Here is a 56,313-nt window from a genome sequence, read left to right on the forward strand (position 1 = left end):
TACGGCCATCACCGACCTCCCGTGGGTCGGGCACCGCAGCCGGCGCTGGGAACCGGAACCCGCTCGGTGGGTCGGGATCAACGCCGGGCTGCGCCTGGCCCACGCCGCCGACCGCGAGGAGGCGCGCACGGGACGCCCCGCCCGGATCGGGCGGCTCCTCGAGGCCCTCACCGGCCATTGAACCGGCACGCCCCGGCGCCGGCGGCGGGTCGCTGGCAGACTTCGAGGGTGTCCACGCCCCCCGCAGAGCTGTCCGCCGCCGCCCTCGAGTTCGTCACCGTCCGCCACCTGGCGACCCTGACCACGCTGCGCCCCGACGGCAGCCCGCACGTCGTCCCCGTCGGGTTCACCTGGGACCCCGAGGCCCTCGTGGCCCGGGTCATCACCAGCGGGGCGAGCCGCAAGGCGCGCAACGCCGCGGCCGGCAGCCGGGCGGTCCTGTGCCAGGTGGACGGGCGGCACTGGCTGTCCTTCGAGGGACCGGCCCGCGTCCGCACCGACCGCGAGTCCGTGGCGGACGCCGAGCAGCGGTATGCCGCCCGCTACCGCGTGCCCCGCGAGAACCCCGAGCGCGTGGTGATCGAGGTCGCCGTGGACCGGGTCCTCGGCAACGTCTGACTCCTCGCTGTCGACGTCAGGGGCCCTGCTCCGGCTCCTGCGGCGGGAAGGGCTCGTGGGTGAGGCGCAGGTAGTACAGGGGTGAGTCGCCCCACTCGGCGAGCTCGTCCGGCTGGGCACCACGAATCGCTCCCAGCCAGGTGAACGACCGGTTCACGGCGTGGGTGACCATCGCCGGGCCCATCAGCGACTCGAGGGAGTCGCGGTCCAGCACGTCCGCCCACACTCGCGCGTACGCGTCGAGGAGGGCGTCCCACGGGTGGTGCGTGACGCGGGTCGAGTAGCCGTGGGGAACGGCGAGCACCTCGAGCACATGGGCCCACTGGGCGTCGCCGAAGTCGAAGAACCGCAACGCCCCGTCGACGACGAAGACGTTCCGCGGGTGCAGGTCCCCGTGCTCGAGGCTGGACGGCAGGGGGCCTGCGACCAGGGCGGCGACAGCGGCCTCGACGTCACCGATCCGCGAGCGCAGGGAGCCCGCCTCCTCGGCCGTCAGGTGGGAGGGGTGGCCGTCCGGGAGGGCGGCGAGCTCGTCGACCAGCCACAGGTACCGCGCGGGGACCGTGGGCGGGGAACAGTCGGGCAGGCCGGCGCCGACCAGCTCGTCACGGTGGGCTGCCGTCCGGCGCTGCACCGTCGCGGCTGCCGTCAGGAGCCCCTGCCAGTCCTCCAGCGTCGCGTCGCGGCTGTCCCCGAGCGTGGCCCCCCGGTCCGCGGTGATCATCCAGCCGCGGCCGGCGTCCACGGCCAGCGGTGCCTCGACCTCGGTCGGCTCCAGCCGGGCCAGGGCAGCGTGCACGGCGGGTTCGAAGGCGGCGGAGGCACAGTTGGCCTTGAACCACACCCTGCCCCGGTCCGTCGGCACCACGAGCTGGGTCGACCACGGCCGGATCCTCGGCTGCTCGAGCGGGCCCGTGACGCGGCGACCGACGCGCCGCAGCTCCTCCTCGACCCAGCGGGTCGCCTCGCCCCGCCAGGCCTCACCCGCGACGCGCGTCGAGAACAGCTCGCCCATGCCGCGACTCTAGACAGCGACCGGCCGTCTAGAGTCGCAGCATGGTCCGGCGCGAGGTGGAGTCGCTCCCCGCGCTCGAGGCCCTGCTCGCCTCCGGCAAGCCGCTCACCGGGGTCCGGCTGCAGGACCTCGACCTCACGGGCCACGAGGCGCAGCTCCTGGGGCGCACCGACCTCACCGGCCTCGTCGTCCTCGGGGGTCGACTGTCCCCAGAGCTCGACGCGCACCTGCGCGCCCACCGTGCGCTCGTCTTCCCCACCGACCCGCACGCTCCGGTGGACCCCTACCGGGCCACCCTCTACTCACCCGCCGAGCTGTATGCCGGCCTGTCCGAGCACGGCTACGACGCCACCCCGGACTCCCGCGCGTACCGGTGGGCGCGTGACGGCAGCAGGCACCACGACGCCTTCGCCACGCTGCTGCGCGCCATCCACGACGACTCCATCAGCGACGCCCTCGACGAGTTCGTGGACTGTCGCCCGCTCGTGGGGGTGATGGGCGGCCACGCGCTCGACCGCGGCCGCACGGCATACGCCGAGGCAGCGCTGGCCGGCCACCGCCTCGCGCGGCTGGGGGTCATCGTGGCCACCGGCGGAGGACCGGGTGCGATGGAGGCGGCCAACCTCGGTGCGTTCGCCGACGACGAGCAGGCCCTGGAGAGTGCCCTCCGGCGGCTCGCGGCCGTCCCCTCGTTCCGACCCGACATCGGTGCCTGGGCGTCGCTCGCGCTCGAGGTGCGCCAGGAGCTGCGCACGGACGTGCGGGCCGACGACACCGGCGCCCGCAGCCTCGGCATCCCCACGTGGTTCTACGGCCACGAACCACCGAACGTGTTCTGCGACGGCATCGGCAAGTACTTCTCGAACGCCATCCGTGAGGACGGCCTCCTCTCGCGCGCCACCGCCGGGGTGGTGGTGCTCGAGGGCGCGGCAGGGACGGTGCAGGAGGTGTTCCAGGCGCTGACCCCGTCGTACTACGCCGCCGACGACGAGACCCTCGCCCTCCCGCCGGTCGTGCTCGTCGGTCAGGAGTACTGGACGGACACCGTCCCGATCTGGGCAGCCGTGCGTGCCCTCGGGCAGGGGCGGGCCCTCGGCGACGCCCTGCACCTCGTGGACACCGTGGACGAGGCGGTCGCCGTCATCGCCTCCTCACCGGGGCGGGAGGCTGTCCGGTGACCGTGGTCGTCAACCTCGTCGTCACGCTCGGCATGCTCGTGATCGTCCCGTTGGGGCTCCGGCTGCTGCCCGTGGCCGGCACCCTCGCGCTGGCCCGTGCCTACCCCGTCTTCGCCGTGCCCGGCGTCGTCGCCCTCTGGCTCCCCCGCGGCGTCCTCTCCACGACGCTGGCCGGCTGGTACGGCGTCGGCACGTTGCTGCTGGCGTTGCTCGGCGTCCGCCACGGGTGGAACTGCTTGTCCCGCAGGACCCTCCGCGGCGCAGATGCCGCGGCCGTCACGGCACTGGTGTGCCCGGCGATCGCGGCGTTCGCCCTGGTGAGCGAGCGCGCGTCGACCGAGGTGTTCGGGTTCAGCCTGAAGATCCTCGCCCTCACCGTGCCGCACTTCCACTTCGCGGGGTTCGCCGCCGCCCTGGTCGCCCACCTCGTGGCGACCACCCATCCGAGCCCGGTGACGACGGCGGCGGCCTGGTCCGTGCCGTCCGGCACCCTCGTCGTGCTGCTCGGCTACTTCGTCAACGACGAGGTCGAGCTGCTGGGGGCGGTGATCCTCACCGCCGGCATGTGGCTGGTGGGCTGGACCCTGTGGACCCGGGGACGGGCCGGGACCAGGGACTCGCGCACCCGGCTGCTCCTCGGGGTCAGTGCCGTCACCCTCGTCCTGACGATGCTGCTCGCCCTCGACTGGGCCCTGGGCCACGTCGTCGACGCCGTGCCGCACCTGCCCATCGAGTGGATGGCCTGGACCCACGGACTGGCGAACGCCGTCGGCTTCGCCCTGTGTGCCCTCTGCGCCCTCGCGCGCCCGACCCGGATCGAGAGCCGACCATGAAGCTGACCGACCTCGCCCACCTGCCCCTCACCTACGAACCGCGCGGGCTGACCCTCGACGGGCCGATGCCGCAGGGTTTCCACCACCTCGAGGTGGAGCGCCGGCTGGGAGCCGGCGACGCGGCATACGCCCGGGCGGCGGATGCGCTCATGCGGTGGGCGCCGCAGCGCGGGATCGGTCTGCGTCCGGTGGCGACGGCACCCCGCGCTGCCGAGGGCGTCGAGATCCTCAGCCACCTCGTGGTGCTGCCTGTTCCGTGCCGGGTCGTGTGGACCGTGGAAGGACCGGAACGCACGGGGTTCGGGTACGGCACGCTGCGCGGCCACATCGAGAGCGGCGAGGAGGGCTTCCTCGTCGAGCGCCGCGGCGACGAGGTGTATGCCGTGATCCGCGCCTACGCCCGGGCGGCGACGCTCCTGGCCCGGCTGGGTGGACCCGTGAGCTGGCAGCTGCAGAGAGTTGCGGCGCTGGGGTACCTGCGTGCGCTGCAGCGAGCCGCGGACGGCAGGATGGCACCATGAGCCAGCGCCTGAACCTCGTCACCCTGCTCGTCCGCGACTACGACGAGGCCCTCGAGTTCTACTGCGGCGCAGTCGGGTTCGAGCTCGTCGAGGACACCGACCGGGGCGACGGCACGCGCTGGGTCGTCATCCGTCCGGCCGGCTCGGACGGTACCCAGGTCCTGCTCGCTCGCGCCAGCACCCCCGAGCAGGTCGCCCGCGTCGGGGACCCCGGGGGCGGACGGGTCATGCACTTCCTCGGCACCGACGACTTCGCCGCCGACCACGCGCGGATGGTCGCGGCCGGGGTGCGCTTCCTCGAGGAGCCCCGCCACGAGGAGTACGGCGACGTCGCGGTCTTCGAGGACCTCTACGGCAACCGCTGGGACCTCATCCAGCCCCGCTGACGTCCCCACTCTCCACCCGGCCACCCGGCCCGACACCCCGGCCCCCGACACCCCCGCCCCCCGCGCCGCACGCAAAGCGGGTGTCGTTCGGCGACCCGGGACTTATTTGTCGGTGCCTTGCGGAACGACACCCGCTTTGCACGTGTCCCGGTGGGCGTCGAGAGCCCAGCCGCGAGCCGCGGGGCCGACGCGCGGCCGACTGGCTGGCTACCTGGGTCAGTCGAAGACGATGGTGCGGCGGCCGCGCAGGACGACGCGGTGCTCGGCGTGCCAGCGGACGGCTCGCGCCAGGGCCATGGCCTCGAGCTCCTGCCCCACGGAGGCCAGCTGCGCCGGGCTCATCCGGTGGTCGACCCGGCGGAAGTCCTGCTCGATGATCGGCCCCTCGTCGAGGTCGGCCGTCACGTAGTGCGCCGTCGCCCCGATGACCTTGACGCCGCGGTCGTGCGCCTGGGTGTACGGCTTGGCACCCTTGAAGCTGGGCAGCAGCGAGTGGTGGATGTTGATGATCCGCCCCGGCAGGTCGGCGCAGAGGTCGGCGGACAGGATCTGCATGTACCGCGCCAGGACGATGGTGTCGGCCCGGTGCTCGGCGATGAGGTCACGCAGCTGCTGCTCCGCGGCGGGCTTGGTGTCACGGGTCACCGGGACGTGGTGGAACGGCACCCCGTGCCATTCCGCGAGACCCCGGAAGTCCTCGTGGTTGGACACGATGGCCGGGACCTCGACGGGCAGCGACCCGCTCTCGACCCGGAACAACAGGTCGTTGAGGCAGTGTCCCTGCTGGCTGACCATGACGAGGACGCGCCGCCGCTGGGACAGGTCGTGCACGGCATACTCCATCGCGAACTCCGCCGCCACGGGCGCCAGTCCGGCGTCGACCTCGGCCACCGGCAGGGCCGCCCCCTCGCGCACGAGGTGCATGCGCAGGTGGAACTCCCCCGAGGTGGCGTCCGCGAACTGCTGGCTGTCGAGGATGGTCATCGCCAGGTCGAGCATGACCCCCGAGACGGCGTGGACGATGCCACGGCGGTCGGGGCAGGAGACGGTGAGGACGAACTCGCGGCCGCTCTCGGCGGACGCCGGCATGGACTGGTGCACCCGGACAGCCTAGGGGCGGGTCAGCAGCACGATCCCCAGGCACATCTCGTCGGTCGTCCCCTCGCCCCACACGACGTACCGCTCGGGCACGCCGGCGAGCGCGGGCAGCTGGTCGCGCAGGCCCTGGTCGTGCCGGCAGGTGACCGTGAGGGTGTCGCCGGGCTTCACCCTGACCGCGGGCGTCACCGGCTTGCTCCCCTGGTTGTCGAAGTCCCAGATGGGCAGGTCGAGGATGGTGCGCTCACCCTTCTTGCCCTGGTTCACCACGACGGAGATGCTGCGCCCCAGCAGGTGCATGTGCCCCGCGACCGCTCGTATGGTGCCCGGCTGGGTCACCGGGCGGGTGCACGACTGCGTGGGCGTGGCCTTGATCGGCCCGCACAGCAAGTGCAGGAGGTTCGCGGTCGAGCCGGCCGCGGCGCCGAACCGCTGCTGCACGTCGGCCACGGCAGCCTGACGCGCACACAGGGGTCCGGTGTGTCCGGGGCGGCACGGCAGCTCGACCGGGCCCGGGAGCAGGACGGTCTCGAGGGTCTTGCGGGTGCCGTCGTCGGCCGCGACCCGCAGCCGGGCTGCCGAGGTGTCCGGGGAGTCACCCGCGAGCAGGTTGTAGTGGACCTGCATGACGATGCGGGTCCCCGGTGCCAGGGGCATGCCCAGGTCCTTGGCCAGCAGGCTCTCGCCGCCGCCGGGTGCCCACGCCCCCAGCCACGGTGCGTCGTCGAGGGTGCTGCCCTGGCTCTCGACGCCGGTGCCACCGAAGCAGGTCCAGCCCTGCCCGGGCTCCGCCGCGTCCTTCGCCTGGGCCACCGCCACCTTGTCCGGCGGGATCCGGAACAGGATGACGTGGTGGACGACGTCCGGGTTGCCCGGCAGGACGTTGATCCCCGTGACCACGGACTTCGCGGTGAGGTGCGGGTCGAGCAGGAAGCAGCGGTAGTCGTCCGTCCCCGGGGCGGCCGGCGCCTTCGGTGTGTATGCCGCCGGCATCCGCAGCGTGACGAACCGTTCGCCGGTGCGCAGCGGCGCGACCGGCTTGGTCGTGGTCGCGCCGTGGGCCGCGTGCCCCGACGTCGTCGTGGCAGTGGCTGCCGGTGTCGTCGTGGCCGGCGGTGCCGCGGTCGCTGCGGACCCGGCTGTCGTCCCTCGGCTGGCGCAGGCCGTGAGCACGAGGGCTGCGACCGCGGCCATGGCGCACCCGGTGAGGGCGCGACGGGCGGGGTGGCGGTGCATCACCTCATGAGTGTAGGCAGCGCCGGCGTTCCGGGAGGTGGTTCGGCCTCAGGCGGTCGAGGCGGCGAGCTGGCCGCAGGCCCCGTCGATGTCCTGGCCACGGGTGTCGCGGATCGTCGTCGGGATGCCGTGCGCCCGCAGCCGTTCGACGAACTGCTGCTCGACACCGGGGCGGGAGGCCGTCCACTTCGAGCCGGGAGTCGGGTTCAGCGGGATCGGGTTGACGTGCACCCAGCCGCGACCGCGGGCGTTGAGCTTCTTCCCGAGCAGGTCGGCCCGCCAGGCGTGGTCGTTGATGTCCTTGATCAGGGCGTACTCGATGCTGACCCGGCGCCCGGTTGCCTCGTAGTAGCGGTAGGCGGCGTCGAGCGCCTCGTCGACGCTCCAGCGCGTGTTGATCGGCACGAGCTCGTTGCGCAGCTCGTCGTCGGGGGCGTGCAGCGACAGGGCGAGCGTCACCGGGATGCCCTCGGCCGCGAGCTTGTCGATGGCCGGCACGAGACCGACCGTCGACATGGTGATGCCGCGGGCCGACATGCCGAGGCCGTCGGGCGCCGGGTCGGTCATCCGGCGGATGGCGCCGATCGCGGCCTTGTAGTTGGCCAGCGCCTCACCCATGCCCATGAACACGACGTTGGAGATGCGGGTCGGGCCGCTCACCTCCGGGGCGCCGTCCTCGTCGCCGAGCTCGGCGGCGTCGACCGCCCCCTCGGTGGTGACCGACGCGGCGAGCTCCCCGCTGCGCAGCATCCGGGCCGCCTGCACGACCTGCTCGACGATCTCACCGGCCGACATGTTGCGGGTCAGACCCGCCTGTCCGGTGGCGCAGAACGGACAGTTCATGCCGCAGCCGGCCTGGCTGGAGATGCAGATGGTGACGCGCCTGGGGTACCGCATGAGGACGGACTCCACGATGGCCCCGTCGTGCAGCTTCCAGGCCGACTTGATGGTCATGCCGTCGTCGGCGGTGCGCTGGACGTGCGGCGTCAGGAGTGTGGGGAGCAAGTCGGCCACGAGCTGGTCGCGGACCCCCTTGGGCAGGTCGGTCATCTCCTCAGGCGAACCGACGAGGCGCTCGAAGTAGTGCGTCGACAGCTGCTTGGCACGGAATCCCTTGTGCCCCAGCGCCTCCACCGCTTCCTTGCGCTCGGCCGGCGACAGGTCGGCGAGGTGGCGCGGGGGCTTGCCCCGTCGCGGCGCGGTGAACGTCAGGGCTCCGGGGGCGGGGCGCTGCGCGGTGGGCTCGGGGAGGGAGGTCGTCATGGCTCCCCCAGTTTCGCAGCCACCCACCGGAACTGCCCAATCGTCGGGGCACCGGCCTAGGGTGGGGCGCACCGACCAGGGGAGGAACTGCGCCGTGGGGCTGTTCTCACGCAGGAAGGGTTCGCCGGGCCCGGACGAGCCGTCGCGCCCGGGTTCGGGCGGCCACAGCGGCCCACGGCGGGTCGACGACGCCCTGACGATGTTCGAGGAGTCCGATGCCGCCACCTTCCGGTCCACGGTCCGCGAGACGCTCGCGGAGATGGGTTTCGAGGTCACCGTGCTCGCGGACCACGTGACGACCGACGACGGCCGCCAGTGGGGCCTGTGGAACCTCGGTGCCGGGTGCGCCGGCACCCCTCACGACCAGTGGCCGGCCACCGTCCGCGCGCACTTCACCACGGTCATGGCCGGCGCCGACGACGAGCCCCTCACCGCGGCATACCTCGAGGCGCACGTCGTCAGCCGGCTGATGGAGGAGGACGGCCTGCGCCAGACCCCGGACTGGGTCGACCGCGGGCTGGAGTGGGCCCCGGGGGTGCGGGAGGTGGTCGTCGTCGACACCCCGGAGACGGTCCAGGTCCTGCCGCCGGCCGCGTTCGAGGAGTTCAGGCCGCTGGGACCGTGGTTCGACCGCGGGCTGGCCAACCTGCGGGCCCAGCTCGACACCGAGACTTTCCAGCTCGAGGCGGTCACCCATGGCGACTCGACGTTCTGGTGCCTGCTCGGCGACAGCGTCTACACGGCCAGCCTGGCCCTGCTCCTGCCGGACGTGGTGCAGCGGTATGCCGCGCAGCCCTTGTCGGACAAGGGCGTCCTGTTCGCGATCCCGTTCCGTCACCAGCTCGCGTTCCACGTCGTCGACGAGCCGCAGGCCGCCCTGGACGCGCTGATGGTGATGCCGCAGTTCGCCGCCGCGGGGTTCCTGGAGGGCAGCGGCCCGGTGAGCCCGAGCGTCTTCTGGTGGCAGGAGGGCCGGGTGCGTCAGGTCTCCACGATGACCGCGGACCGGCGGCTGTCGGTCACGCCCGGCCCCGAGCTCGAGGTGCTGCTCGGGATGACCCGCGGCGACGAGGCCTGAGCCCACGAGACCCGAGCCGACGAGGCCCGAGCCGACGAGGCCTGGACCGACGAGACGCAGCCTGACCGGGCCTCAGACGGGGACGAGCCAGGCGAGCAGCGCCCACGCGACCGGAGCGACCAGCACGAGCGAGTCGAGGCGGTCCATGATGCCGCCGTGCCCGGGGAGGATGTTGCTCATGTCCTTGACGCCGAGGTCGCGCTTCACGGTCGACTCGGTGAGGTCGCCGACGGTCGCCGCCACGGCCACGCAGGCACCCAGCAGCGCGCCACCCCAGGCAGGGCCGTCGAGGAGCAGGACCACGGTGATCGCCCCGCCGGCGACGCACGTGATGACCGAACCGGCGAAGCCCTCCCACGACTTCTTGGGGCTGACCGACGGAGCCATCGGGTGCTTGCCGAAGATCACGCCGAAGACATAGCCACCCACGTCGCTGAGCACCGTGACGAGGATGAAGGCGACGACCCGGCGCGACCCGTCGTCCGGCCGCAGCATCAGGGCCGCGAACCCGGCGAGGAACGAGGGGTACACCGCGACGAAGAAGCCTCCGGCGAGGTCGCGGACGGCGTCGAGCACCCCGTCGGCGATGCGCCAGAGCAGGATCCCGACGCAGGTGAGGCCGAGGGTGAGGACCAGCGCCTCGCCACCGCCGATGTAGGCGGAAAGGATCATGCTCACGCTGCCGACGACGCTGGGCACCAGTGGGACGGCGATGGAGACCTGCAGCAGGGCGCGGCGCAGCTCCCAGACGCCCACGGCGACCGCCGCGACCACGATGACGAGCATCAGCTCCTTGAGCAGGAGCAACGAGCCGACGATGAGGATGCCGAGCCCGACCCCCACCGCGATGGCCGCGGGGAGGTCGCGGCCCGCGCGCGACGGCTTGGTCACGGGCGCGCCGGAGTCCGCGTCGTCCGGGACGTCACGGCGTTGACGGCGCGCACTGCGGGAGGAGGGAGCGGACATGTCGGACGTGAGCGAACGTCCTCGGGTGGTGGTCGGCGGGCGCCTCACACCTCGAGGAGCTCGGCCTCCTTGCCCTTGAGCAGCTCGTCCACGCTGTCGACGTACTTCTTCGTCGTGGCGTCGAGCTCCTTCTCGCCGCGGGCGCCGTCGTCCTCGCCGATGTCGCCGTCCTTGACGAGCTTGTCGATCTCGTCCTTGGCCTTGCGGCGGATGTTGCGGATCGACACCTTGGCGTCCTCGCCCTTGGTGCGGGCGAGCTTGATGTAGTCCTTGCGGCGCTCCTCGGTGAGCATCGGGAGCACGCAGCGGATGACGTTGCCGTCGTTGCTGGGGTTCACGCCGAGGTCGGAGTCGCGCAGGGTCTTCTCGATCTCGCTCATCGCCGACTTGTCGAACGGGGAGATGAGGATGGTGCGCGCCTCTGGCGTCTGGAAGGAGGCGAGCTGCTGCAGGGGGGTCGGGGCCCCGTAGTAGCTGACCATGAGCTTGTTGAACATGCCCGGGGTCGCGCGGCCGGTGCGGATGCCGGCGAAGTCGTCCTTGGCGACCTCGACGGCCTTGTCCATCTTCTCCTCGGCCTCGAGGAGAGTCTCTTCAATCATGTTCCGGCTCCTTCTCGGGCGGTCCCGGTGGGGGCCGCCGGTGGTGTGTGGTCAGTCGTGGGTCGGGCAGGTCGCGGTGGTGGGCCGACTCACCCAGGGATGACCAGCGTCCCGATCCTCTCACCGCGCAGCGCCTTGACGACGTTGCCCTCGCCCTCCATGCCGAAGACGACCATGGGCAGCTTGTTGTCCATGCAGAGGCTGAACGCTGCCGTGTCCACGACCCGCAGCCCGCGCTGCATGGCCTCGGTGTAGGTGATCTCGTCGTACTTGGTGGCGGAGGAGTTGGTGCGGGGGTCGGAGTCGTAGACCCCGTCGACCCCGTTCTTGCTCATGAGCACGGCGTCGCACTTGATCTCGAGCGCACGCTGGGCCGAGACGGTGTCGGTGGAGAAGAACGGCATGCCGGCGCCGGCGCCGAAGATGACCACGCGGCCCTTCTCGAGGTGCCGGATCGCGCGGCGCGGGATGTACGGCTCCGCGACCTGACCCATCGTGATCGCGGTCTGCACGCGCGTCTCGATGCCCTCCTTCTCGAGGAAGTCCTGCAGCGCGAGGCAGTTCATCACCGTGCCGAGCATGCCCATGTAGTCGGCCCGGGTGCGGTCCATGCCCTGCTGCTGCAGCTCGGCGCCGCGGAAGAAGTTGCCGCCGCCGATGACCACGGCGACCTCGATCCCCCCACGCACGGACTCGGCGATCTGGCGGGCGATCCCACGGACGACATCGGGGGCCAGGCCGACCTTGCCGCCACCGAACACCTCGCCCGAGAGCTTGAGCAGCACTCGGCGGCGCAACCCGGGAGACCCGTCGATGGACGATCCGGTTGGGGTCTGCTCGGGGGCAGAAGTCACGACAGATCCTCCTGAAGCTGTACTGGCGGTCACCGCATACTTCCACACCTCCCGTGATCCTCCGCCTCGGCGGTCGTCCCCGGGTTGGGCTCGTGGACCCCGCGCGTGGCAGGGTTGGCCGAGGTGGGCCCCGAGCGTGGGCACGCCCACCCACGGCACAGCAGGCAGCGAAGGAGACGCACATGAGGTCAGGCATCCTCCCCGGGCACCGCGACGACGCGGTCCGGCCCCAGGACGACCTGTTCGGCTACGCCAACGGCACGTGGGTGCGGGAGACCGAGATCCCCGGCGACCGCGGCCGCTATGGCACCTTCGACATGCTGCGCGAGCAGTCCGACGAGCGGGTCCGCCGCCTGATCGACCGCGCGGCGGCCGACACCAGCGCCGAAGCCGGTTCGCCCACCCGCAAGGTCGGCGACCTCTACCGCTCCTTCATGGACGAGGAGAAGGTCGAGTCGCTGGGGCACACGCCCATCGACGCCGACCTCGCCGACATCGCCACGGTGACCGGCACCGACGAGCTCTTCCGCACGATGGGCCGCCTGCAGCGCCAGGGCGTCCCCGGCGTGCTCGGCTTCTACGTCGCCCCCGACGCCAAGAACCCCGACGAGTACACCCTGTACCTCTCCCAGGGCGGCCTCGGCCTCCCCGACGAGTCCTACTACCGCGAGGAGCGGCACGCAGCCGTCCTCGCGGCATACCTCCCGCACGTCGCCCGCATGCTCGACCTGGTGGGCATCGGCGGGGGCGCCACCGACCCCGACTCACCCGCCGCGCGCGTGGTGGCCCTCGAGACGACCCTCGCCGGCCACCACTGGGACAACGTCGCCACCCGCGACGCGGTGAAGAGCTACAACCCGTACGGCCGCTACGACCTCGAGGACCTCGGGCCCGAGGTGATGTGGTCGGACTACATCCGCGGGCTCGACGCCCAGGGCGCGTTCGAGAACGTCGTGGTGGGCCAGCCCAGCTTCCTCGACGGCCTGTCGGTGGCGCTGGACGAGATCGGGATCGACGACTGGAAGGCGTGGCTGTCCTTCCACCTCGTCAGCTCGGCCGCCCCGCTGCTCAGCCGCGAGTTCGTCGACGCCGAGTTCGACTTCTCCGGACGCGTCATCAGCGGGCTGCCCGAGAACCGCGAGCGCTGGAAGCGTGGCGTCTCCCTCGTCGAGGGAGCCATCGGCGAGGCCGTGGGCCAGCTGTATGCCGCGGAGCACTTCCCGCCGGAGGCCAAGGACCGGATGCTCACCCTCGTCGGCAACCTCGTCGAGGCGTTCCGGCGCTCCTTCGACGGGCTCGACTGGATGGGACCGGAGACGCGGACCCAGGCGCTCGAGAAGCTGGAGTCGTTCACCCCCAAGGTCGGCTACCCCGACGTGTGGCGCGACTACTCGGCCCTCGAGATCGACGACGACCTCGTGGCGAACGTCCGCCGGGCCAACGAGTTCGAGTTCGAGCGGGAGCTGGCCAAGCTGGGCGGCCCGATCGACCGCGACGAGTGGATGATGCTCCCGCAGACGGTCAACGCCTACTACCACCCGATGCTCAACGAGATCGTGTTCCCGGCCGGCATCCTCCAGCCGCCGTTCTTCGACCTGGACGCCGACGACGCCGTCAACTACGGCGGCATCGGTGCGGTCATCGGTCACGAGATCGGCCACGGCTTCGACGACCAGGGCTCGCGGTACGACGCCCGGGGCGCGCTGCGCGACTGGTGGACCGAGGAGGACCGCGCCCGCTTCGACGAGCGGACCCAGGCCCTCATCGCCCAGTTCAGCGAGCTGTCCCCCCTCGCGGCACCGGACGACAAGGTCAACGGCGCACTCACCGTCGGCGAGAACATCGGCGACCTCGGCGGCCTCGCGATCGGCTACTCCGCCTACCGCATCGCCACCGAGGGCGAGCAGGTCGCCGAGCTCGACGGCCTCACCGGGCCGCAGCGGTTCTTCGTCGGCTGGGCGCAGGTGTGGTCGGGCAAGGCGCGGACCGAGGAGGCCAAGCGGCTGCTCGCCATCGACCCGCACTCCCCCATGGAGATCCGGGCCAACGCCGTGCGCAACTACGACGAGTTCCACGAGGCGTTCGACGTCCGCGAGGGCGACGGCATGTGGCTCGCGCCGGACCAGCGCGTCCGCATCTTCTGAGCACCTCGATGCCCGACACCCTCCGCGACGACCCGCCGGTCACCGTCGCCATCACCCGGCGGGTCCGTCCGGAGGACGAGCAGCTCATGCAGGCGTGGGTCGAGGCCGGGACCTCGCTCGCGCAGAACTTCCCGGGATTCCTCGGCACCGGCTGGCTGCGGCCCGGCCCCGGGTCGCGTGAGTGGCACATGCTCTACCGCTTCGACTCCCGCGCGAGCCTGCTGCTCTGGGAGGAGTCACGCGAGCGCACCATGTGGTTGCGCTCGGCCCAGGACCTCGTGCAGCACACCCGCGTGGAGCACCGCACCGGCATCGAGGGCTGGTTCGACGAACCCCAGCACCGCCCCGCGGACGACGCGGGCGACCCCGTGCCCCCTGCACCCCCTCGCTGGAAGCAGGCCGTGACGATCTGGACGGCGTTCTTCCCGACCAACCTGCTGTTCACGTGGCTGCTGGTGCCGTTGACGCACGCGTGGCCGCTGGCGCTGCGGGTCCTGTTCATGACCCTGCTGCTCACCCCGGTCATGACCTACCTCGTGCTGCCGCAGGTCACCCGGCTCCTGCAACCCTGGTTGGTCAGAACCCGGCGTTCCTGAGCATGAACTCGGTCTCGGTGTCGCGCCCGCCCCGCGGGTCCGGACCGGGGTCGACGTCCTGGGTCGTCGTCATCTCCTCCGGCGGGACACGCTCCGGCAAGTGCGTGAAGTCCCGCGGTTCACGGGTGCGTGGCGCCTTCGCGGTGGTCCTGCGTGCTCTCCACATACCTCAGTATGCCGCGGACCCGGGCCGCGCACGCGCCATCCGCCCGGGCACGCGCCCTAGGCCGCCCACGCGCGAGGCCCGCCCCCCGAAGGGGACGGGCCTCGTGAACTGCGGTGGGCCTGAGGGGCCCGGGTGGAGCGGGTGTCAGCTGCCGACGCGGAAGCGGGCGAACGACGTCGCGGTCGCGCCGGCCTCCTCGAGCACCTTGGCGACGGTCTTCTTGGCGTCCTTGGCGAACGGCTGCTCGAGCAGGACGTTCTCCTTGAAGAAGCCGTTGACGCGACCCTCGACGATCTTCGGGAGGGCGGCCTCGGGCTTGCCCTCCTCCTTCGCCGTGGCCTCGGCCACGCGACGCTCGTTCTCGACGGTGGTCGGGTCGACCTCGTCGCGGCTGAGCACCGTGGGGCTGAACGCCGCGACGTGCATCGCGACGTCGCGGACGACCTGCTCGTCGCCACCGTCGGCGCCGACGAGGACACCGATCTGCGCGGGCAGGTCGGGGCTGGTCTTGTGCAGGTACGACACGACGACCGGGGCCTCGACGCGGGCCACGCGCTTGACCTCGATCTTCTCGCCGATGGTCGCGTTCGCGTCGTCGAGCAGCTGCTTGACGGTACGACCGTCCTCGAGGCTGCTCGCGAGCAGAGCGTCCGCGTCGGAGACGCCGGACGCCACGGCCTGCGTGAGGACCTGGTCGGCGAGGGCGATGAACTTCTCACCCTTGGCGACGAAGTCCGTCTCGCAGAGGACCTCCACGAGGGTGCCCGTGCCGGCGCCGGAGCGGGCCGTGACCAGCCCGTTGGACGCGGTGCGCCCCTCGCGCTTGGTGACGCCCTTCTGGCCCTTCACCCGAAGGATCTCGGTGGCCTTGGCACGGTCGCCGTCAGCCTCGTCGAGGGCCTTCTTGACGTCGAGCATGCCGGCGCCGGTGGACTCACGCAGCGCCTTGATGTCAGCGGCGGTGTAGTTCGCCATGTGTGTTTCTCAGCTCTTCTCTGTCAGCAGTGCGGTCGGTGGGACGAGTGCTCAGGCCTTGGCGTCGGCGTCGGCCTCGGCCGGAGCCTCGGCAGCAGCGTCGGTCGCCTCGGCGGCAGGCGCCTCGGTGGCCTCGGCGACGGGCGCCTCGGTCGTCTCGGCAGCTGCAGCCTCGGGAGCGTCCGCGGCAGCGGTCTCGCCGGCCTCGGGGGCCACCGCGTCAGCGGTCTTGGCGGCGTCGCCACCGAGGAGCTCGCGCTCCCACTCGGCCAGCGGCTCGTCGGTCGCGACGACACCCTCGGCCTGCTCGCCGGACTTGCCGGCGGAGCGGGACATGAGGCCGTCGGCCACGGCGTCGGCGATGACGCGGGTCAGCAGCGTGACGGAGCGGATCGCGTCGTCGTTGCCGGGGATCTTGTAGTCGACCTCGTCGGGGTCGCAGTTGGTGTCGAGGATCGCGATGACCGGCAGGCCGAGCTTGCGCGCCTCGTCGACCGCGAGGTGCTCCTTCTTGGTGTCGACGATCCACACGGCCGAGGGGACCTTGGCCATGTTGCGGATGCCGCCCAGGGTCTTCTCGAGCTTGTCGCGCTCGCGCTTGAAGATCAGGAGCTCCTTCTTCGTGAAGCCGGAGGCCGCGACGTTGTCGTAGTCCAGCTCCTCGAGCTCCTTGAGGCGCGTGAGGCGCTTGGAGATCGTGTTGAAGTTGGTGAGCATGCCACCGAGCCAGCGGTGGTTGACGTACGGCATGCCGACGCGGGTCGCCTGCTCGGCGATGGGCTCCTGGGCCTGCTTCTTCGTGCCGACGAAGAGGATGGAGCCGCCGTGGGCGACGGTCTCGCGGACGAACTCGTACGCGTTGTTGATGTACGTCAGCGACTGCTGCAGGTCGATGATGTAGATGCCGTTGCGCTCGGTCATGATGAAGCGCTTCATCTTGGGGTTCCAGCGACGGGTCTGGTGCCCGAAGTGGACGCCGCTCTCGAGGAGCTGGCGCATGGTAACGACGGCCATGCCGTGTCTCCTATGTGTCGTTGTCAGTTTCGTCGGACCCGCCATGGGGGCGTGGTCCTGCCTGGCGTCTGGCCGCACCCCACCGGCACCCTGGCCGGACTGCTGTGGTGCGCCCCGGGTTCGGAGGAAACCTCGTCACCCGGCGAGAAGACGCGCGAATTAGGCCTCCGCGTGCGAGCACACGGTGACCGTCGTCCATCGTACGTGCTGGGCGGGGTGATCGAGAAATCCACCGCCCCGGCCCGGTCCCCGGCCCGGTCCCGGCCCTTTCCTGGCCCGCGTCGCCCGGTGACACGGGGGAAATGGGGGCGACGACGCGCCCCGCCCGGCGTAGGGTGCCCGACTTGTGGCTCCCCTCCTGTCCCGCCTCGGTGAGTGGGTCGCACCTGCGCGGATGGGCGTCCCGTTCCGCTGGAACCTCGCGTCGTCGTGGGTCGGCCAGCTGGGGGACGGCATCGCCCTGGCCGCCGGGCCCCTGCTCGTCGCCTCGCTGACCCGCGACCCCAGCCTCATCGCCGCCGCGGCGATGGTGCAGAACCTCCCGACCCTCCTGCTCGGCCTGTATGCCGGCGCCGTCGCCGACCGCGTCGACCGGCGGCGGCTCGTGCTGGCGGCCAACCTCGTGCGCGTGGTCGTGCTCGCGGTCCTGGCTGCGACGATCGCGACCGGCACGGTGTCGATCACCCTGCTCCTGGTGACGCTGTTCGCCGTGGGCGTGGCCGAGCTGTTCGCCGACACCGGGTGGCGGGCCGTGCTCCCGATGATCGTCCCCAAGGCGGACCTGGGCATCGGGAACGCCCGGCAGATGTCGGGGTTCCTCGTGGCCAACCAGTTCATCGGTCCGGCCGTGGGGGCCAGCCTCTTCGCGCTGGGCTCCGCCGTGCCCTTCGGGGTCCAGGGCTGCGCCCTGCTGTTCTCCGCAGCCCTCTTCACCAAGGTCCGGCTGCCGCGGGAGGACGACACGGTCCGCCCGGAGCAGCACATCGGCCACGACATCCTCGACGGCCTGCGCTGGATCGCGGGGAACGCCCCCATCCGGACCCTGACGCTCATCATCTTCATCTTCAACGTCACCTGGGGCGCTCCGTGGGGCGTCCTCGTCTACTGGGCCCAGGAGCGGCTCGGTGTGGGAGCGGTCGGGTTCGGCCTGCTCACGACGTGCTCGGCGATCGGTGGGGTCACGTCCGTCCTGCTCTACGACCGGCTCGAGGCGAGGGTGCCGCTGGCCCGGCTCATGAAGATCTGCCTCGCCCTCGAGGTGCTCACCCACCTCGCACTGGCCCTGACCACCGTGGCCTGGGTCGCGATGGTGGTCATGGTCGTCTTCGGTGCGTACGCGTTCGTCTGGGGGTCGCTCTCCTCGGCGGTCCGGCAGCGCGCCACCCCCAACGAGCTGCAGGGCCGCGTGGGGAGCGTGTACTGGCTGGGCCTGATCGTGGGGCTGCTCGTCGGGCAGCTGCTCGGTGGCCTCATCGCCCGGCACTTCGGGGCGGCAGCACCGTTCTGGTTCGCGTTCGTGGGCGCCGGGGTCACGCTGCTCGCCGTGTGGCGCCAGCTCGACCACATCGCCCACGTCGACGGCGCACGGTCGGAGCCGGCGTCCGGGCAGGCACCCGTCGAGGCGACCGAGGACTGAACCGGCTCAGGCCGTGGCGTCGACCGCCCGCTGGACCACCGGGGCCAGGTGGCCGGCGTAGCGCCGCTGCACCTGGGGGATGCGCCAGTCGTCGCCGGTGACGAGCTGGCGGCAGCGGTAGGTCTCGCAGTGGCAGCGCACGACCATCTCGGGGTCGGTCGAGCCCGTCGCGTAGTCCAGGGTGAGCTCCTCCCCCGGATCGACGTCGCGGAAGGCCACGACGCGCTCGCCGTCGGCCGCCCACGCCAGCGTCGGGTCGCACGAGTGGTTCAGGGCCGCGACGTCCACCGCGACCGCCTCGCCCCGGGCCAGTCCCCCGGTCGTGAACCACCCGCGCCCGGCGATCGTGGACAGCTGCCGTTCGATGGCCATGGCCGCAGGGTACGCGCGGCGGCCTGCGAACCCGGCGCAGGCGGCATACCGTCGGCGCATGGCTTCTCCCCTCGTCGCCCGCATGCACGGTTTCGGGACCACGATCTTCGCCGAGATGACCGCGCTCGCCACCGAGCACGGCGCGGTGAACCTCGGGCAGGGCTTCCCCGACACCGACGGTCCGCGCGAGATGCTCGACGCCGCCAAGGCCGCCATCGACGGCGGGCGCAACCAGTACCCGCCCGGCCCCGGCGTCCCCGAGCTGCTCGACGCCGTGGCGGCGCACCAGTCCCGGTTCTACGGCCTCGAGGTCGACCCGCGCTCGGAGGTGCTCGTCACCGTCGGTGCGACCGAGGCGATCGCCGCCACCATCCTGGCGCTGTGCGAGGTGGGCGACGAGGTGGTCACCTTCGAGCCCTACTACGACTCGTACGCCGCGTCGATCGCCCTCGCGGGAGCGGTGCGCCGTACCTCCGTGCTCCGGTTCCCGGACTTCGCCGTCGACGAGGCGTCGCTGCGCGCCGCGTTCTCGCCACGGACGCGGCTGGTCCTGCTCAACACCCCGCACAACCCGACCGGCAAGGTCTTCACCCGGGCCGAGCTCGACCTGATCTGTTCCCTGGCAAGGGAGTTCGACGCGTGGGTCGTCACCGACGAGGTCTACGAGCACCTCGTGTTCGGGGACGCGGCGCACGTCCCGGTGGCGACGTTGCCGGGCATGCGCGAGCGCACGCTGACGATCTCCTCGGCGGGCAAGACGTTCTCGGCCACGGGCTGGAAGGTCGGCTGGGTGTCCGGTCCGGCGCAGGCGGTGGCGGCGGTGCGGACGGTCAAGCAGTTCCTCACCTTCGTCGGCTCGGGTCCCTTCCAGCCGGCCGCCGCCGTCGCCCTCGCCCTCGGCGACGAGGTGTATGCCGCGTTGTCCGGCTCGCTGGAGGCCAAGCGCGACCTGCTCGTGGCGGGGTTGCGGGGAGCCGGGCTCGAGGTGTCCGTGCCGGACGGGACGTACTTCGTCGTGGCCGATGCGGCACCGCTGGGGGCCACCGACGCCCTGGCGTTCTGCCGCGAGCTGCCCGCACGGGCCGGGGTCGTGGGTGTCCCGGTCTCGGTGTTCCACGATGACGTGGCGGCCGCCCGGACGTTGGTGCGGTTCGCGTTCTGCAAGCGGGACGAGGTGCTGGCAGAAGCGGTCCGGCGGCTCGCGGCCCTGCGGGACTGAGCGGCCGCCCCCGGCGCTGCGGGACCGAGCAGCCGCTCGCGGTCCTGCGGGAACCGGTCAGCCGCTCGCGGTCCTGCGGGAACCGGGCAGCCGCTCGCGGTCCTGCGGGAACCGGGCAGCCGCTCGCGGCCCTGCGGGAACCGGGCAGCCGTCCACAGGCGGGCCGTGCGTCCGCCCCGCGTCCACAAGCCGGCCGGACGGTGCTGGCCGTCCCCGCCTGCGGCGCGCACGGTCGAGGGCATGAGATCGCTCGCCTCCGTCCTGCTGCTTGCCGCGGCCGCGGCCCTCGCCGTCACGACCGTGTCGACCGTGGTCGCTCCTGCCCGCACGTCCGTGGAGCCACCGCAGGTGGCGACAGGCGGCGCGCCCGCACCACCCGTGCACGACACCCACGCCGCGCTCGCCGCGCCCACCGGCGACGGGCCCGTCCCGCAGGTGGCTCCTCGGGGTCGGTGGATGTGGCCCCTGACGCCCCGCCCGAGCGTCGCACGACCCTTCGTGCGGCCCGCGACGACCTGGGGAGCCGGTCACCGGGGAGTCGACCTGACCAGCTCGCAGGGCAGTGCCGTGCGCGCCGTCGACGCCGGCGTCGTCGCGCACGTGGGGGTGGTCGCGGGACGCGGGACCGTGACGGTGCTGCACCGGTCGGGTCTGCGCTCCACCTACGAACCCGTGGACCCGGGCGTCGCCGTCGGTGACGAGGTCGGCCGGGGCCAGGTGATCGGCACGGTCTCGGCAGGAGGGCACTGCCTTCCCTCCACCTGCCTGCACCTGGGTGCCCTGCGGGGGACCCGCTACCTCGACCCGATGACCTTGCTGGGCGCCGCCCGCGTCAGGCTGCTGCCGCTGAGGTGAGTCGGCCGGGGCGTCGGCGTCAGGCGCCGCTGGGGTACGGCCAGGGTGTGCAGCCCTGCAGGCTCAACGTCTGCTGGACCATGACGGGAGCCCGGTCGCCCTTCGCGGGGCAGCTGCGGTGCTGGTGACCGAGCCCGTGGCCGACCTCGTGGTTGACCTGGTACTCGCGGTACCGGGCGACGTCGGTGCCGTAGCTGTCGTCGCCGAGGACCCAGCGCCGCAAGTTGAGGACGGACCGCTCGCCGTTCCAGCAGGACACCTGCGACAGCGTCTGCATCGGCGCGCAGAGCTTGTCGGTGAGGCCGGGACTGGCCAGCGTCACGCGGATGTCGACATGAGCGCCCTGCTTGGCCTCTGCAGGGGTGACGTTGACGAACCTGATGCCGTCGACCTTCTGCCAACCGCGGCTGTCCAGCAGGACCGACTGGATCGTCGCCGCGACCGTCGTCGGGTCCACGCCGAGGCCACCCTCGATCTCGACGGTGTAGCGCACGGTGCGGCCGGAGGTGGCCGGCTTGACGGCCGGCACGGGGACGACGGTGATGGCGCCGGTGCCGTGCTGCGGGACGGACTTGGCGTCGGGTGCCGTGGTCTCCGTCGACGGGGACCCGTCCTCGGAGCTGGTCGTGGTGGTCGACGGCTTCGCGGTGGCGCGCGTCGTGGACGGAGCGGACGCCGAGGCCTTGACCGCCTGGACGGGAGCGGGGTCGTCCTTGGTCAGCTGACGGTAGGCGATGCTGCCGACCAGGACCAGGGCGATCGTCCCTGCGAGGGTGCGCCGCAGCCGCACCTTCCGGCTGGCGCGCCGACGGTGGCTGCTGGGCCGCTGGGCGGCCGGGCCTGGGGTGCTCACGTGCTCGGTCCGGACCTCTCCTGGGGGATCGGTGGCAGGGGCGCCACCTGGTGGGGTGGCAGGTCACGACGGGACACCATTGTCGCCCCTGCACGCTCCGCGGGGTGGGACGGCACGCCCGAGCGGGCCGAAGGGGTGAACCTCGACTCGGTCGTCCTCATGCGCGCGGATGGGCCTGGCGGTAGGACTGCTTGAGGCGGTCGACCGACACGTGGGTGTAGATCTGCGTCGTGGCCAGGGACGCGTGCCCGAGCAGCTCCTGCACGAGCCGCAGGTCGGCGCCGCCCTCGAGCAGGTGCGTCGCCGCGCTGTGCCGCAGCCCGTGCGGGCCCACGTCGGGCGCATCCGGCACGTGGGCCAACAACGTGTGCACCGCGGAACGGATCTGACGGGGGTCGGCCCGGCGACCTCGGCGGCCGAGCAGCAGGGCGGGGCCGCTGTCCTGCGTCACCACCTGGGGTCGGCCGAGCTCCAGCCAGGCCACCACGGCGTCTCGGGCGGGGGCCCCGAACGGCACGGTGCGTTCCTTGCCGCCCTTGCCCATGACCCGGACGACTCCCCTGTCCAGGTCGACGTCGTCGACGTCGAGGGCAGTGAGCTCACCCACGCGGATCCCGCTGGCGTAGAGCAGCTCGAGGGCGGCGCGGTCGCGCAGGTGCAGCGCGTCCTGGTCGTCACTGGCCACGGCCGCGATGTCGAGCAGCGCGGTGGCATCGGCCTGGCGCAGGACCTCGGGCAGGTGGCCCCCGCGCTTGGGTGCCGCAAGGCGCAACGAGGGGTCGAGCGCGATCCGGCCGGTCCGGGTCGCCCACCCGAGGAAGGTGCGAGCGGCCGCCGACCGGCGCGCGATCGTGGCCCTGGCCGCCCCCGCCTGCGCCTGCGCCGCCAACCACGCCCTCAGGTCCTTCAAGGTGACGTCCGCGGGGCCGTCGATGCCGGCCTCCCCGAGGAAGCGGACGAGGGTGCGGACATCGCCGAGATAGGCCCGCACGGTGTGCTCCGAGCGCCCGCGCTCGCTGCGCAGGTGGCGCTCGAAGGAGGCGACGGCCTCCGCCCAGGCGTCCACGTCGTCCACCCCCTGTGCCTTTTCCACGTCGCCACCGTCGCAAAGGCCCACGCCGTGCACAAGCCGCCACCCCGCCGGACGCTCCACCACTACGCGCGTGCGCGACGAGGCACGCGGCGGTACCCGTCCTCGTCGTGGCTCACGAGCCGGGTGAGCCCGAGCACCCCCAGCGCACCGACGACCTCGCCCTCGCTCATCCCGCAGAGCCTGGCCAGCCTGCTCGGCGTGGTGGAACTACCCACCCGCAGTGCGGCCAGGACCACCCGGTGGGAGGGGTCGAGGTCGTCGCCCGGGTCCTGCCGGCCGCGCTTCACCGGCGCGAGCTCCCCGATCGGACCCACCGCCTCGAGCACCTCGGCCGTGTCGGTGACGAGCAGGGCGCCGTCGCGGATGAGCACGTGGCACCCGGCCGACACCGCTGACGTCACCGGCCCGGGTACCGCACAGACCACGCGCTGGTGCTCCAGGGCGGTCTTCGCCGTGTTGCGCGAACCCGAACGCAGCCCCGCCTCCACCACGACGGTGCCCCGGCTCATCGTCGCGATCACGCGGTTGCGGCTGAGGAACCGCCAGCGGGTCGGAGCCGAACCCGGTGGCACCTCGCTGACGACGGCTCCGGCGTCGGCGACCCGGGCCAGCAGTCCGGCGTGCCCGGCGGGGTACGGCCGGTCCACGCCGCCCGCGACGACCGCGACGGTCACCCCGTCGACGGCCAGGGCCCCCTCGTGGGCCGCGCCGTCGATGCCGTACGCAGCACCCGAGACCACCGTCCAGCCGCGCTCGGCCAGTCCGGCCGAGATCTCCTTGGCCTGGTGCAGGCCGTACCCCGACGCCGCCCTGGCGCCAACCACGGACACGCTGCGCTCGCACACCTCGTCCAGCTGCACCGGACCCCGGACCCACAGGCAGAACGGCGGGTTGGCGAGGAGGTCGAGCCCCGTCGGCCACTCGTCGTCGTCGGGCACGACGATGCGGGCGCCCAGGGCGGCCGCGATCTCGAGGTCGCGCTCGACGTCGAGGTCCGGCACCCGCACCGCCATCTGCTGACCCAGGGTGCTCGAGGGATCCACCCCGTGCAGCGCGGCCTCGGCGCCCACCGCCGAGATCAGCCTCGCGGCAGCCGGGTCGCCCGGCTCGACGAGGCGGGCCCAGGCGAGACGGGCCGCTCGATCCCCGGACGGGATCCCGGCGAGCGCGAGCGGACTCATGCCGCCACCGGTCCCTGGTTGCGCAGCGTGAGGGCCGTGCCGAGGTCGTCGCGGGTCGGGCTCGGTCGACCGGCCAGGTCGGCCACCGTCCAGCCCAGGCGCAGCACGCGGTCGTAGCCGCGGAGGGTGAGGTGGCCGCGGTCGAGGGCTCGGTCGAGGTCGGTGGTGATCGACCGGGGCAGCCGGCGCGGACCTCGGCGCAGGAAGGCTCCCGGCACCTGGCTGTTGAGCCGCCACGACGTGTCGCGCCACCGGTCGGCCTGCACCGCCCGGGCCCGGGCCACCCGCTCGGCGACCACCGCGCTGGACTCCCCCGGCGCGCTGCCGAGCGAGGAGAGGGTGACCGGCGGGACCTGGACCTGCAGGTCGACCCGGTCCAGCAGGGGTCCGGACAGCTTGGCGACGTAGGCGCGCTTGGCCATCGGGGTGCACGTGCACCCGATCCCCTTCCCGAACCCCAGACCGCACGGGCAGGGGTTGGCCGCCATGACGAGCTGGAACCGGGCCGGGAAGCGCACCGCAGTCCGCGCCCGGGACACGACGACCTGCCCCGACTCCAGCGGCTGCCGCAGCGCCTGGAGCGCGCCGGTGCGGAACTCGGGGGCCTCGTCGAGGAAGAGGACGCCGTGGTGGGCCTGGGAGATCGAGCCCGGCCGCACGGCACCGCTGCCGCCGCCGATGATCGCCGCCTGCGTCGCGCTGTGGTGCGGCGCGATGAACGGTGGCACGAACTCGACCCCGACCTCGGCGGCCTCGAGGCCGAGCAGGGACTTCACCGCCAGGACGTCGATCGACTGCTCCCGGGTCAGCCTCGGCAGGATCGAGACCAGCCGCTCGGCCAGCATCGTCTTCCCCGAGCCGGGCGGCCCGAGCAGGAACAGGTGGTGCCCGCCCGCAGCAGCCAGCTCGAGCGCCGTGCGGGCCTCGGGCTGACCGGCGACGTCGGCGAGGTCCGGGCCCGGCGCCTGCGGCGTCGCCGGTCGGGGCGCCGTGTCGGGGACCCCGAGCGCCAGGCGGTCGCCGCCGTCGCCGTAGGCGGTCACCAGGTCGTGCAGGTGGTCGACGGCGTGCACCGCGATCTCGGGGACCAGCCGCGCCTCGGCGGCGTTGGCGACCGGCACGACGACGTCGCGGCAGCCGGCACGGGCGGCCGCGAGCACCGCGGGCAGGACGCCCCGCACCGCCCTGATGGTGCCGTCCAGCCCGAGCTCTCCGAGGTGGACGACCTCGCGGACCCGCGGTGCCGGGACCAGCCCCAGCGCCGCCAGCACCGCGACCGCGATCGGCAGGTCGAACCCGCTGCCGTTCTTGGGGATCGAGGCGGGCGACAGGTTGACGGTGAACCGCTCCTGGGCCAGGGACCGGCCGATGCTCGCCGTCGCTGCCTTGACGCGGTTGGGCGACTGCGCGCACGCGGCGTCCGGGAGCCCACCCAGCATGAACGCCGGCAACCCACCGGACCGGTGCGCCTCGACGTCCACCACCGTGCCGACCAGCCCTTCGAGCGCCACCGACCGGGTGCGCCCGAAGGTCATGACCCGACCCCCACCAGGTGCCGCAGCTGGGCCCGCCCCGCCTGCGGTCGCAGGATCCCGATGACGTCGATCCGCACCCGGCCGGCGCGCTCGTCGTGGCACTGGAGCCAGGCCGCCACCAGCCGTCGCAGCCGGGCGGCCTTGCGGTGGTCCACCGCCTCGATCGCTCCCCCGAAGCGCTCGGTCGTGCGCGTCTTGACCTCGCAGAAGACCAGGCAGTCGCCGTCACGGGCGACGAGGTCGATCTCGCCGTGCGCGCACCGCCAGTTGCGGTCCACCACCCGCCACCCCTGCTCGGTGAGGTACCTCGCAGCGAGCTCCTCGCCATACCTCCCCAGGATCCTGCGTGGATCGTCACCCGGCTGGGCCGTCGTCTCTGGCATGGCCCCAGCAAAGCCGGGGGCGGACCGTGGGACGAGCCGCGGCCACCCGCCCTGTGGACGGGGCGCGCTGGAGCGCGCGGCTGTGGACGGCGAGCCGACGGGGACCTAGAAGCCGGAGTCCTTCGGGAGCTCCAGCTCGCTCTTGGCGAGCTCCTCGACGTTGACGTCCTTGAACGTCACCACGCGCACCTGCTTGGCGAACCGGGCAGGACGGTAGATGTCCCAGACCCAGGCGTCCTGCATCGTCACGTCGAAGTAGACCTCGCCGCCGTCGCTGCGGACCTTCACGTCGACGGAGTTGCACAGGTAGAAGCGTCGCTCGGTCTCCACGACGTGCGAGAACAGGCCGACGACGTCGCGGTACTCGCGGTAGAGCGCGAGCTCCATCTCGCTCTCGTACTTCTCGAGGTCCTCAGAACTCATCGCCTGCTCATCTCCGGTTCGTGCGCGGTCGCGGTCGTGCTGTCCTCGCCATCATGGTCGGTGACCGGCTCCGGGTCACGCTCGACCCCGGGAAGTCGCTCGGGAAGTCGCTCGGGAAGTCGCTCGGGAAGTCGGCCGGGAAGTCGCCATGAACGACGGTGCAGCACGCTGGCGCCGTGGGTCTCGAGGGCAGCCATGTGCTCCGGCGCGGCATAGCCCTTGTTGACCTCCCAGCCGTAGACGGGGTGGTCGGGGGCGTGCGCGACCATGATGGCGTCGCGCTCGACCTTGGCGAGGACGGAGGCCGCGGCCACCGACGAGCACTTCAGGTCGGCCTTGATCATCGTGGTGACCGGCGGGGTGACGGGGGTGCCGCCGTCCGCGAAGGCGAACAGTCCCACCTCGTCCGGCGAGGTCAGCCAGTCGTGGTTGCCGTCGAGGATGACCAGGTCGGGGCGGACGTCCACCGCGGCGAGCGCACGGCAGCCGGCCAGCCGCAGGGCTGCGATGATCCCGATCTCGTCGATCTCGGCGGGCGAGGCGTGACCGACGGCGTACGCCAGGCACCAGCGCTGGATGCGCGGCACCATGGCGACCCGTGCCGCCGGGGTGAGCAGCTTGGAGTCCTTGACCCCGGTCGGTGCGCTGCGGCTGGTCTCGTCGATGAGGACGACCCCGACCGTCACCGGTCCGGCGAGCGCTCCCCGGCCGACCTCGTCCATCCCGGCGAGGACCCGGTGCCCGTCACGCTGCAGTGCGCGTTCGACCCGCAGGCTGGGCTTGCGGCTCCCGGTCCGCGCAGCGACTCGTCGTGGTGCCGGCACAGCTCAGCCGCCTGCGCCGCCGTCGCCGCCGGTCACCTCGGCGCCACCGGTCTGCGAGCTCGGGTCGCCCTGTGGCCCGCTCGACGGCGAGTTCGAGGGCGTGGAGGTGTCGCCGGCCGTCGGGTTGGGGACCTTGGCGAACGTCGCCGTGGGGTTCGACAACCAGGTCATGTGGTCCAGCGGCCAGACCAGCGCCACGGCCCGTCCGACGATGAGCCGTTCGTCGACCGACCCCTGGCTGCCGTCGTTCTCGGGGGCGTCGTGGGCCCGGGAGTCCGCCGAGTTGGACCGGTGGTCACCCATGACCCAGACGCGGCCCCGGGGCACGGTGATGTCGAACTCCTGGTCGCTCGCGGAGTCGCCGGGCTTGAGGTACGGCTCCTTGATCGCCGTCCCGTTGACCGTGATCCGGCCCCCTTCGTCGCAGCAGACGACGTGGTCGCCGGGCAGGCCGATGACGCGCTTGATGAGGTGGTTCTCGGAGTTGTCGGGCAGCAGGCCGACGAAGGTCATCGTCTCGCGCAGGGCACTGACGACCTTGCCGTGCGGGACGGTCGGGGTGGCCTCGAGCCACTCGCCCGGGTCGGCGAACACGATGATGTCGCCGCGCTTGAGGTCGATCGGTCCCGGGGTCAGCTTGCTGACGATGACGCGGTCGTTGAGGACCAGGGTGTCCTCCATCGACCCCGAGGGGATGTAGAACGCCTGGAGCAGCCAGGTCTTGACGATGAACGACAGCACGAGGGCCATGCCCACGACGATCGCGAACTCCTTGATGGCGGCGCCCGCCACCGCGGCCAGCCCGGCCTCCTCCTCGACGTCGGTGCCCTCGTCGCGGGGGCCGGTGGCCTCGTCGCGCGGGCCGGTGGCCTCGACCTCGGCGGCGTGGACCTCGGACGCCTCCGCGTCGGACCCGGACCCCCTGGGGGGCTCCTCGCCGTGGGGTTCGCCGCCGGCAGGCACGGGCTCGGGTGCCGTGCCGCCGGCCGGGTCGCTGTGCTGCACGGTGGGGGGCTCCTCGGCGAGGGTCGGGGGGACGCCGGTGTCGTGGTCGGCATCGGGTCGGTCGGCGGGCACGGCGAGCTCGGGGTCGAGCCAGGCAGGGTCGCGGCCAGTGGCGGGGTCCGGGTCGGTGGCGGCCTCGTGCCGCAGCCAGGGACTGGGCGCGGCCTCGGTCTCGGCGCCGGGGCGAGCGGTCTCGGCGCCGGTGCGAGCGGTCTCATCGGCGGTGCGGTCGTACCCGAGCCAGCCGCGGTCCGGGGTGCCGGACGGCGGCGTCACCGGGTGCCTGCCGCAGGGATGGTCGCGAGCGAGCTCGGGCGGTCGAAGCCCCCGATGCGGTTCAGCGGCCAGAAGGTGGCGCTCGCGCGGCCCACGACGTCGCGGGTGCGGACCGTGCCTCCGCCGGGGTCACCGAGGTGGGCGCGGGAGTCGGCGCTGTCACTGCGGTGGTCACCCATGACCCACAACCGGCCTGCGGGGACGGTGATGTCGAACGTCAGGTCGCTCGGCACGTCACCGGGGTAGAGGTAGTCCTCCGTCACCGGGACGCCGTTGACCGTGAGCTTGCCCTGGGCGTCGCAGCACACGACGTGGTCACCGGGCAGGCCGATGACGCGCTTGATGAAGTCCTGCTCGCCGAGGTCGACCCCGACGAGCGAGGCGGCCCCGGCCAGGGCGCGGCCCACCAGGCCGTCGTCCTGGTGCGGGCTGCGGTCGGCGGCAGCGAAGGTCGTGGTGCCGTCGAAGACGACCACGTCGCCGCGCTGCACGTCGTCGCCGGACACGAGCTTGTTGACCAGGACGCGGTCGCCCGGCTCGATCGTCGGCTCCATCGACCCCGACGGCACGAAGAACGACTGCACGAGGAAACCCCGGACCACGAGCATGACCAGCAGGGCGGCGCCGACCAGCACGAGCCACGAGGGGCCACGTCGCCGGGGGTGACCGGACTGCGCCGCGCCACGCCCGCTGGCGTGGTCGTCGGCAGTCGCGGAAACGGCCACCGCGTCAGCGTGCGCTGACGCGGTGGCCGGATCCTGCTGGGGTGCTTCGGGTCCGGGGTTCATCGCTTCCGGAGCCTAACCCTCGAGGCTGGGTCGGAGCGTGCCGGGACACCCGAGGGTCGAGATGAGATCGCCCTACTTGGCGGGGATCGTCTCGCGCTTCTCCTTGATCTTGGCGGCCTTGCCGCGCAGGTCACGCAGGTAGTACAGCTTCGCGCGACGGACGTCACCGCGGGTGACGACCTCGATCTTGTCGATGATCGGGGTGTGCAGCGGGAAGGTGCGCTCCACGCCGACGCCGAAGGAGACCTTGCGGACGGTGAAGGTCTCGCCGATGCCCCCACCGTGGCGACGGATGACGACGCCCTTGAAGACCTGGATGCGGGAGCGGGTGCCCTCGACGACCTTGACGTGCACGTTGACGGTGTCACCGGCGCGGAAGGCGGGGACGTCGTCGCGCAGGGAGGCCTTGTCGATCTCGTCGAAACGCTGCATGGCAGATTCGCTTTCTTCTCGGCGCCACAGGTCGCCCAGGCTTGTCGGTCGTGCGTGATGTGTATGGCGCGTGCTGCGCGGGCCGCGTACGTGGCGGTCAGGCCGTGGGCACCGGAACCGGTGCCGCCGTACTCCCCCTGTGGCAGGGGCGCTGGTCGTGCAGACGCAAGGAGTCATTCTGCCACGAGGAGACCCCACCCCTGAAATCGTGACCCACGCCCCGGACTACCGTGTGCGCGTGAGCATCGACCCCGGCTGGCCCGTCGCCCTCGCGCTCGTGGTCCTGCTCGGCATCGCCGTCGGCGCCCACCGGCTCAACGGCTACGGCCTCGAGAAGCCGGCGCTGGTCGCTGCCGCCCGCTCGATCGCCCAGCTCGGCGTCGCCGCCCTGCTCATCACCTCGGTGGTCGAGCACCTGTGGCTTTCGGTGCTGCTCGTCGTGGTCATGTTCGCCCTGGGGGTGCTGACCACCTCGCGCCGGGTCGACGCACCCGGGTCCTGGCCCGCCGCCGCGACCGCCATGGCCGCGGGCGTGGTCCCTGTCCTCGTGGTGGTGCTGGCGACGGGCACCATCCCGCTCGAGGGCATCGCGATCATCCCGATAGCGGGCATCATCGTCGGCAACACCATGACGGCCCACACCCTGGTGGGGCGTCGGGCCTTCTCCGCCCTGCGCGACGAGCACCCGCAGTACGAGGCGGCTCTCTCCCTCGGCCTCCTGCCCGCGCAGGCGATCCGCGAGATCGTCCACCGTCGCGCACCGGAGGCCCTGCTCCCCGGGCTCGACCAGGTCAAGACCACCGGTGTCGTGACGCTGCCGGGCGCCTTCATCGGGGTGATGCTCGGCGGCGGTTCACCGGTCCAGGCCGCGACCGCGCAGGTCCTCGTGCTCTTCGGGATCATGGCCGCCCAGACCATCACCGTGGGCGTGGCCGAACGGCTGGTGGCCGCCCGTCGGCTGGTGTCGCCGGACCTGCGGTCAGCCCTCGTCGACTGAGCCGCGCCGCGCCTTGGTCAGGTCCACGGTCCCGGGGTACGAACCCTCGCCGGGGACCGCGCGGTACCCGGCCTTGCGGTAGGTACGCAGGTTGCGCTCGCTGCCCTGACCCGTGTTGACCCAGTAGGTGACGACGTCCGCCGGTGCCGCGGCCTCCGCGTGGGCGAGCAGGGCCCGGCCCAGCCCCCGGCCCTGCAGGTCGGGGGCGACCATGAGGCGCCCCACCTGCCAGGTGGCGGGGTCCTCGGGGTCGCGGCGACCACGCACCGAACCCACCAGCCGCCCCTCGGAGCGGACCATCCACGTGAGCCACTGCGTGAGCCCGTAGACGACCTCCTCCAGCGTCTCGACGAGCGGCGGGATCTCGAACGAGTCGTTGGCCCGGCCCTCGGTGACCCAGCAGGCCCGGCTCAGCGTGAGCAGCTCGGGGGCGTCGGCCGGCGTCGCCAGGGCGACGTCGAAGCCGTCGAGCGCGTTCGTCGCCGGGCCACCGGGCGCGGCCGGCGCGGCCTGCGAGGCGTGCAGCAGGTCGGGACGCCGGGCGGCGGTGCGTTCGAGCCGCTGCTGGTGCCGCCAGGCGGCGATCCGACCGTGGTCCCCGGACAACAGCACCGCGGGGACGTCGCGACGGACGCCGGGGGCCGACTCCCAGGACGAGGGCTTGGTGTAGACGGGGTACTCGAGCAGACCGTCCTCGTGCGACTCCTCGACGAGGGACTCGGCGTTGCCGATCACGCCGGGCAGCAGGCGGGCGACGGCCTCGACGATGGCGAGCACCGCCACCTCCCCCCCGTTGAGCACGTAGTCGCCGAGGGACACGACGGTCACCTCGAGGCCGAGGTCCTGCGCGGCGTGCTCGTGGACCCGCTCGTCGATGCCTTCGTAGCGACCGCAGGCGAAGGCGAGCCACGGCTCGTCCGCGAGCTCGCGCGCCAGGGCCTGGGTGAACGGCACGCCACCGGGTCCGGGGACGATGAGCCGCGGTCGTGCAGCGGTCGGCACGGACGCCGGAGCCGAGCCGGCGACGTGCGCCAGCGCCTCGGCCCACGGCTCGGGTTTCATCACCATGCCGGCGCCACCGCCGTAGGGCGTGTCGTCGACCGTCCGGTGGCGGTCGTGGGCGAACTCGCGCAGGTCGTGCACCTGCAGGTGGAGCAGGCCGTCGCGCCGGGCCTTGCCGATGAGCGACAGGTCGAGGGGCGCGAGGTACTCGGGGAAGATCGAGACGACGTCGAGGCGCATGGTCAGGCGGTCACTCGTCGGCGAGCTCGAGCAGGCCGGGCGGCGGGTCGATGACGACGCGGCGTGACTCCATGTCCACCTCGGGCACGATCGCCTCGACGAACGGCACCAGCGCCTGGCGGCCACCGGTGAGGGTCACGACCAGCAGGTCCTGGGCAGCCCCGGTCTCCAGCCCCGCGACCTCCCCGACGGTGGCCCCTGCCGTGTCGACGACCGTGAGCCCGACGAGCTCGTCCTCGTACCAGCCGTCCTCGTCGTCGTCCACGGCGTCGATGACGTCGCCGAGGGCGACGAAGAGCCGGGTGCCGCGCAGGCCCTCGGCGCCGGTGCGGTCGGGGATCTGTTCGAACCCCAGCAGCCAGACCTTCTGGTGCAGGCGTGCGGTCGCGAGGGTCAGCGCGCGCGGGACCCCGGAGCCCTCGGGGGCCTCCGTGGCGAAGACGACGCCGGGGATGAAGCGGCGCTCCGGGTCGTCGGTGTGGGCCTGCACGGTGACCTCACCGCGCAGGCCGTGGGGCTTGCCGATGCGGGCGACGAGCAGCTGGTCGGTGGCGGGCATGGCCACGATCCTCTCAGGGTGGGTGGTGACATGCCGAGGGCCGCCGGGATCGTGATCCCAGCGGCCCTCGGAACGACCGGTTGTCGGTGCGCGGTCAGCGGACCTTGTCGGTGTCGACGATGTCGACCCGGACGGTGTGCCCGCCGGCCAGCGCACCCATGACGGTGCGCAGGGCGCTCGCGGTCCGGCCGGAACGACCGATCACGCGCCCGAGGTCCTCGGGGTGGACCCGGACCTCGAGCACCTCACCGCGGCGGAGCTCCTTGCGTCGAACGGCAACCTCGTCCTTGTGGTCGACGATGCCCTTCACGAGGTGCTCGAGCGCCTCTTCCAGCACGGTCAGGCCTGGTCCGCGGCGTCGGCCTCGGCGGCCGGGGCCTCCGCGGTCGTGGCCTCGTCAGCCTTGGCCTCTTCGACCTTGGGCTCCTCGACCTTGGGCTCCTCGGCGGGGGCCTCGTCAGCCTTCTTGGCGGCCTTCTTCTTCGGGGTGGTCGCCGTGTCGGCGCCTGCGTCGGACTTGCCGGCGGCGGCGATGGCCGCGTCGTAGAGCTCCTTCTTGGACGGCTTCGCAGCCTTGACCTTGAGGGTGCCCTCGGTGCCGGGCTCGCCCTTGTACTTCTGCCAGTCACCCGTGATCTTCAGCAGGGCGGCGACGGCCTCGGTCGGCTGCGCACCCTGGCCGAGCCAGTACTGGGCGCGGTCCGAGTTGATGTCGATGAGCGACGGCTCCTCGGTGGGGTGGTACTTGCCGATCTCCTCGATGGCACGGCCATCGCGCTTGGCGCGCGAGTCCATGACGACGACGCGGTAGAACGGTGCACGGATCTTGCCCATGCGCTTCAGACGGATCTTGACGGCCACGGTGGTGGTGTCTCCTTGTTCGTGTTGTGAGCACGGCGAGACCGCGCACGGTTCGCGCGGGGTGCCGGAACCCGGTGTAGGCGTTCCAGAGCCAGGAGGCCCGGTCCGACGGGCGAAGCGGTGCTCCGCGCCATACGGGGGCCCGTGCCTGGACGGGTACAGCCGCCCATTCTGCCAGATCGCCGGGGGTGCCCCGGACCACGGCGTTCAGGCGTCGGTCACCACGGGCTGGGCCGGTAGTCCTTGACGAAGCAGCCGTACACGTCCTCGCCCGCCTCACCCCGCACGATCGGGTCGTAGACACGGGCCGCGCCGTCGACGAGGTCGAGGGGTGCGTGCCATCCCTCGGCGGCGATCCGCAGCTTCTCGTGGTGGGGGCGCTCGTCGGTGATCCAGCCGGTGTCGACGGCGGTCATGAGGATCCGGTCGGTCTCGAACATCTCCCCCGCGCTGGTGCGGGTCAGCATGTTGAGCGCGGCCTTGGCCATGTTGGTGTGGGGGTGACCCGCGCCCTTGTAGCGGCGCGAGAACTGGCCCTCCATCGCCGAGACGTTGACGACGTAGGCCCGTCGGGCGCCGGCGGCGACCGCCGCCCGCATCGCGGGCCGCAGCCGCGACACGAGGATGAAGGGCGCGGTGGCGTTGCAGAGCTGCACCTCGAGCAGCTCGAGGGGGTCGACCTCCTCGACCTTCTGGGTCCACGAGTTGTTGACCTGGGTGTCGGGCAGCAGCCCCCCGGCGTCGAGCGCGGTCCCGGCGAGGTGGGCGTCGAGGCTGGCGTGACCGGCCGAGAGGGCCATCGCGGTCATCGAGGCTGCCGACCGCGCCGCGAGGACCTCCTCCGCGTGCTCGGGCGACTCTCCCTCGTGATGGGCGACCTGGTGCTCGCGCAGGGTCCCGATGAGGTTGGCCGGGTGGGCCTCGCTGATCCGGTCGAACGTCACGAGCTCCGGCAGGTCGACGCCCTGGGGCAGCGGCGCGTTCTCGCCGTCGACGAGGTGTCCGTACGACCCCGGCGAGCGCCGCACCGTCTGCGCGGCGTTGTTGATGAGGATGTCGAGCGGACCGGCAGCCGCGACCTCGTCGGCGAGCGCGACGACCTGGGTGGGGTCGCGCAGGTCGATGCCGACGACCTTGAGCCGGTGGATCCAGTCGCCCGAGTCCTCCTGGGCCGCGAAGCGCCTCGCCGCGTCGCTAGGGAACCGGGTGGTGATGGTCAGGTGCGCACCGTCGCGCAGGAGGCGCAGCGCGATGTACATGCCGATCTTCGCCCGACCACCGGTGAGCAGCGCGCGACGACCCGTGAGGTCGGTGCGCTGGTCGCGCTTGGTGTGGCTCAGCTCGGCACAGTCCGGGCAGAGCCAGTGGTAGAACGCGTCGACGAGGGTGTACTCCGCCTTGCAGATGTAGCAGCCGCGGGACTTCATCAGCTCACCCGCATGGGCGCCACGGACGCTGGAGACGAGCGGGATGCCCTTGGTCTCGTCGTCGATCCGCATCGGCGATCCGGTGGCCGTCGCCGCGATGATCGCCTCGTCGTGCTCCACCTGCGGCTGCAGGGCCGCGCGGCGGCGCGACTTGCGGACGCGCTTGTACATCCGTCCCGTCGCCCGCTTGATCGTCTCGATGTCGGGGTGGCCCGCGTCCAGCTCGGGCAGCAGCTCGAGGACCTTGAGCGCGGTGGCCAGGTCGGCGGGGTCGATCTGGTCGAGCTCGGTGGGCGACGTGGTCGGGTCCTGCTCGGACACGGGCTCGCGGGTCGGTTCGCTCATCGGGCGCGCCACGCGTCCGGGTCGGCGGCGAGCGCGGAGACGCGCTCGGGCAGCTCGCCGGAGAGGACGTCCGCGAGGCTGGTCTCGTCGAGCACCGAGCGCAGGCTGGCTCGCACGGCGACCCACACCGTGGGCAGGTGCTCGGCCACGCCGTCGTACCGGGTCTCGTGCGGGCGCAGGCCGCGGACCTCGGCGAGGGGTCCGTCGACGGCACGGAACACGTCACCGAGGCTGATGTCGCGCGGCTCGCGGGCCAGGGCGTAGCCGCCGCGGGCGCCTCTGGTGCTCTTGACGAGGCCGGCGGTCCGGAGGTCGGCCGCGATCGCCTCGAGGAACTTGCGCGGGAGCGTCTGCCGGTATGCCAGGGTCTCCACGCTCACCGGGCCCGCTGCGGTGGTCGCCGCCTCGGCGAGGATGAGCATGGCCCGGACGGCGTACTCCGTGCGCGCCGAGATGTCCACGGGCGCATTGTGTCGCACCCGGAGGGTATGCCGTGCAGCGGGCGTCCTGCGCCGGCTCAGATGGCGAGGGCGGGGTCGAGCTCGTAGGCGTCGGGGCCGTGCGTGGCGCGGGCGTAGACCGTCTCCCCCACCTGGAGGCCGAGGACGTCGGCCTGTCCGCGGGTCACCTGCGCCGCGAACCGTTGCCCGGAGTCCGCCCGCAGGTCGATGCGGACCTCGAAACCCAGCCGCACGACCCGCTCGACGACCGACTCGACGACCCCGCCGGCGGTGCCGGTCAGGGCGTCGGCGGCGACGGCCCGGTCACGGTTGCGCTCGAGCGCGATGTCGTGCGGGCGGACCAGCTGGCCGCCGAGGCGGGCGACCGAGCCCAGGAACGACATGACGAAGTCGTTGGCGGGGCGGTCGTAGAGGGAGACCGGGTCCCCGACCTGCTCGATCCGGCCCTTGTTGAGGACGGCGATCCGGTCGGCGACGTCGAGCGCCTCCTCCTGGTCGTGGGTGACCAGCACCGTGGTCACGTGGACCTCGTCGTGCAGGCGCCGCAGCCACTGGCGCAGGTCGGCCCGCACCTTGGCGTCCAGGGCGCCGAACGGCTCGTCGAGCAGCAACACCTCCGGGTCGACGGCGAGCGCGCGCGCGAGGGCCATGCGCTGGCGCTGCCCACCGGAGAGCTGGGCCGGGTAGCGGTGCTGGAAGCCGTCGAGGCCGACGATCTCGAGCAGGTCGTCGACCTTCTTCGCGATCTCCGCCTTGGGGCGCTTGCGGATGCTCAGGCCGAACGCCACGTTGTCGCGCACCGTCATGTGCTTGAACGCGGCGTAGTGCTGGAAGACGAACCCGATCCCCCGCTTCTGCGGCGCCACACCGGTGACGTCGCGGCCGCCGATGACGATCGAGCCCGCGTCGAGGCGCTCGAGACCGGCGATGGAGCGCAGCAGGGTCGACTTGCCCGAGCCGCTCGGCCCCAGCAGCGCGGTCAGCGTGCCCGCGGGGATGTCGAGCGTCACGTCGTCGAGCGCGGCGAAGTCTCCGTAGTTCTTGCGGGCTCCGGTCACGGTGATCATGTCGTGCTCCTCTTGCGGTCGAGCAGGGTCATCAGCAGCAGGGTGAGGACGGCGAGGCCCATGAGCAGAGTGGCGGCGGCGTACGCGCCATACGTGTTGTGGTCGTCGATGTAGCGGGAGTGGACGAGCAGCGTCAGGGTCTGGGACACCCCGGGGAAGCCGGAGCTGACCATGATCACCGCCCCGAACTCGCCGAGGGCACGGGCGATCGTGAGCACGACGCCGTACGTCAGGCCCCACCGGATGGCGGGCAGCGTGATCCGCCAGAACGTCTGGGCCGAGCTCGCCCCCAGGGTCGAGGCGGCCTGCTCCTGCTCCGTGCCGATCTCGTGCAGGACCGGTTCGACCTCGCGGACGACGAACGGCAGCGTCACGAAGATCGTCGCGATGACCATGCCGGGAAGGCCGAAGATGACGCGGACACCGAGGTTGTTCTCGATGCCCCCGAACCAGCCGCTGGAGCCCCACAGCAGGATGAGCGAGACGCCCACGACGATCGGCGACACCGCGAACGGCAGGTCCACGACCGCCTGGATCAGGCCGCGGCCACGGAACCGCCCGCGCACGAGCGCGAGCGCCGTGCCCACGCCGAAGACGACGTTGAGCGGCACGGTGATGGCCACGATGAGCAAGGAGAGGTTGAGCGCCGAGATGGCGGCCGGGGTGCGGATCGACTCGAGGAACGTCCCCACGCCCTCACCGAAGGTGCGCCACAGGATGAGGACGATCGGCACCCCGATGAGCAGGACGAGGTAGCCGAGGGCGACGGTGCGCAGGCTGAGGCGGGCAGCGGTCGAGGTCCTCATGCCGAGTCCTCCTCGCGCCGCTGGCTGCGTCCGGCGAGGACGCGCAGGACGAACAGGGTGACGAACGCGATCGCGAGCAGGGCCACCGAGACCGCGGCGGCGTTGACCGGCCGGTCGATCTCGATCTGCTGCTGGATGTACTGCGAGGCCACCTGCGTCTTCCGGGGAATGTTGCCGCCGATGAGGACGACCGAGCCGTACTCGCCGATGGCACGGGCGAACGCGAGGCCGGTGCCCCCGATGACGGCCGGTGCCAGGGTGGGCAGCACGACCCGGCGGAACGTCGTCCAGTTCGACGCACCCAGCGAGGCCGCGGCCTCCTCCACCTCGCGGTCGGCCTCGATGAGGACCGGTTGCACCGAGCGCACCACGAACGGCAGCGTCACGAACGCCAGGGCGACGAGCAGACCGGGCTGGGTGGCGTTGAGGTGGATGCCGACCGGGCTGTTGGGGCCGTAGAGGGACAGCAGGACGATGCTCGCGACGATGGTCGGCAGGGCGAACGGCAGGTCGATCAGCGCGTTGACGACGCGCTTGCCCCGGAAGTCGTCACGCACCAGCACCCAGGCGATGAGGGTGCCCATGACGGCGTTGACGAGGGCGACGACGGCCGAGACCGCCACCGTGACGCGCAGGGAGGCCAGGGCCACGGGCGCGGTGACCGCGTCCCAGAAGCCCGACCAGCCCTCGCCGAACGAGGTCACCGTCAGCGCCGCGAGCGGCAGCAGCACGATGATGCTGAGCCAGAGCCCGACCAGCCCGACTCCGAGGGGGCGGCCGACGCGGCGGCCGATTCCGCTGCGCGGCGGCGCCCGTACGAGGGGTGAGGGTCGTCGTCATGGGTTACGACGTCGCCTTGTCGTAGATCAGCGCGATGGAGCCGGTCTCCTTCTTGAACAGGGTGCCGTCGACCGTCTTCCACCCACCGAGGTCGTCGATGGTCCACAGCTTCTGCGGCTGCGGGAAGTCGGCCGCGAACTCCTTCGCCACGGTCGGGTCGACCGGGCGGAACCCTGCCTGCGCCCACAGCTTCTGCGCCTCGGGCGTGAACAGGAAGTCGTTGAAGGCCTTGGCCTTCGCGAGGTTCTTGCTCTTGCTGATGACGGCCGTCGGGTTCTCGATCTTGAACGTGGTCGGCGGGGTCACGTGCTCGACCGGGTCACCGCTGCGCTCGGCGAACAGCGCCTCGTTCTCGTAGCTGAGCAGGACGTCGCCGGTGCCCTGGAGGAACGTCTCGGTCGCCTCACGACCCGACTTCGGCTGCACCTTGACGTGGTCGCCGACGAGCTTGGAGATGTAGGCGAGGCCCGCTGCCGGGTTCTTGCCACCGTCGCTCTTGGCGGCATACGGGGCGAGCAGGTTCCACTTGGCGCTGCCGGAGCTGAACGGGTTCGGCGTGACGACCTCGATCCCGGGCTTGAGCAGGTCGTCCCAGTCCTTGATGCCCTTGGGGTTGCCCATGCGGACGACGATCGTGACGACCGAGCCGAACGGGATCCCCTTGTACTGGTTGGCGTTCCAGTCCTTGTCGACCAGGCCGGCGTCCACGAGGCGGGTGATGTCGGGCTCGACCGAGAAGTTGACGAAGTCGGCCGAGGCACCCGCGGCGACCTTGCGCGACTGGTCGCCGGAGGCGCCGTAGGACTGCTGGAACTGCACGCCCTTGCCCGCCGCGGTCGCGTTGAACGCGGGGATGAGCTTGTCGTAGCCCACCTTCGGGACGGCGTACGCGTAGAGGTCGATGGTGCTGGTGGCGGCACCCGCGTCGGCGGCCGACGCACCGACCGTGTCGCTCGCGCCTCCCCCGGCACATGCCGTCATCACCATCGCGCCGACGGTCGCGACGGCGGCCAGGGCGAGGCGGGGGTGACGGTTCATCGTGGGCTCCTTCGGTGCCAGCGGTGCCGGCCGTGGTCACCGGCCGGGCGGCGGGTGATCTCCTATGTGACACCTAGGATTTTGGATAGCGTCGCGTTATCGGTCAAATAACGTGCGCTTATGTCTCGCATCGTGGATGTGGTGATACCGCGCCTTTCGGGACGGGTCACCCACCCCGCAGCGGTGGGCCGCGCGCCATCACCGTCTCGGTGAGCGCAAAGCTGTCGCCATCGCGGACGGATGGCGACAGGTCCTGCTCACCGCGCGCGCCCTGGCGGTGTGCCCGGGGCTGAGTCGGGGGTGTGCCGGGGTCAGACCTCGGTGCCGCGCAGCACGATGTGCTCCGGCGCGGCCAGGGCCCGGATCTCGCGGCGCGGGTCGGTGGCGTAGACGACGAGGTCGGCGTCCGCCCCCTCCTCCAGCCCGGGGCGACCCAGCCAGGCGCGCGCGCCCCACGTGGCGGCATGCAGGGCCTCTGCGTTGCTCAGCCCCGCCTTGGTGAGCTCGTGCGCCTCGTCGGCGACGAGCCCGTGGCGCAGGGAGCCGCCGGCGTCGGTGCCGAGGTAGATCGGGATGCCGGCGTCGCGGGCGGCACCGATGGTGGCGTAGCGGCGACCGTGCAGGGCCAGCATCCGCTGGTGGTAGGCGGGGTACTTCTCCATGGCCGGCTCCGCGATCGCGGGGAAGGTCGCGATGTTGACCAGCGTGGGCACGATGGCGATCTGCTGCTCGGCGAACTGCGCGATGGTCTCGGGCTCGAGCCCGGTGGCGTGCTCGATGCAGTCGGTGCCCGCGGCGGCGAAGTCGTAGAGCGAGGCCTCACCGAAGCAGTGCGCCGTCACCCGCGCCCCCTCCTCGTGGGCGGCCGCGATCGCGTCGCTGAGGACGTCGACCGGCCAGCAGGTCGACAGGTCACCGGTGTCGCGGTCGATCCAGTCGCCGACGAGCTTGACCCACCCGTCGCCCGCCTTCGCCTCGAGCCGGACGCGTTCGACGAGCTGGTCGGGCTCGATCTCGTGGGCGAAGTTGCGGATGTAGCGGCGGGTGCGGGCGATGTGACGGCCGGCGCGGATGACCTTGGGGAGGTCGTCGCGCTGGTCGACCCACCGGGTGTCCGCCGGCGACCCGGCATCACGGATGAGCAGCGTGCCGGCCTCCCGGTCGGCGAGCGCCTGCGCCTCCGCGGTCGCGTCGTCCACCGCCCCGTGGGCGTCGAGGCCGACGTGGCAGTGCGCATCCACGAGCCCCGGCAGCACCCAGCCACGCAGGGTCTGGACGTCGCCACCGGCTCCCGTCGGCCGCTCGAAGGTCAGCCGTCCACCGACCACCCACGCCTCGGGCCGGACGTCCTCCGGGCCGACGAGGATCTCACCCTGCAGGTGCAGCACCGTTGCCATGGAACGACCCTAGCGACGGGCGGCCGCGATCTCGCGGGAGCAGGCCGCGTCCGGGTACAGGAGGTGGACCGACGGTCAGGAGGTCTCGGCGAGCGGACGCACGAACCGGCGCAGCGCCTCCACGACCACCTCGGGGGCGTCCGTGTGCACCCAGTGGGAGGCACCCTTGACCGTCAGCTGTCGCACCTTCGGGAAGAGGGCCTGCATCGCGGGCAGGTCCTCGTCACGGATGTACTCGGACTCGGACCCGGCGATCCAGAGCACCGGGCCGTCGTACGGCGCCAGGTCGGCGGCCGCGTCCGGCCAGCCGGCGATGACCGAACCCGTCCCCTTGGCTGCGTCTGCCGAGAAGAGCCCGAGGTTGGCCTGCCAGTGCCAGGTGTCGCCGTCGCGCCGCAGGTTCTGCATGAGGAACGCCTTGACGCCACGGTTCGGCTCCTCGAACCGCGCCTCGGCGTCACCCCGGCTGGTCAGGTCGTCCAGCGGCAGGCGTTCCATCTCGGCGATGTAGCCGCTGAACCGGTCGAGGCTGCCGTAGGACTTCGGCGCGATGTCGACGACGACGAGGCGCGCGACGAGCTCCGGGTGCCGGAGGGCGAGCAGCATCGCGGTCTTGCCGCCGAGCGAGTGCCCGACGACCATCCAGCGCGCGTCCGCGTCGATGCCGCGCAGGGTCGCCGCCACAGCATCGGCGTAGGCCGTGAACGAGAACTCCTCCGTCCACGGGGAGCGCCCGTGGTCGGGCAGGTCGACCAGCGTCGAACGGGCGCCGTCGCCGCCGGGCCCGGCGAGGGCCTTGGCGATCTGTGACCAGTTGCGGCCCTGGCCGAACAAGCCGTGCAGGAACGCCACCCGCGGCCCGGCGGTGCCGACCGACAGGGTGTGCAGCGACGGCCCGCGCCCAGACGGCTGCGCGCCGTCGCTCACCGGCCGAGGAACTTCTCGAAGCCTGCGGGCAGCTGGCTCGGGTCCATGTCGGCGGGCGCCCCACCGGTCGCACCGGCGCCGAAGGCAGCGCCGCCTCCGGTCCGCGGCGCCGTGGACTTCTCCGCGGCGGCACGCTCCTCGGCGGCCCGCTTGGCCGGGTTGCCGGACTTGGACTTCTTGCGCTGGGGCTGCTGCTTGCCGCGCTTGCCGGCGCCGCCACCCATACCCGGGATGCCCGGCATGCCGGGGATGCCACCGCCGCGGGCGAGCTGCTTCATCATCTTCTGCGCCTCGGTGAAGCGCTCGAGCAGGCCGTTGACCTCGGACACCTCGACCCCCGAGCCCTTGGCGATGCGCAGGCGGCGCGACCCGTTGATCTGCTTGGAGTGGGTGCGCTCGAACGGCGTCATCGATCGGACCATCGCCTCGATGCGGTCGAACTCCCGCGGGTCGAGGTTGTCCAGCTGGGCCTTCATCTGGCCCATGCCCGGCATCATGCCGAGCATCGACTTCAGGCCACCCATCTTCTTCAGGGCGGCCATCTGGTCGAGGAAGTCGTCGAAGGTGAAGTCCTCCTCGGCGAGGAACTTGCGCTGCATCTCCGCCTGCTGGCGGGCGTCGAACGCCTTCTCCGCCTGCTCGATGAGGGTGAGCACGTCACCCATGTCGAGGATGCGCGAGGCCATCCGGTCGGGGTGGAAGACCTCGAAGTCCTTCACGCCCTCGCCGGTGCTGGCGAACATGATCGGGCGACCGGTGACCGACGCGACCGACAGCGCGGCGCCACCACGCGCGTCACCGTCGAGCTTGGACAGGACGACGCCGGTGAAGTCGACGCCCTCCTGGAACGCGAGCGCGGTGTCGACGGCGGCTTGGCCGATCATCGCGTCGATGACGAAGAGCACCTCGTCGGGCGAGATGGCCGAGCGGATGTCGGCGGCCTGCTGCATGAGGTTCGCGTCGACGGCGAGGCGTCCGGCGGTGTCGACGATGACGACGTCGTGCTGGTTGCGGCGGGCGTGCTCGATGCCGGCGCGGGACACCCCGACCGGGTCACCGAAGGAACGGGTGCCCTCCCCCGTCGGGCCGACCGCGTCGTGGCCACCGATGTTGCCGCGCTCGGGCGCGTAGACCGGGACACCTGCCCGCTCTCCGACCACCTCGAGCTGGGTCACGGCGTTCGGGCGCTGGAGGTCGGCGGCGACGAGGATCGGGGTGTGTCCCTGCTCCTTGAGCCAGCGCGCCAGCTTGCCCGCAAGGGTGGTCTTACCGGCGCCTTGCAGACCCGCGAGCATGATGACGGTGGGCGGGTTCTTGGCGAACTGGATCGTCCGCGTCTGCCCGCCGAGGATGCCGACGAGCTCCTCGTTGACGATCTTGACGACCTGCTGGCCGGGGTTGAGCGCCCCGGAGACCTCCGAGCCGAGCGCCCGGTCGCGGACCGCGGAGGTGAACTGCTTCACCACGGGCAGCGAGACGTCGGCGTCGAGCAGGGCGAGCCGGATGTCGCGCACGGTGGCGTTGACATCGGACTCGGACAGCCGCCCCTTGCCCCGGAGGTTCTTGAAGGTGGCGGTCAGGCGGTCGGAAAGTGACGTGAACACGGCCCTCAGACTAATCGGTCGAACCGGGCCGCACCGACACGACCACCAGCAACCTCACGAGCCGGTGGTCGCGCCGTCGCAGATGTCGATGACCATCGCCACGGTCTGGGCCACCTTGGCCGGCGGCAGCAGGCGCCCACCGAACTCGGTGACGTAGAACGTGTCGAGCGTCTGCCCGGCGTAGGTGGCGATGTGCGCGGACCGCACGGACAGACCGGCCTTCGCGAACCCCATACCGAGCTCGTGCAGCAAGCCTGGACGGTCCTGGGCCCGCACCTCGATCACGGTCGCCTCCTCCGAGGCGTGCGGCACCACGAGGGCGCGCGCCTGCCCGGGTGACCCGGTCCCCGCTTCCGCGCTCGGTCGCGCCGCGAACTGGCGGCGGCGGTCGAGCAGCCCCAGCGGGCCCCGGTCACCCTGGGCGAGACGCTCCAGCCCGCGGACGATGCGCTGCTCGTCCGGGGGTTCGGTGCTCGGGCTCTCCACGTGCCACTCGTTGGCCGCCACCCCGTCGACCGTCCGCAGGATGGCCGTGCGGACGACGAGCCCGTATGCCGCGAGCAGGCCCGCGGTGTCGGCGAACAGTCCCAGCCGGTCCCGGTCGAAGACGTCGATGCGGTAGGAACCGCCCTGGGGGCGGACGATGACGCGCGGCTCCCCCGCGGCGACGGACTCGAGGTCCGCAGCATCCACGGTGGTGCCCTCGGCGGGCGGTGGCATGGTTCCTTCCTCCCACCCGGTCCGGGCGGCGTCGGCGAGCTGGCGCAGCAGGGTGGCGCGCCAGTCGGTCCAGGCCTGCGGCCCGGCGGCCGAGGCGTCCGCCTCGGTGAGGGCGACCAGCAGGTCGAAGACCTCCCGCGCCCCACCGACCGCCTGGCGGGCCGCGGTGACCGTGCCGGGGTCCTGGTGGTCGCGACGGGTGGCGAGGTCGATCAACGTGAGGTGCTCGCGCACGAGGGTCGTCACGACGTCGACGTCGGCCGGCGGGTAGCCCAGCCGGATGGCGATGGCCCGGGCCAGCGGGGCGCCGGTCGCGGAGTGGTCGTGGGCGCCGGGCACCTTGCCGATGTCGTGCAGCAGCGCGGCCAGCAGCAGCAGGTCGGCGCGGCTCACCCCCCGGACGAGCCCACCGGCGATGACGACGGTCTCGATGAGGTGGCGGTCGACCGTGTGGCGGTGCACCGCGCTGCGCTGCGGGCGGGAGCGCACGGCCGCCCACTCGGGCAGCCAGCGGTCGATGATGCCCGCCTGGTCCAGGCCCTCCCAGACGCCGATGAGTCCGGGTCCGGTGGCGAGCAGGTCCGCGAACAGGTCGCGCGCGATCTCCGGCCAGGGCTCCTCGAGCCGCGGCGGCTGGCCGGCGAGGTTGGCCAGGGTGGTCGGGGCGATGGGCAGGTTGTTGCGCGCAGCGACGACGGCCGCGCGCAGCGGCAGGAGCGGGTCGGTGGACAGGGTGCTGCGCGGACCGAGGACGACCTCGCCGTCGTGCTCGAACATCCCGAACCCGAGCGGGTTGAGCTGCGGGCGGCGGGGACCGACGCGCAGGGTGCGCGCGCGCTGGGACTGTCCAGCGCGCCGTACCGTGCCGTCGAGGGCGTAGGCGATCGTGCGCCCGGCGGTCGCGACCGAGGTGAGCATGTCGTCCGCGTCGGAGTGCCCGAGGAGGGCCGCGACCGCGTCGTGGTCCTCACGGGTGAGTCGGTCACGGCCCTTGCCGGTCACCACGTGCACGGCATCGCGCACGTCGAGCAGCACGCGGTGCGCCTCGTCGACGGTCTCGTGTGGGCGGTCGGTGAGCCAGGCTGCGACGAGCGCGTTGAGGACCGTCATGTCCCGCAACCCGCCGTGCGCCTCCTTGAGGTCCGCCTCCAGGCTCTGGGCGAGGTCACCGTGGCGGGAGTGCCGCGCGCGCAGGCCCTCGATGAGCTGCGGCAGGCGGCGCCGGGCGTTCGCGCGCCAGTCGTGCGCCACCGTGGACCGCGCTGCGGTGACGACCTCGACATCACCCGCGACGCACTGCAGGTCGAGCAGCCCCACGGCAGCCGTGAGGTCGCCCGATGCCACGGTGCGGCACTGGTTGACGGTGCGGACCGAGTGGTCCAGGCGGACCCCTGCATCCCAGACGGGGTACCAGATGCGGTCGGCCAGGCCACGCAGGTCCTCCCCCGACAGGGAGCGGCCGTAGTGGAGCAGGACGAGGTCGACGTCGCTCAGGGGTCCTGCGTCACCCCGGGCGAGGCTGCCCACGGCGGCCAGTGCCACCCCTTCGGGCCGGCGCGACCCGAGGGCCTCCTGCCACACCGTCGTGAGCCAGTCGCGGGTCAGGGCGGCGATGGCGTCACGGCGCGCCTGCCCCGCACCGGGGGCGTCGAAGCCCCGGGCGCCGGCCAGGTCCAGGCGGCGAGCCGCCAGGTCGGTCTGCTCGATCGTCATGGCAGTCACTGTGCCCTTTCGTCATTTCGCGCAGTGCGCACGCGTGTTACGGCTGTGTTAGCGCGTCGGCACGTCACAGGCCGACACCCGGGACGGGGGGATCGTCCCGGGTGTCGGCCGGTGGGTGCTCCGTCGGGGGCCGGAGCGTCAGGGGTGTGGTCAGGCGGGCTCGACTGGGTCAGAGGGCGTCGACGCCGCGCTCGCCGGTGCGGACCCGGACGACGTCCTCGACCGGGATGGTCCAGATCTTGCCGTCGCCGATCCGACCCGTCTGGGCCGACTTGAGGATGACCTCGGCGACCGAGCTGGCGTCGATGTCGTCGACGAGCACCTCGACCCGCACCTTCGGCACGAAGTCGACGGTGTACTCCGCACCGCGGTAGACCTCGCTGTGGCCACGCTGGCGGCCGTAGCCGGACGCCTCGCTGACGGTCATGCCGGAGATTCCGTAGGCCTCCAGGGCCTCCTTCACCTCGTCGAGCTGGTGGGGCTTGATGATGGCGGTGACGAGCTTCATGCCTTTGCTCCCTCGTGGGTCTTGGCGGTGGGCGCCGTGGTCGAGATTGCTCCGGACGAGCCGAACCGTCCACCCGACAGGCCGCTCAGGTCGTAGGCGCTCTCAGCGTGCTCGGACAGGTCGACACCCTGGGACTCCTGGGTCTCGTCGACGCGGAAGCCCATGGTCTTGTGGATGGCCAGCCCGATCAGGTAGGTCATGACGAACGAGAACACGAGGACCACGAAGGCACCGAGCGCCTGGGCGCCGAGCTGGGAGAACCCGCCGCCGTAGAAGAGGCCCTCGTTGACGTCCAGGCCGGCGGCGCCGGTCGGGCTGCCCTTGGTGGCCAGCAGGCCGATGAGCAGGGTGCCGATGAGGCCGCCGACGAGGTGGACACCCACGACGTCGAGGCTGTCGTCGAAGCCGAACCGGAACTTCAGGCCGACCGCGAGGGCGCACCCGGCACCGGCGACGAGACCGACGATGAGCGCACCGATCGGGGAGACCGTGGCGCAGGCCGGGGTGATGGCGACCAGGCCGGCGACCACACCGGAGGCGGCGCCGAGCGAGGTCGGGTGACCGTCGCGGAACTTCTCCACGACCAGCCAGCCGAGCATCGCCGTGCAGGTGGCGGCGAGGGTGTTGACCCAGACACCGGCGGCCTGCGTACCCGCGCCGAGGGCGGAACCGGCGTTGAAGCCGAACCAGCCGAACCACAGGATGCCGGCACCGATCATGACCAGCGTCAGGTTGTGCGGACGCATGGGTTCCTTGGCGAACCCGATGCGCTTGCCGAGCACGATGGCCAGGGCCAGGCCTGCCGCACCGGCGTTGATGTGGATCGCGGTTCCACCCGCGAAGTCGTAGGCCGCGGCGCCGCCGAACAGCAGCCCGTCAGCCTTGTTGGCGATCCAGCCACCCGTGTCGGCGGCGTAACCGCTGAACGCGAACACCCAGTGGGCGGCCGGGAAGTAGACCAGCGTCGACCACACGACGGTGAAGACCGTCCAGGCCGTGAACTTGGCCCGGTCGGCGATCGCGCCGGAGACCAGGGCCACCGCGATGATGGCGAAGACGACCTGGAAGGCCACGAAGGCCGGGGCGGGGATGCCGCCCGCGGCGGCGGTGCCGGCGGCGGCGTCCGCGGGGACGTAGCCGTAGATCTGGTCGAGAATTCCCTTCAGTCCGAAGTGGGTGAAGGGGTTGCCCAGCAGTCCGCCGCCCAGGTCCGGGCCGAAGGTCTCGCTGTAACCCCAGAGGATCCACACAGTGCCGACCGTGCCCATGGTGATGAAGCTCATCATCATCATGTTCAGCACGCTCTTGGTCCGAACCATGCCTCCGTAGAAGAGGGCCAGGCCCGGTGTCATGAACAGCACCAGGGCCGCCGCAGCAAGGACCCAGGCGGTGTTCCCGCTGTCGGTGAACGGCACGTCGGCCGTCACGAAGGTAGTAGCGCTCATGCGGAGAACCATGCCGGTGCGGGATTTCGAGGAAGGCCGCGCTGTGTTACGGCTGTGTTAGCGGATCCTCACATCGGTAAGCATCAGGTAAAGGGCGGGTCATCGTCTCGGATGGTGGAGGGGTCAGAACGCCGAGACCGACGACGGTGCCCGCTGCGGACGGCTCAGGGCCCGGACGACAGCCGTCGCGCCGTGGCGGTCGGCCGCGACGGCGGCCAGGAGCCCGACGACGGGCACGACAGCCCCCTCCGGGAAGGTCGGGGTCTCGGTCCCGACGCTGGCTGCGAGGTCGTCGGCGTGCACGAGCATCTCCATCATGCGCGTCGTCAGGAAGTCGTCCGTCGTCAGCGACCACCCCTGCCAGGGGATGAAGATGGTGTCGGGGTCGCGCGGCCGGGCCAGCAGGTCGGCCACCGCGTCGGTGTGGGCCGCTGCCCCGGCGAGGACCGCATCAGGACCCGCGAGCGCCGCCTCGTCGTCCCGCACGTTCTGTTCGGGGTCGCTCTGCCCTGCTCGGGACGCGGCCACCCACGGTGCCCGTCGGTAGTGCTCCAGGACGGCGATCGTCTCGCCCTGGGCCGGGGACGACAGCCCCTTGGCGATGGTGACGCCCTGGTTGAGCAGGTGGTGGGCCAGACCACCGACGCTCATGCCTGCGCATGCGCTCTCCTGCCCCCACGCAGCGCGCACGAGGTCCGAGCCGGCCAGGTCGCGGGAGATGCGGACCGACTCGAGGAAGGCCTGGCGGTGGTCGCTCACGTCCATGGACCGACCCTAGCCCCCGCCCACCAGGAGCCACGGCTCACGCGCGCACCTCCTGCCGCTCCTGACCGGCCCGGGTCGGTCGCTGACGCGCCCAGCGGCCACGGAGCCAGGCGGCACCCCTCTCGAGGGGCAGGAACGCGAGCATCATCACCAGGTGCGGCCAGAACGCGATCGTGATCGCGGCATACGTCATCGCGTGGAACACGAACCACCCCGCCACCACCCGGCGGCGCCAGCGCTCGGTGAGCAGGAAGATGACCGGGGCAGTGAGCTCGGCGGCGAACAGCACCCACTGGAAGGCGTGCAGCGTCCACGGCACCTCGAGCAGCCATTGCGCCACCGGGGTGCCCCGTCGCACCACGGCCCGGACCATCGTGGCGGAGTTGACCCAGTCCCAGCCGCCGAAGCGGATCTTGGCCCACGCCGACAGGAAGTAGGTCGCGACCGCCGCGAGCTGGATGGCCCGCAGGGCGAACCCTGCGGCCTCGCTGCGCCGCCGGTCGGACAGGTGCGCCAGCCCCACGGTCGGCAGGAGGGCGAGCGCCACGACGAAGTCCGCCCGGTCGTGGTCGACCTTGCCGTAGGAGAAGGCGACGTACTGGTACCAGACCCAGCCGACGGCGACGGTCCACCCGAGGAGGCGGGGAGCCCGGCCGGTCATTGCCGCGAGCGCCGCGGCGACGCAGCCCCACTTGAGCGTCTGCACGAGCAGGACGGTGGCGGCAGGCAGGTGCAGCGCCTTGCCCATGACCAGCGGCTCGTACCAGACGGGGTCGGCCCACCCGTGGTACCAGCCCGAGGTGTGCAGGCCGAGGACGTCGACGACGACGAACGCGAAGACGAGCAGCCGCAGGACCGCGACCCGCGCCAACGGCATCGGCGTGAACAACCACGCCCCCAGGCGGGTCACCTCGCCTCCCACTGCGCGAGGACGCTGGTGCGGACCTCGCCGGTCGGCTTGCGGTCGACGACGACGATCTGGCGCCGCACGACGCGCAGCGCGGTCCACTCAGGGGCACCCGGTCGCAGCTCGGCGTGGCTGCGGGCCAGGGTGCCGAGCCGTTGCGGGTCGGCGGTGATCTGCGGGATCCGCCCCTCGATCTCGGCGCGGTTGAGCCCGGTGTTCTCCGGCGTGAGCGGTGCCGGCACCCACGTCCCGGGGGCGTTCGCGGTCTGCACCTCGATCCCCGTGGAGATGACCGACCCGGTCGCTGCCTGGGACGTCGAGAACATCCGCCACGGGCTGAACGGCCACCAGTGGTCGTCCCCGACGAGCGAGCCGGCGCAGAACATGACGGTGAGCCCGAGGACGACGACGGCCCGCCACGACTTCGCGGCGGCACCCAGACGCACGACCCCCGGTTCCACGCCCACAGGGTATGCCGCGGGGCGGTGGTCTCCAGCCGGCCTCCCCCCGGCGAGTTTGAAGCGTTGGGCGCGCCCTAGCGCCCGGAACGCTTCAAACTCGCGCGGTTCTGCCTCAGGGGTGTGCAGCGCTGGCTGGTCAGCGGCGTTGGGCGCGTCGGGAGACCCACGTGGCGAGCAGGGCGAGGAGGACGAGCCCGGCGGCGGCGGAGAGTCCCGCGACCAGCTGGGTGCGGTCCGCCTCCGGCGACGCGGCGGAGCTGCCGGTCCGCGCCGACCGGGTTTCCGCCGAGGCGGTAGGGGCGGGTGCCGGTGAGGACGGTGTGGTCGTCGATGAGGTCCTCGTCGAGGACGGGGTCGGCGCCGCCAACGCGGGGACGGCGACCCGGCGCACCGGCGACTGCTCGCCCTCGCTCCCGACCAGGAGGCCGGCGCCGTCGGGGGCCAGCGCCACCGTCTCTCCCTGGCGCATCAGCGGCAGCGCCGACGACACGAGGGGGCGCCACGAGGTCGGGTCGAGCAGCACGAGCTGGGTGTAGGTCCGCACGGCCAGCGCCGACCCGTCGGCCAGGAACACCGCGTCAGTGGCCGTGGGCGGCGCGTCCGCCACCCGTTCGAGGCGGTTGACGCCCCGACGGCTGGGCTTCTCGGGGAGCGCGTAGACGGCGCCGTCGGCACTCTTGGTGACGACCAGGACACGTCCGGTGCGCGGGTCGACCGCGACCGACTCGGCGTCGTGCGGACCGTCGGGGTAGGACAGCTCCCACGACGCCCAGGACCCGTTCGTGTCACCGAGGGCCGGCTCGTCGAACCAGAAGATGCGGACCACGTCACGGCTCCTGGCGTTGTCACCGATGTCGGCGACCAGCATGCGACCCGTGGGCGTGATGGCCAGCGCCTCGACGTCGGTGACGGGAGCCCCGAAGGTGTGGACCCCCGTCGTCCGCCCGGTCCTGGTGTCGACCGCGAAGATCCGGGCCGAGTCGCCGGAGTCGTTGGTGGTCCAGACGGTGTGCGGGTGGGCACGGCTCAGGGCCAGCCCCGAGGACTCGGCGACCCGGTCGTCGAGGATCTGGAAGCCGCCATCGGTGGCGACGGCCGCGCCCGCCGAGGCGACGTTCGCACCGGTGAAGGCGACGGCCGCACCGGTGAAGGCGACGGCCGAGCGGGCGGAGGCGGACGCCATACCGATGGCCACGGCGGTGAGCAGGGCAGCGGCCAGCAGCCGACGCGGTCCCGGGGTGGGCACCGTCAGTCGAGCAGCGCGTCGACGAACGCCTCAGGGTCGAAGGGCGCCAGGTCGTCAGGGCCCTCGCCGAGGCCGACGAGCTTCACCGGCACGCCGAGCTTGCGCTGCACCGAGACGACGATGCCGCCCTTGGCCGTGCCGTCGAGCTTGGTGAGGACGATGCCGGTGACGTCGACGACCTGGGCGAACACCTCGGCCTGGCGCAGTCCGTTCTGGCCGGTGGTCGCGTCCAGGACGAGCAGCACCTCGTCGATCGGGCTCTGCTTCTCGATGACCCGCTTGACCTTGCCGAGCTCGTCCATGAGGCCGACCTTGTTGTGCAGGCGACCGGCGGTGTCGACGAGGACCACGTCGGCCTCCATCTCCATGCCGGCCTTCACCGCGTCGAAGGCGACCGCTGCCGGGTCGGCGCCGTCGCGGTCGGAGCGGACGGTGGGAACACCCACGCGGGCACCCCAGGTCTCGAGCTGGTCGGCGGCGGCGGCGCGGAAGGTGTCGGCGGCACCCAGCACGACGTCCTTGTCCTCGGCGACGAGGACGCGGGCGAGCTTGCCGACGGTGGTGGTCTTGCCCGTGCCGTTGACGCCCACGACGAGGACCACGGCCGGTCGCTCCCCCACCCGGCTGCTCGCGACCGAGCGGTCGAGGCCCGGGTCCACGAGACGCAGCAGGTCCTCACGGAGCCAGCCACGGACGGTGGCCTCGTCCGTCGTGCCCTCGACCTTGACCCGGGCACGCAGGCTGTCGACGAGCTCGGTCGTCGCCTCGACGCCGAGGTCGGAGGCGATGAGGGTGTCCTCGACCTCCTCCCAGGCGGCCTCGTCGAGGCGTCCCCGGGAGAGCAGGGCGAGCAGGCCCTGGCCGAGCGCGGAGTTGGAACGGGACAGGCGGGCCCGCAGGCGGGTCAGGCGGCCCTGGGCGGAGTCCGGGCGCTCGACGCCGGGAGCCGGCGCGGGCTCGGGCAGGGTGTCCGGTGCGGGCAGCGTGTCCACGCCGCCACCGACGTTCTCGACCGAGCGCTTCGGGGCGTCGCGCGGGTCGCTGGCGTCGTCACCGACCCCCGGCAGCACCTCGCTCGTGTCGGTGCGTGGCGCCGGTCGAGGCGCCTCCTTGGTGCTCCCACCCCGGCCGCTCCGGCCGCGCACGAGCCCGAGCAGCACACCCCCGAGGACGACGAAGATCCCGACGGCGATGGCGATCCATTCCCACAGCTGATCAATCACGCGCGCCATCCTCCCCCATCACGGCCGTCGACCACGATTCGGCACCGGTCCTCGACACCGTGACGTCGAGGTGGGCGGGCCGGGTTGCCCCGGACCGCCCACCTCGACCACGCACTGGATTGCGAAGACTACGGCGTCGGGATGCTCCAGATGCCTCGACCGTGGGTCGCGGCGTAGAGGTTGCCGTCCGGCCCGGACTCCAGGTCCATGACCACCGTCAGCGGCAGGCCGGAGCCCAGCTGCTGCCAGCTCGTCGCCCCCGGTGCCCGGTAGAAGGCGGCCAGGTCGGTGCCGAGGACCGTCGCACCGTTCGCGAGCTGCTTGACGCTGCTCGCCGGGACGTCGGGCAGGTTCGCGCTCGTGTCGGTCCACGACGCTCCCCCGTCCCTGGTCTCGTACAGGTGGCCCACGCCGGCGCCCGGACCCTCGGTGAACCGGCGCGAGAAGCCGTTGATCGCGGCATACGCGTGCTGGGTGTTGGTCGGGTCGATGGCCAGGCCCTGGACGAAGCGGTTCGGGAAGCTCGACGCCAGCGTGAGCTGGTGCCACGTGCCACCGGCGTTGGTCGCGATGCCACGGGCGAAGCCCGCGTTGTTGCACGGCCCGCACCAGGAGACGTACGAGACCCCGTTGTGCATCGACACGGCGGTGGCCGAGTGACCGGCACCGAGGTCGAACGCCTTCGTCAGGTCGGCGGCGCTGCGCGTCGCCGTCCAGCCCTTCATCCCGGTGTAGACGAACTCGCCACCGAAGATGAAGTGGTCCGGGTTGCCCGAGTCCAGGGAGATCGGCGCGATGAACCGCGGCAGCGGGTCACCGGGGTCCAGGGAGTAGGACGTGGCCTCGGCCTCGGACTGGGCACCCGGGTTGAGCGCACAGTTGTTGGTGATCTTCACCGCGAGGTTGGTGTACTCCTGCAGCTGGTTGCAGCCCTGGCGCGGGTCGGCCGCACCGTCGCCACCGTCGCCACCGAAGTTCGACCCCATCTTGGTGTCGCCGTTGCTGCCGTCGGGCTTGACCGCGAACAGGTTGGACACGCCGTTGTCCTGCAGGCCGCCGGAGACGACGACGCCGCCGTTCTTGGCGTCCTTGCCGACCGAGACCGAGTAGTACTGCAGGGCGTCCATCGTGCCGTCGGCCGTCGTGGACTCGAGGTCCGTGGCGTTGCCGTTGGCGTTGACCGTGCCGTTGACCGGGCGGCGGTAGACGCCGCCGTCGTTGCCGAAGAAGACGAACGGCTTCCCGGCCTTGGTGCCCACCGTGACCGAGTGCTGGTCGGGGTGACCGGCGAGGGGGCAGGTGTTGGAGGCGTCGGACAGGCTCCAGCAGGGGAACGTGAAGTTCCAGTAGGGCGAGACGGCAGACCAGTGCGACCCGGCGTCCTTGGTCTCGAAGACCTCCTCGAGCCCGGCCCAGACGTGGTCACGGTTCGCGGGGTCGACCTGCAGGAACTGGTTGTACCAGGCCTGCACACCGACGGCGTATCCCTTGCGGTCCAGCGCGGAACCGCTGTTGTGCAGCTGCGCCGCGTCGGCGATCTTGTTCCACGGTCCGCTCGGCGAGCCCGACTTGGAGACGAAGATGCCGGCCAGCGAGGACGCGGTGTTGATCTTGCTGGGCTGCTGCACCTCGGCGTAGAGCCGGCTGCCGTCCTTGCTGAAGGCGAAGGTCGTGTAGCCCACGTCGCTGCTGTTGGTGATGCTCCCAAGCGTCACCGAGAGCTTGTGCCAGCTCGACGGGCCCGCGGTGAAGTCGTTCGTCTCGTAGAACCCGTTGTAGGTGTCACCCGAGCGCCAGCCGATGGCCGCGATGACGTGCTTGGGGTTCTTGGGGTCGACGGCGATGTCGTTGACGATGTTCTTGTATGCCGCGTTGGTGGCCCCCGAGGACGTGTTGCCCTTCCAGTCCGACCCGGCCGGGACGAGCACGGTGCCAGCGTCGTCCTTGATCTCCGGCATCCAGGACATGTTCGGGGCGAACCCGAACGTCCACGCCCCGGCCTTGCTGCCGGCGGCGTGGTACCAGATGCCTCGGTTGGTCGCCGCGAAGACGTTCGTGCCGCCACCGAAGCGGATACGGCCGATCGTCGTCGACTCGAGCTCCTTGCCACCGACCCGGTCGGTGGGGGCGAAGCTGCCCGAGGAGGGGTTCGCGAGGCGGTAGACACCGGCGCCCACGTAGGACGTGCCACCCGTGTTCGCCTCGCCCGTGGCGTACCAGAGCGAGCTGTCACCGGCGAGCTGCAGGTCACCACCGCTCAGGGACGGGAGGCTGTCCGCGATGGGGGTCCAGGCGCCACCACCTGCGGAGGAACGCCACACGCCGCCGTCCGCGCCCGCGGCATACACGTGGTCGCTGGAGTCGGCCGCGAGGCCGGTGACGCGACCCGTGACCTTGCCGGCTCCGCCGGAGGAGTTGGAGTTCCAGTCGCGGTAGCGCGGGTCGTCGGCGTCGTAGGGCACCTTGGTGACCTCGTGCCACGTGCCCGCCGTCTTCGGGAGCGACTGCAGCTGGGTGTAGGCCGAGCCGTACGCCCCGGGGGCGACGATGCCGGGTGCGGTGCGCGCCTGCTGGAACTGCTCCGCGATGGTGACGGCTTCCTTGGACTCGTTCTGCGCCTCGGCGGGGTTGCCCCCGGCGATCATGAGCGCCTTCTCCATCACGGCGGCGTTGTAGTGCTTGTCGCGCCACTGGTACTTGAGCCAGGCCTCGTTGAGCTCGTGCCGACCGAGGAAACCGGCGGATCCACCGGCCACCAGGGCGATCCCGGCACCCGCAGCGACCAGCCGCCGGGCTCGGGGGGATAGGGATGCCATTGTGTGTGTCTCCTCCGACGCAGAACAGGGCCCGATCGGGCCCCGCCACAGCATCGGACCGGCGACGACGAACGAACCATGACATCTGTCATGGACTGTTCAGTTGAGGACCGTCATCGGACGTTCGGTTAACGCGTGCTGCGGAGAGGCACGATGCAGGCCGCCCCGGAAAGGCGCAAGGAAGGCCACCCCGGAACGGGACGGCCTGCGCGGTGCGTTCAGCGTGCTGGGGCGTCTCAGCTCGCGCGGCGGTGACGCCCGGAGTCCTCGGACGGGTCGCGCTGCACGGTGTCGCCTACCTTGTCCTTGGTGGCGCTGATGACGTCACCGGTCTTCTCGATGGTGGACTCGAGGGTGTCCGCGGTCTTCTCCTTCACCGCGGCCACGATCTCCTCGCCCTGGGGGCTGAGCAGGTCACGGCCCTCCCGGCGGGCGGGGACGGCCACGACGGCGACGACGGCCAGGGCCAGTCCGACGCACAACAGCATCCCGATGATCAACGGCACCATGGGTCCAGAGTGCCCTGCCCAGCACCCCCGGCCAAATCGACACCCCGCCGTGGGACGACCGGTCGTGCCGGTCGCTCACCCGCGACACGCGAGGTGACCTGCGGCGCAGCAGTCGGGCCGGACGCAGCCTCAGGCGCTCTGCGCGGCGACGTCGCGGATCCGCTGCGAGACCACAGTGGTCACACCGTCACCACGCATCGACACGCCGTACAACGCGTCGGCCACCTCCATGGTGCGCTTCTGGTGGGTGATGACGATGAGCTGGCTGGAGTCGCGCAGCTCCTCGAAGAGGGTGATGAGGCGCCCGAGGTTGGCGTCGTCGAGCGCCGCCTCCACCTCGTCCATGATGTAGAAGGGGCTGGGCCGCGCCTTGAAGATGGAGACCAGCAGGGCGACCGCCACGAGCGACCGCTCGCCGCCGGAGAGCAGCGAGAGCCGCTTGATCTTCTTGCCGGGCGGACGGGCCTCGACCTCGATGCCCGTCGTGAGCATGTTGGACGGGTCGGTGAGGGTCAGCTTGCCCTCGCCCCCGGGGAACAGCCGGCTGAAGACGCCCTCGAACTGGGCGGCCGTGTCGTGGAACGCCTCGGTGAAGACGCGCTCCACGCGCTCGTCGACCTCCTTGACGATGTCGAGCAGGTCGCGCTTGGACTTCTTGAGGTCCTCGAGCTGGTCGGTCAGGAACTTGTGGCGCTCCTCGAGCGCCGCGAACTCCTCGAGCGCGAGAGGGTTGACCCGCCCGAGTGCGCTGAGCCCGCGCTCAGCCTTGCGCAGCCGCTTCTCCTGGACCTCGCGCACGTAGGGCGCCGGCTCCGGCAGCGCGTCCTGGTCGTCGTCCGGGCCGGGCACGTGGGGCACCAGCTGGTGCGGCCCGAAGTCCTCCATGAGGACGGCCGGGTCCATGCCCAGCTCCTCGACGGCCTTGGCCTGCATGGCCTCGATCCGCAGCCGCTGCTGGGTACGGGCGACCTCGTCGCGGTGCACGGTGTCGGTGAGCTCGCG

At 72.1% G+C, this 56,313-nt stretch carries 57 protein-coding genes (2 of these 57 only partly in view); 13 read left to right on the top strand and 44 right to left on the bottom strand.

The window, feature by feature from the left end:
- Both ASC58_RS01795 and ASC58_RS01800 read left to right on the top strand, forming a co-directional pair.
- Window positions 1–181, top strand: the end of a protein-coding gene (locus tag ASC58_RS01795) for an FAD-binding oxidoreductase (protein ID WP_082552839.1). It extends 1,229 nt beyond the left edge of the window; 181 of the gene's 1,410 nt are visible here — the last part of the coding sequence; its start codon lies beyond the left edge, outside the window; the stop codon is at window positions 179–181.
- Window positions 182–228: 47 nt separating this feature from the next.
- Window positions 229–618, top strand: a complete 390-nt coding sequence (locus ASC58_RS01800) for a pyridoxamine 5'-phosphate oxidase family protein (protein WP_056915111.1) — start codon at window positions 229–231, stop codon at window positions 616–618.
- A 16-nt stretch (window positions 619–634) separates the two neighbouring features.
- Here ASC58_RS01800 and ASC58_RS01805 read toward each other — a convergent pair whose 3' ends face one another.
- Complete coding sequence (locus ASC58_RS01805) at window positions 635–1,633, bottom strand: phosphotransferase (protein WP_056915112.1); 999 nt, start codon at window positions 1,631–1,633, stop codon at window positions 635–637.
- Window positions 1,634–1,674: 41 nt separating this feature from the next.
- Here ASC58_RS01805 and ASC58_RS01810 point away from each other — a divergent pair, with 41 nt between their 5' ends.
- The 4 genes from ASC58_RS01810 to ASC58_RS01825 are packed head-to-tail and all read left to right on the top strand — an operon-like array spanning window position 1,675 to window position 4,551.
- A complete protein-coding gene (locus tag ASC58_RS01810) occupies window positions 1,675–2,811 on the top strand; it encodes an LOG family protein (protein WP_056915113.1) in 1,137 nt (378 codons plus the stop codon).
- Complete coding sequence (locus tag ASC58_RS01815; RefSeq protein WP_056918190.1) at window positions 2,808–3,644, top strand: YndJ family protein; 837 nt, start codon at window positions 2,808–2,810, stop codon at window positions 3,642–3,644. The genes ASC58_RS01810 and ASC58_RS01815 overlap by 4 nt, the downstream gene beginning before the upstream one ends.
- A complete protein-coding gene (locus tag ASC58_RS01820) occupies window positions 3,641–4,165 on the top strand; it encodes a DUF1990 family protein (protein WP_056918191.1) in 525 nt (174 codons plus the stop codon). The genes ASC58_RS01815 and ASC58_RS01820 overlap by 4 nt, the downstream gene beginning before the upstream one ends.
- Complete coding sequence (locus tag ASC58_RS01825) at window positions 4,162–4,551, top strand: VOC family protein (RefSeq protein ID WP_056915116.1); 390 nt, start codon at window positions 4,162–4,164, stop codon at window positions 4,549–4,551. Before ASC58_RS01820 ends, ASC58_RS01825 begins: the two co-directional genes overlap by 4 nt.
- Window positions 4,552–4,767: 216 nt before the next feature.
- On the opposite strand, the gene purU is transcribed toward ASC58_RS01825, so the two are convergent.
- From purU to rlmN, 3 genes are read right to left on the bottom strand one after another with little or no spacing between them, the layout of a single operon-like run.
- Window positions 4,768–5,640, bottom strand: coding sequence for a formyltetrahydrofolate deformylase (gene purU / locus ASC58_RS01830; RefSeq protein WP_056918444.1), 873 nt, complete (start codon window positions 5,638–5,640; stop codon window positions 4,768–4,770).
- A 21-nt stretch (window positions 5,641–5,661) separates the two neighbouring features.
- Window positions 5,662–6,885: a hypothetical protein gene (locus tag ASC58_RS01835; RefSeq protein ID WP_056918192.1), complete on the bottom strand. Its 1,224-nt coding sequence runs from the start codon at window positions 6,883–6,885 to the stop codon at window positions 5,662–5,664.
- Between the two features lie 48 nt (window positions 6,886–6,933).
- Window positions 6,934–8,148, bottom strand: a complete 1,215-nt coding sequence (gene rlmN / locus ASC58_RS01840) for a 23S rRNA (adenine(2503)-C(2))-methyltransferase RlmN (protein ID WP_056915118.1) — start codon at window positions 8,146–8,148, stop codon at window positions 6,934–6,936.
- 94 nt (window positions 8,149–8,242) lie between these two features.
- Between rlmN and ASC58_RS01845 the strand changes: the two genes are divergently transcribed.
- Window positions 8,243–9,226, top strand: coding sequence for a hypothetical protein (locus ASC58_RS01845; protein WP_056918193.1), 984 nt, complete (start codon window positions 8,243–8,245; stop codon window positions 9,224–9,226).
- 72 nt (window positions 9,227–9,298) lie between these two features.
- Here ASC58_RS01845 and ASC58_RS01850 read toward each other — a convergent pair whose 3' ends face one another.
- The 3 genes from ASC58_RS01850 to pyrH form a co-directional block, all read right to left on the bottom strand.
- A complete protein-coding gene (locus tag ASC58_RS01850; RefSeq protein ID WP_082552919.1) occupies window positions 9,299–10,192 on the bottom strand; it encodes a phosphatidate cytidylyltransferase in 894 nt (297 codons plus the stop codon).
- Between the two features lie 44 nt (window positions 10,193–10,236).
- Window positions 10,237–10,794, bottom strand: coding sequence for a ribosome recycling factor (gene frr, locus ASC58_RS01855; protein WP_056915120.1), 558 nt, complete (start codon window positions 10,792–10,794; stop codon window positions 10,237–10,239).
- Window positions 10,795–10,883: 89 nt separating this feature from the next.
- The gene (pyrH, locus tag ASC58_RS01860; protein ID WP_056918445.1) at window positions 10,884–11,609 is read right to left on the bottom strand and encodes a UMP kinase; all 726 of its coding nucleotides are present in this window, start codon (window positions 11,607–11,609) and stop codon (window positions 10,884–10,886) included.
- A 221-nt stretch (window positions 11,610–11,830) separates the two neighbouring features.
- Between pyrH and ASC58_RS01865 the strand changes: the two genes are divergently transcribed.
- Together ASC58_RS01865 and ASC58_RS01870 are read left to right on the top strand one after the other, a co-directional pair.
- On the top strand, window positions 11,831–13,792 hold the full coding sequence (locus tag ASC58_RS01865) for a M13 family metallopeptidase (RefSeq protein ID WP_056918194.1): 1,962 nt from the start codon (window positions 11,831–11,833) through the stop codon (window positions 13,790–13,792).
- An 8-nt stretch (window positions 13,793–13,800) separates the two neighbouring features.
- A complete protein-coding gene (locus tag ASC58_RS01870) occupies window positions 13,801–14,388 on the top strand; it encodes an antibiotic biosynthesis monooxygenase (protein ID WP_056915122.1) in 588 nt (195 codons plus the stop codon).
- A gap of 310 nt (window positions 14,389–14,698) precedes the next feature.
- Here the strand turns inward: ASC58_RS01870 and tsf are convergent, their stop codons facing one another.
- Both tsf and rpsB read right to left on the bottom strand, forming a co-directional pair.
- Window positions 14,699–15,529, bottom strand: a complete 831-nt coding sequence (gene tsf / locus ASC58_RS01875; RefSeq protein WP_056918195.1) for a translation elongation factor Ts — start codon at window positions 15,527–15,529, stop codon at window positions 14,699–14,701.
- A 51-nt stretch (window positions 15,530–15,580) separates the two neighbouring features.
- Complete coding sequence (gene rpsB, locus ASC58_RS01880) at window positions 15,581–16,543, bottom strand: 30S ribosomal protein S2 (RefSeq protein WP_056915124.1); 963 nt, start codon at window positions 16,541–16,543, stop codon at window positions 15,581–15,583.
- Window positions 16,544–16,889: 346 nt separating this feature from the next.
- On the opposite strand from rpsB, the gene ASC58_RS01885 reads away from it, so the two are divergent.
- Window positions 16,890–18,179, top strand: a complete 1,290-nt coding sequence (locus ASC58_RS01885) for an MFS transporter (RefSeq protein ID WP_157598331.1) — start codon at window positions 16,890–16,892, stop codon at window positions 18,177–18,179.
- 6 nt (window positions 18,180–18,185) lie between these two features.
- Here ASC58_RS01885 and ASC58_RS01890 read toward each other — a convergent pair whose 3' ends face one another.
- Window positions 18,186–18,551 (bottom strand): SET domain-containing protein-lysine N-methyltransferase, encoded by a 366-nt coding sequence (locus tag ASC58_RS01890; protein WP_162246807.1) that lies wholly within the window; start codon window positions 18,549–18,551, stop codon window positions 18,186–18,188.
- A gap of 58 nt (window positions 18,552–18,609) precedes the next feature.
- Here ASC58_RS01890 and ASC58_RS01895 point away from each other — a divergent pair, with 58 nt between their 5' ends.
- Together ASC58_RS01895 and ASC58_RS21475 are read left to right on the top strand one after the other, a co-directional pair.
- Window positions 18,610–19,770 (top strand): pyridoxal phosphate-dependent aminotransferase, encoded by a 1,161-nt coding sequence (locus ASC58_RS01895; protein ID WP_082552842.1) that lies wholly within the window; start codon window positions 18,610–18,612, stop codon window positions 19,768–19,770.
- Window positions 19,771–20,010: 240 nt separating this feature from the next.
- Window positions 20,011–20,625: a M23 family metallopeptidase gene (locus ASC58_RS21475; RefSeq protein WP_235529050.1), complete on the top strand. Its 615-nt coding sequence runs from the start codon at window positions 20,011–20,013 to the stop codon at window positions 20,623–20,625.
- Window positions 20,626–20,644: 19 nt separating this feature from the next.
- Here the strand turns inward: ASC58_RS21475 and ASC58_RS01905 are convergent, their stop codons facing one another.
- The 10 genes from ASC58_RS01905 to rplS all read right to left on the bottom strand — a co-directional run bounded on the left by ASC58_RS01905 (window position 20,645) and on the right by rplS (window position 29,418).
- Window positions 20,645–21,478 carry a DUF3152 domain-containing protein gene (locus ASC58_RS01905; RefSeq protein ID WP_056915127.1) on the bottom strand — a complete coding sequence of 278 codons (834 nt, stop codon included), beginning with the start codon at window positions 21,476–21,478 and terminating at the stop codon, window positions 20,645–20,647.
- 157 nt (window positions 21,479–21,635) lie between these two features.
- Window positions 21,636–22,571, bottom strand: coding sequence for a tyrosine recombinase XerC (locus ASC58_RS01910; protein ID WP_235529051.1), 936 nt, complete (start codon window positions 22,569–22,571; stop codon window positions 21,636–21,638).
- A 62-nt stretch (window positions 22,572–22,633) separates the two neighbouring features.
- On the bottom strand, window positions 22,634–23,752 hold the full coding sequence (gene dprA, locus ASC58_RS01915; RefSeq protein ID WP_056918197.1) for a DNA-processing protein DprA: 1,119 nt from the start codon (window positions 23,750–23,752) through the stop codon (window positions 22,634–22,636).
- A complete protein-coding gene (locus ASC58_RS01920) occupies window positions 23,749–25,287 on the bottom strand; it encodes a YifB family Mg chelatase-like AAA ATPase (RefSeq protein WP_056918198.1) in 1,539 nt (512 codons plus the stop codon). Before ASC58_RS01920 ends, dprA begins: the two co-directional genes overlap by 4 nt.
- Window positions 25,284–25,670 (bottom strand): YraN family protein, encoded by a 387-nt coding sequence (locus ASC58_RS01925; RefSeq protein ID WP_056915141.1) that lies wholly within the window; start codon window positions 25,668–25,670, stop codon window positions 25,284–25,286. The genes ASC58_RS01920 and ASC58_RS01925 overlap by 4 nt, the downstream gene beginning before the upstream one ends.
- A 105-nt stretch (window positions 25,671–25,775) precedes the next feature.
- Window positions 25,776–26,093, bottom strand: a complete 318-nt coding sequence (locus ASC58_RS01930; RefSeq protein ID WP_056883649.1) for a DUF2469 domain-containing protein — start codon at window positions 26,091–26,093, stop codon at window positions 25,776–25,778.
- Window positions 26,090–26,917, bottom strand: a complete 828-nt coding sequence (locus tag ASC58_RS01935; RefSeq protein WP_235529052.1) for a ribonuclease HII — start codon at window positions 26,915–26,917, stop codon at window positions 26,090–26,092. The genes ASC58_RS01930 and ASC58_RS01935 overlap by 4 nt, the downstream gene beginning before the upstream one ends.
- A gap of 3 nt (window positions 26,918–26,920) precedes the next feature.
- A complete protein-coding gene (gene lepB, locus ASC58_RS21480; protein ID WP_056918199.1) occupies window positions 26,921–28,198 on the bottom strand; it encodes a signal peptidase I in 1,278 nt (425 codons plus the stop codon).
- Window positions 28,195–28,923, bottom strand: coding sequence for a signal peptidase I (gene lepB / locus ASC58_RS01945; protein WP_235529053.1), 729 nt, complete (start codon window positions 28,921–28,923; stop codon window positions 28,195–28,197). Before lepB (ASC58_RS01945) ends, lepB (ASC58_RS21480) begins: the two co-directional genes overlap by 4 nt.
- A 135-nt stretch (window positions 28,924–29,058) precedes the next feature.
- Window positions 29,059–29,418: a 50S ribosomal protein L19 gene (rplS, locus tag ASC58_RS01950; protein WP_056915142.1), complete on the bottom strand. Its 360-nt coding sequence runs from the start codon at window positions 29,416–29,418 to the stop codon at window positions 29,059–29,061.
- 238 nt (window positions 29,419–29,656) lie between these two features.
- Here rplS and ASC58_RS01955 point away from each other — a divergent pair, with 238 nt between their 5' ends.
- Window positions 29,657–30,415, top strand: a complete 759-nt coding sequence (locus ASC58_RS01955) for an ABC transporter permease (RefSeq protein ID WP_056918447.1) — start codon at window positions 29,657–29,659, stop codon at window positions 30,413–30,415.
- Here the strand turns inward: ASC58_RS01955 and trmD are convergent.
- The 24 genes from trmD to smc form a co-directional block, all read right to left on the bottom strand.
- Window positions 30,398–31,657: a tRNA (guanosine(37)-N1)-methyltransferase TrmD gene (gene trmD / locus ASC58_RS01960; protein WP_056918200.1), complete on the bottom strand. Its 1,260-nt coding sequence runs from the start codon at window positions 31,655–31,657 to the stop codon at window positions 30,398–30,400. The two genes, ASC58_RS01955 and trmD, sit on opposite strands and share 18 nt — an antisense overlap.
- A 10-nt stretch (window positions 31,658–31,667) precedes the next feature.
- Window positions 31,668–32,216: a ribosome maturation factor RimM gene (gene rimM, locus ASC58_RS01965; RefSeq protein ID WP_056915144.1), complete on the bottom strand. Its 549-nt coding sequence runs from the start codon at window positions 32,214–32,216 to the stop codon at window positions 31,668–31,670.
- 94 nt (window positions 32,217–32,310) lie between these two features.
- On the bottom strand, window positions 32,311–32,553 hold the full coding sequence (locus tag ASC58_RS01970; RefSeq protein WP_056915145.1) for an RNA-binding protein: 243 nt from the start codon (window positions 32,551–32,553) through the stop codon (window positions 32,311–32,313).
- Window positions 32,554–32,555: 2 nt separating this feature from the next.
- A complete protein-coding gene (gene rpsP / locus ASC58_RS01975) occupies window positions 32,556–33,077 on the bottom strand; it encodes a 30S ribosomal protein S16 (RefSeq protein ID WP_056915146.1) in 522 nt (173 codons plus the stop codon).
- A 218-nt stretch (window positions 33,078–33,295) separates the two neighbouring features.
- A complete protein-coding gene (locus tag ASC58_RS01980) occupies window positions 33,296–34,849 on the bottom strand; it encodes an SDR family NAD(P)-dependent oxidoreductase (RefSeq protein WP_056918448.1) in 1,554 nt (517 codons plus the stop codon).
- Window positions 34,846–35,310 carry an Rrf2 family transcriptional regulator gene (locus ASC58_RS01985; protein WP_056915147.1) on the bottom strand — a complete coding sequence of 155 codons (465 nt, stop codon included), beginning with the start codon at window positions 35,308–35,310 and terminating at the stop codon, window positions 34,846–34,848. The genes ASC58_RS01980 and ASC58_RS01985 overlap by 4 nt, the downstream gene beginning before the upstream one ends.
- A 56-nt stretch (window positions 35,311–35,366) precedes the next feature.
- Window positions 35,367–36,377, bottom strand: coding sequence for a sulfate/molybdate ABC transporter ATP-binding protein (locus tag ASC58_RS01990; protein WP_056915148.1), 1,011 nt, complete (start codon window positions 36,375–36,377; stop codon window positions 35,367–35,369).
- Entirely contained in the window at window positions 36,374–37,183 is an 810-nt protein-coding gene (cysW, locus tag ASC58_RS01995) for a sulfate ABC transporter permease subunit CysW (protein ID WP_056918201.1), read from the bottom strand. Before cysW ends, ASC58_RS01990 begins: the two co-directional genes overlap by 4 nt.
- Window positions 37,180–37,977 (bottom strand): sulfate ABC transporter permease subunit CysT, encoded by a 798-nt coding sequence (gene cysT, locus ASC58_RS02000; RefSeq protein ID WP_056918202.1) that lies wholly within the window; start codon window positions 37,975–37,977, stop codon window positions 37,180–37,182. Before cysT ends, cysW begins: the two co-directional genes overlap by 4 nt.
- Before the next feature lie 49 nt (window positions 37,978–38,026).
- On the bottom strand, window positions 38,027–39,061 hold the full coding sequence (locus tag ASC58_RS02005; RefSeq protein ID WP_056918203.1) for a sulfate ABC transporter substrate-binding protein: 1,035 nt from the start codon (window positions 39,059–39,061) through the stop codon (window positions 38,027–38,029).
- Between the two features lie 311 nt (window positions 39,062–39,372).
- Window positions 39,373–40,458: an amidohydrolase family protein gene (locus ASC58_RS02010; protein ID WP_056918204.1), complete on the bottom strand. Its 1,086-nt coding sequence runs from the start codon at window positions 40,456–40,458 to the stop codon at window positions 39,373–39,375.
- A gap of 75 nt (window positions 40,459–40,533) precedes the next feature.
- A complete protein-coding gene (locus tag ASC58_RS02015) occupies window positions 40,534–41,385 on the bottom strand; it encodes an alpha/beta fold hydrolase (protein ID WP_056915152.1) in 852 nt (283 codons plus the stop codon).
- Complete coding sequence (gene ffh / locus ASC58_RS02020; RefSeq protein ID WP_056915153.1) at window positions 41,382–42,989, bottom strand: signal recognition particle protein; 1,608 nt, start codon at window positions 42,987–42,989, stop codon at window positions 41,382–41,384. Before ffh ends, ASC58_RS02015 begins: the two co-directional genes overlap by 4 nt.
- 54 nt (window positions 42,990–43,043) lie before the next feature.
- On the bottom strand, window positions 43,044–45,422 hold the full coding sequence (locus ASC58_RS02025) for a [protein-PII] uridylyltransferase (protein WP_056918205.1): 2,379 nt from the start codon (window positions 45,420–45,422) through the stop codon (window positions 43,044–43,046).
- Between the two features lie 178 nt (window positions 45,423–45,600).
- A complete protein-coding gene (locus ASC58_RS02030) occupies window positions 45,601–45,939 on the bottom strand; it encodes a P-II family nitrogen regulator (RefSeq protein WP_056915154.1) in 339 nt (112 codons plus the stop codon).
- Window positions 45,936–47,384, bottom strand: coding sequence for an ammonium transporter (locus ASC58_RS02035; RefSeq protein ID WP_056915155.1), 1,449 nt, complete (start codon window positions 47,382–47,384; stop codon window positions 45,936–45,938). Before ASC58_RS02035 ends, ASC58_RS02030 begins: the two co-directional genes overlap by 4 nt.
- Before the next feature lie 123 nt (window positions 47,385–47,507).
- Window positions 47,508–48,149: a maleylpyruvate isomerase N-terminal domain-containing protein gene (locus ASC58_RS02040; RefSeq protein WP_056918206.1), complete on the bottom strand. Its 642-nt coding sequence runs from the start codon at window positions 48,147–48,149 to the stop codon at window positions 47,508–47,510.
- A 37-nt stretch (window positions 48,150–48,186) separates the two neighbouring features.
- A complete protein-coding gene (locus ASC58_RS02045) occupies window positions 48,187–49,059 on the bottom strand; it encodes an HTTM domain-containing protein (RefSeq protein ID WP_157581371.1) in 873 nt (290 codons plus the stop codon).
- A complete protein-coding gene (locus ASC58_RS02050; RefSeq protein WP_157598332.1) occupies window positions 49,056–49,517 on the bottom strand; it encodes a hypothetical protein in 462 nt (153 codons plus the stop codon). Before ASC58_RS02050 ends, ASC58_RS02045 begins: the two co-directional genes overlap by 4 nt.
- A gap of 136 nt (window positions 49,518–49,653) precedes the next feature.
- Window positions 49,654–50,763 carry a hypothetical protein gene (locus ASC58_RS02055; protein ID WP_056918208.1) on the bottom strand — a complete coding sequence of 370 codons (1,110 nt, stop codon included), beginning with the start codon at window positions 50,761–50,763 and terminating at the stop codon, window positions 49,654–49,656.
- A gap of 2 nt (window positions 50,764–50,765) precedes the next feature.
- Entirely contained in the window at window positions 50,766–51,995 is a 1,230-nt protein-coding gene (gene ftsY / locus ASC58_RS02060; protein WP_056918209.1) for a signal recognition particle-docking protein FtsY, read from the bottom strand.
- A 119-nt stretch (window positions 51,996–52,114) separates the two neighbouring features.
- Complete coding sequence (locus ASC58_RS02065) at window positions 52,115–54,802, bottom strand: hypothetical protein (RefSeq protein ID WP_056918210.1); 2,688 nt, start codon at window positions 54,800–54,802, stop codon at window positions 52,115–52,117.
- 236 nt (window positions 54,803–55,038) lie between these two features.
- On the bottom strand, window positions 55,039–55,311 hold the full coding sequence (locus ASC58_RS02070; RefSeq protein WP_056918211.1) for a hypothetical protein: 273 nt from the start codon (window positions 55,309–55,311) through the stop codon (window positions 55,039–55,041).
- A gap of 129 nt (window positions 55,312–55,440) precedes the next feature.
- On the bottom strand, window positions 55,441–56,313 hold the 3' portion of the coding sequence (gene smc, locus ASC58_RS02075; RefSeq protein ID WP_056918212.1) for a chromosome segregation protein SMC. The gene runs 2,700 nt beyond the window's last position; 873 of the gene's 3,573 nt are visible here — the last part of the coding sequence; its start codon lies beyond the right edge, outside the window; it ends in the stop codon at window positions 55,441–55,443.

The organism is Phycicoccus sp. Root101, from assembly GCF_001426245.1.
GTDB lineage: Bacteria > Actinomycetota > Actinomycetes > Actinomycetales > Dermatophilaceae > Pedococcus.

Coding starts and splice junctions, on each gene's coding strand:
- ASC58_RS01895 (WP_082552842.1), top strand. CDS start 18,610: ATGGCTTCTCCCCTCGTCGCCCGCATGCACGGTTTCGGGACCACGATC.
- ASC58_RS01825 (WP_056915116.1), top strand. CDS start 4,162: ATGAGCCAGCGCCTGAACCTCGTCACCCTGCTCGTCCGCGACTACGAC.
- ASC58_RS02065 (WP_056918210.1), bottom strand. CDS start 54,802: ATGGCATCCCTATCCCCCCGAGCCCGGCGGCTGGTCGCTGCGGGTGCC.
- ASC58_RS02070 (WP_056918211.1), bottom strand. CDS start 55,311: ATGGTGCCGTTGATCATCGGGATGCTGTTGTGCGTCGGACTGGCCCTG.
- dprA (WP_056918197.1), bottom strand. CDS start 23,752: ATGAGTCCGCTCGCGCTCGCCGGGATCCCGTCCGGGGATCGAGCGGCC.
- ASC58_RS01890 (WP_162246807.1), bottom strand. CDS start 18,551: ATGGCCATCGAACGGCAGCTGTCCACGATCGCCGGGCGCGGGTGGTTC.
- ASC58_RS02040 (WP_056918206.1), bottom strand. CDS start 48,149: ATGGACGTGAGCGACCACCGCCAGGCCTTCCTCGAGTCGGTCCGCATC.
- ASC58_RS02030 (WP_056915154.1), bottom strand. CDS start 45,939: ATGAAGCTCGTCACCGCCATCATCAAGCCCCACCAGCTCGACGAGGTG.
- rplS (WP_056915142.1), bottom strand. CDS start 29,418: ATGCAGCGTTTCGACGAGATCGACAAGGCCTCCCTGCGCGACGACGTC.
- ASC58_RS01850 (WP_082552919.1), bottom strand. CDS start 10,192: ATGTCCGCTCCCTCCTCCCGCAGTGCGCGCCGTCAACGCCGTGACGTC.
- ASC58_RS01865 (WP_056918194.1), top strand. CDS start 11,831: ATGAGGTCAGGCATCCTCCCCGGGCACCGCGACGACGCGGTCCGGCCC.
- cysW (WP_056918201.1), bottom strand. CDS start 37,183: ATGAGGACCTCGACCGCTGCCCGCCTCAGCCTGCGCACCGTCGCCCTC.
- ASC58_RS01920 (WP_056918198.1), bottom strand. CDS start 25,287: ATGACCTTCGGGCGCACCCGGTCGGTGGCGCTCGAAGGGCTGGTCGGC.
- ASC58_RS01835 (WP_056918192.1), bottom strand. CDS start 6,885: ATGCACCGCCACCCCGCCCGTCGCGCCCTCACCGGGTGCGCCATGGCC.
- ASC58_RS02025 (WP_056918205.1), bottom strand. CDS start 45,422: ATGACGATCGAGCAGACCGACCTGGCGGCTCGCCGCCTGGACCTGGCC.
- tsf (WP_056918195.1), bottom strand. CDS start 15,529: ATGGCGAACTACACCGCCGCTGACATCAAGGCGCTGCGTGAGTCCACC.
- trmD (WP_056918200.1), bottom strand. CDS start 31,657: ATGCGCCTCGACGTCGTCTCGATCTTCCCCGAGTACCTCGCGCCCCTC.
- ASC58_RS01990 (WP_056915148.1), bottom strand. CDS start 36,377: ATGATCACCGTGACCGGAGCCCGCAAGAACTACGGAGACTTCGCCGCG.
- rpsB (WP_056915124.1), bottom strand. CDS start 16,543: ATGGCCGTCGTTACCATGCGCCAGCTCCTCGAGAGCGGCGTCCACTTC.
- ASC58_RS02035 (WP_056915155.1), bottom strand. CDS start 47,384: ATGAGCGCTACTACCTTCGTGACGGCCGACGTGCCGTTCACCGACAGC.
- rimM (WP_056915144.1), bottom strand. CDS start 32,216: ATGCCCGCCACCGACCAGCTGCTCGTCGCCCGCATCGGCAAGCCCCAC.
- ftsY (WP_056918209.1), bottom strand. CDS start 51,995: ATGGCGCGCGTGATTGATCAGCTGTGGGAATGGATCGCCATCGCCGTC.
- ASC58_RS01820 (WP_056918191.1), top strand. CDS start 3,641: ATGAAGCTGACCGACCTCGCCCACCTGCCCCTCACCTACGAACCGCGC.
- ASC58_RS01930 (WP_056883649.1), bottom strand. CDS start 26,093: ATGAGTTCTGAGGACCTCGAGAAGTACGAGAGCGAGATGGAGCTCGCG.
- ASC58_RS02005 (WP_056918203.1), bottom strand. CDS start 39,061: ATGAACCGTCACCCCCGCCTCGCCCTGGCCGCCGTCGCGACCGTCGGC.
- ASC58_RS01810 (WP_056915113.1), top strand. CDS start 1,675: ATGGTCCGGCGCGAGGTGGAGTCGCTCCCCGCGCTCGAGGCCCTGCTC.
- ASC58_RS01870 (WP_056915122.1), top strand. CDS start 13,801: ATGCCCGACACCCTCCGCGACGACCCGCCGGTCACCGTCGCCATCACC.
- ASC58_RS01925 (WP_056915141.1), bottom strand. CDS start 25,670: ATGCCAGAGACGACGGCCCAGCCGGGTGACGATCCACGCAGGATCCTG.
- frr (WP_056915120.1), bottom strand. CDS start 10,794: ATGATTGAAGAGACTCTCCTCGAGGCCGAGGAGAAGATGGACAAGGCC.
- ASC58_RS21475 (WP_235529050.1), top strand. CDS start 20,011: ATGAGATCGCTCGCCTCCGTCCTGCTGCTTGCCGCGGCCGCGGCCCTC.
- ASC58_RS02010 (WP_056918204.1), bottom strand. CDS start 40,458: ATGGCAACGGTGCTGCACCTGCAGGGTGAGATCCTCGTCGGCCCGGAG.
- ASC58_RS01980 (WP_056918448.1), bottom strand. CDS start 34,849: ATGAGCGAACCGACCCGCGAGCCCGTGTCCGAGCAGGACCCGACCACG.
- rlmN (WP_056915118.1), bottom strand. CDS start 8,148: ATGACGACCTCCCTCCCCGAGCCCACCGCGCAGCGCCCCGCCCCCGGA.
- purU (WP_056918444.1), bottom strand. CDS start 5,640: ATGCCGGCGTCCGCCGAGAGCGGCCGCGAGTTCGTCCTCACCGTCTCC.
- ASC58_RS01805 (WP_056915112.1), bottom strand. CDS start 1,633: ATGGGCGAGCTGTTCTCGACGCGCGTCGCGGGTGAGGCCTGGCGGGGC.